General features: G+C 62.2%; 57 protein-coding genes (2 of these 57 running past the window's edge). 39 read left to right on the top strand and 18 right to left on the bottom strand.

What is annotated here, in order from left to right; translation table 11 throughout:
- The 9 genes in view from gspG to gspD are tightly spaced (each overlapping or abutting the next) and all read left to right on the top strand, a layout consistent with a single transcriptional unit that may run on beyond the window.
- On the top strand, nt 1-388 hold the 3' portion of the coding sequence (gspG, locus tag BLU46_RS04150; protein ID WP_003209911.1) for a type II secretion system major pseudopilin GspG. Its footprint begins 38 nt before the window's first position; the window shows 388 of its 426 coding nt (coding positions 39-426); its start codon lies beyond the left edge, outside the window; the stop codon is at nt 386-388.
- A complete protein-coding gene (locus tag BLU46_RS04145; RefSeq protein ID WP_063031542.1) occupies nt 388-819 on the top strand; it encodes a GspH/FimT family pseudopilin in 432 nt (143 codons plus the stop codon). The genes gspG and BLU46_RS04145 overlap by 1 nt, the downstream gene beginning before the upstream one ends.
- Complete coding sequence (locus tag BLU46_RS04140) at nt 816-1,184, top strand: prepilin-type N-terminal cleavage/methylation domain-containing protein (RefSeq protein ID WP_093198912.1); 369 nt, start codon at nt 816-818, stop codon at nt 1,182-1,184. The genes BLU46_RS04145 and BLU46_RS04140 overlap by 4 nt, the downstream gene beginning before the upstream one ends.
- Entirely contained in the window at nt 1,181-1,798 is a 618-nt protein-coding gene (locus tag BLU46_RS04135; protein WP_093198909.1) for a prepilin-type N-terminal cleavage/methylation domain-containing protein, read from the top strand. Before BLU46_RS04140 ends, BLU46_RS04135 begins: the two co-directional genes overlap by 4 nt.
- The gene (locus tag BLU46_RS04130; RefSeq protein ID WP_093198904.1) at nt 1,795-2,517 is read left to right on the top strand and encodes a general secretion pathway protein GspK; all 723 of its coding nucleotides are present in this window, start codon (nt 1,795-1,797) and stop codon (nt 2,515-2,517) included. The genes BLU46_RS04135 and BLU46_RS04130 overlap by 4 nt, the downstream gene beginning before the upstream one ends.
- Nucleotides 2,514-3,554, top strand: a complete 1,041-nt coding sequence (locus tag BLU46_RS04125; RefSeq protein ID WP_093198901.1) for a PilN domain-containing protein — start codon at nt 2,514-2,516, stop codon at nt 3,552-3,554. The genes BLU46_RS04130 and BLU46_RS04125 overlap by 4 nt, the downstream gene beginning before the upstream one ends.
- The gene (gene gspM, locus BLU46_RS04120; RefSeq protein WP_093198896.1) at nt 3,529-4,140 is read left to right on the top strand and encodes a type II secretion system protein GspM; all 612 of its coding nucleotides are present in this window, start codon (nt 3,529-3,531) and stop codon (nt 4,138-4,140) included. The genes BLU46_RS04125 and gspM overlap by 26 nt, the downstream gene beginning before the upstream one ends.
- Nucleotides 4,137-4,661: a general secretion pathway protein GspN gene (locus BLU46_RS04115; protein WP_063031535.1), complete on the top strand. Its 525-nt coding sequence runs from the start codon at nt 4,137-4,139 to the stop codon at nt 4,659-4,661. The genes gspM and BLU46_RS04115 overlap by 4 nt, the downstream gene beginning before the upstream one ends.
- Nucleotides 4,658-6,871 carry a type II secretion system secretin GspD gene (gene gspD / locus BLU46_RS04110; RefSeq protein ID WP_093198893.1) on the top strand — a complete coding sequence of 738 codons (2,214 nt, stop codon included), beginning with the start codon at nt 4,658-4,660 and terminating at the stop codon, nt 6,869-6,871. Before BLU46_RS04115 ends, gspD begins: the two co-directional genes overlap by 4 nt.
- Nucleotides 6,872-6,877: 6 nt before the next feature.
- Here gspD and BLU46_RS04105 read toward each other — a convergent pair whose 3' ends face one another.
- From BLU46_RS04105 to BLU46_RS04080, 6 genes are all read right to left on the bottom strand, one after another.
- Nucleotides 6,878-7,453 (bottom strand): HD domain-containing protein, encoded by a 576-nt coding sequence (locus tag BLU46_RS04105; RefSeq protein WP_093198888.1) that lies wholly within the window; start codon nt 7,451-7,453, stop codon nt 6,878-6,880.
- A gap of 87 nt (nt 7,454-7,540) precedes the next feature.
- Nucleotides 7,541-8,098 (bottom strand): helix-turn-helix domain-containing protein, encoded by a 558-nt coding sequence (locus tag BLU46_RS04100; RefSeq protein WP_093198885.1) that lies wholly within the window; start codon nt 8,096-8,098, stop codon nt 7,541-7,543.
- A gap of 95 nt (nt 8,099-8,193) precedes the next feature.
- Nucleotides 8,194-8,856 carry an RraA family protein gene (locus BLU46_RS04095; RefSeq protein WP_093198880.1) on the bottom strand — a complete coding sequence of 221 codons (663 nt, stop codon included), beginning with the start codon at nt 8,854-8,856 and terminating at the stop codon, nt 8,194-8,196.
- Nucleotides 8,857-8,881: 25 nt separating this feature from the next.
- Nucleotides 8,882-10,219, bottom strand: coding sequence for an MFS transporter (locus tag BLU46_RS04090; protein WP_231988867.1), 1,338 nt, complete (start codon nt 10,217-10,219; stop codon nt 8,882-8,884).
- Nucleotides 10,220-10,316: 97 nt separating this feature from the next.
- Nucleotides 10,317-11,546 carry a pyridoxal phosphate-dependent aminotransferase gene (locus BLU46_RS04085; RefSeq protein ID WP_093198875.1) on the bottom strand — a complete coding sequence of 410 codons (1,230 nt, stop codon included), beginning with the start codon at nt 11,544-11,546 and terminating at the stop codon, nt 10,317-10,319.
- Nucleotides 11,543-12,199 (bottom strand): RraA family protein, encoded by a 657-nt coding sequence (locus tag BLU46_RS04080; protein WP_063031521.1) that lies wholly within the window; start codon nt 12,197-12,199, stop codon nt 11,543-11,545. The genes BLU46_RS04085 and BLU46_RS04080 overlap by 4 nt, the downstream gene beginning before the upstream one ends.
- Before the next feature lie 104 nt (nt 12,200-12,303).
- On the opposite strand from BLU46_RS04080, the gene BLU46_RS04075 reads away from it, so the two are divergent.
- Entirely contained in the window at nt 12,304-13,188 is an 885-nt protein-coding gene (locus BLU46_RS04075; protein WP_093198871.1) for a LysR family transcriptional regulator, read from the top strand.
- Between the two features lie 950 nt (nt 13,189-14,138).
- On the opposite strand, the gene BLU46_RS04060 is transcribed toward BLU46_RS04075, so the two are convergent.
- On the bottom strand, nt 14,139-16,964 hold the full coding sequence (locus BLU46_RS04060) for an ATP-binding protein (protein WP_093198866.1): 2,826 nt from the start codon (nt 16,962-16,964) through the stop codon (nt 14,139-14,141).
- Nucleotides 16,965-17,540: 576 nt separating this feature from the next.
- Here BLU46_RS04060 and BLU46_RS04050 point away from each other — a divergent pair.
- The 16 genes from BLU46_RS04050 (at nt 17,541) to BLU46_RS03970 (ending at nt 33,026) form a co-directional block, all read left to right on the top strand.
- On the top strand, nt 17,541-17,813 hold the full coding sequence (locus BLU46_RS04050; protein WP_003211270.1) for a BufA1 family periplasmic bufferin-type metallophore: 273 nt from the start codon (nt 17,541-17,543) through the stop codon (nt 17,811-17,813).
- Nucleotides 17,810-18,238, top strand: coding sequence for a DoxX family protein (locus BLU46_RS04045; RefSeq protein ID WP_010175348.1), 429 nt, complete (start codon nt 17,810-17,812; stop codon nt 18,236-18,238). Before BLU46_RS04050 ends, BLU46_RS04045 begins: the two co-directional genes overlap by 4 nt.
- 45 nt (nt 18,239-18,283) lie before the next feature.
- On the top strand, nt 18,284-19,051 hold the full coding sequence (locus BLU46_RS04040) for an alpha/beta fold hydrolase (protein WP_063031515.1): 768 nt from the start codon (nt 18,284-18,286) through the stop codon (nt 19,049-19,051).
- A 24-nt stretch (nt 19,052-19,075) separates the two neighbouring features.
- On the top strand, nt 19,076-19,348 hold the full coding sequence (gene bufA2 / locus BLU46_RS04035; protein ID WP_003211275.1) for a BufA2 family periplasmic bufferin-type metallophore: 273 nt from the start codon (nt 19,076-19,078) through the stop codon (nt 19,346-19,348).
- A 109-nt stretch (nt 19,349-19,457) separates the two neighbouring features.
- On the top strand, nt 19,458-20,309 hold the full coding sequence (bufB, locus tag BLU46_RS04030) for an MNIO family bufferin maturase (protein WP_093198861.1): 852 nt from the start codon (nt 19,458-19,460) through the stop codon (nt 20,307-20,309).
- On the top strand, nt 20,306-21,082 hold the full coding sequence (locus BLU46_RS04025) for an HvfC/BufC N-terminal domain-containing protein (protein ID WP_093198858.1): 777 nt from the start codon (nt 20,306-20,308) through the stop codon (nt 21,080-21,082). Before bufB ends, BLU46_RS04025 begins: the two co-directional genes overlap by 4 nt.
- Nucleotides 21,083-21,085: 3 nt before the next feature.
- A complete protein-coding gene (locus tag BLU46_RS04020) occupies nt 21,086-21,622 on the top strand; it encodes an alpha/beta fold hydrolase (RefSeq protein ID WP_063031508.1) in 537 nt (178 codons plus the stop codon).
- Between the two features lie 92 nt (nt 21,623-21,714).
- Nucleotides 21,715-23,079: an MFS transporter gene (locus tag BLU46_RS04015; protein ID WP_093198854.1), complete on the top strand. Its 1,365-nt coding sequence runs from the start codon at nt 21,715-21,717 to the stop codon at nt 23,077-23,079.
- 75 nt (nt 23,080-23,154) lie between these two features.
- Nucleotides 23,155-24,285, top strand: a complete 1,131-nt coding sequence (locus BLU46_RS04010; protein WP_063031506.1) for an MFS transporter — start codon at nt 23,155-23,157, stop codon at nt 24,283-24,285.
- A 948-nt stretch (nt 24,286-25,233) separates the two neighbouring features.
- Complete coding sequence (gene fmdA / locus BLU46_RS04000; RefSeq protein ID WP_063031503.1) at nt 25,234-26,463, top strand: formamidase; 1,230 nt, start codon at nt 25,234-25,236, stop codon at nt 26,461-26,463.
- A gap of 2 nt (nt 26,464-26,465) precedes the next feature.
- Nucleotides 26,466-26,813, top strand: a complete 348-nt coding sequence (locus tag BLU46_RS03995; RefSeq protein ID WP_093198850.1) for an FmdB family zinc ribbon protein — start codon at nt 26,466-26,468, stop codon at nt 26,811-26,813.
- A gap of 15 nt (nt 26,814-26,828) precedes the next feature.
- Nucleotides 26,829-27,872, top strand: coding sequence for an aliphatic amidase (locus BLU46_RS03990; protein WP_093198844.1), 1,044 nt, complete (start codon nt 26,829-26,831; stop codon nt 27,870-27,872).
- Nucleotides 27,873-27,875: 3 nt separating this feature from the next.
- Nucleotides 27,876-28,832 (top strand): AAA family ATPase, encoded by a 957-nt coding sequence (locus BLU46_RS03985; RefSeq protein WP_093198839.1) that lies wholly within the window; start codon nt 27,876-27,878, stop codon nt 28,830-28,832.
- Nucleotides 28,833-28,882: 50 nt separating this feature from the next.
- Entirely contained in the window at nt 28,883-29,446 is a 564-nt protein-coding gene (locus tag BLU46_RS03980) for a DUF2239 family protein (protein ID WP_093198836.1), read from the top strand.
- Between the two features lie 22 nt (nt 29,447-29,468).
- Nucleotides 29,469-30,824 (top strand): MATE family efflux transporter, encoded by a 1,356-nt coding sequence (locus tag BLU46_RS03975; protein WP_063031493.1) that lies wholly within the window; start codon nt 29,469-29,471, stop codon nt 30,822-30,824.
- 894 nt (nt 30,825-31,718) lie between these two features.
- Nucleotides 31,719-33,026, top strand: a complete 1,308-nt coding sequence (locus BLU46_RS03970; protein WP_081253266.1) for an IS4 family transposase — start codon at nt 31,719-31,721, stop codon at nt 33,024-33,026.
- A gap of 77 nt (nt 33,027-33,103) precedes the next feature.
- On the opposite strand, the gene BLU46_RS03965 is transcribed toward BLU46_RS03970, so the two are convergent.
- Nucleotides 33,104-33,910 (bottom strand): AraC family transcriptional regulator, encoded by an 807-nt coding sequence (locus BLU46_RS03965; RefSeq protein ID WP_093198832.1) that lies wholly within the window; start codon nt 33,908-33,910, stop codon nt 33,104-33,106.
- 116 nt (nt 33,911-34,026) lie between these two features.
- Here BLU46_RS03965 and BLU46_RS03960 point away from each other — a divergent pair, with 116 nt between their 5' ends.
- Nucleotides 34,027-34,911: an EamA family transporter gene (locus tag BLU46_RS03960; protein ID WP_093198828.1), complete on the top strand. Its 885-nt coding sequence runs from the start codon at nt 34,027-34,029 to the stop codon at nt 34,909-34,911.
- Here BLU46_RS03960 and BLU46_RS03955 read toward each other — a convergent pair.
- Entirely contained in the window at nt 34,889-35,446 is a 558-nt protein-coding gene (locus BLU46_RS03955; RefSeq protein WP_081253180.1) for a GNAT family N-acetyltransferase, read from the bottom strand. The two genes, BLU46_RS03960 and BLU46_RS03955, sit on opposite strands and share 23 nt — an antisense overlap.
- 146 nt (nt 35,447-35,592) lie before the next feature.
- Between BLU46_RS03955 and BLU46_RS03950 the strand changes: the two genes are divergently transcribed.
- From BLU46_RS03950 to BLU46_RS03925, 7 genes are all read left to right on the top strand, one after another.
- The gene (locus BLU46_RS03950; RefSeq protein ID WP_063031487.1) at nt 35,593-36,093 is read left to right on the top strand and encodes a sigma-70 family RNA polymerase sigma factor; all 501 of its coding nucleotides are present in this window, start codon (nt 35,593-35,595) and stop codon (nt 36,091-36,093) included.
- Nucleotides 36,094-36,125: 32 nt separating this feature from the next.
- Nucleotides 36,126-37,100 carry a FecR family protein gene (locus BLU46_RS03945; protein WP_093210107.1) on the top strand — a complete coding sequence of 325 codons (975 nt, stop codon included), beginning with the start codon at nt 36,126-36,128 and terminating at the stop codon, nt 37,098-37,100.
- 96 nt (nt 37,101-37,196) lie between these two features.
- Nucleotides 37,197-39,602: a TonB-dependent siderophore receptor gene (locus tag BLU46_RS03940; protein WP_063031485.1), complete on the top strand. Its 2,406-nt coding sequence runs from the start codon at nt 37,197-37,199 to the stop codon at nt 39,600-39,602.
- 633 nt (nt 39,603-40,235) lie between these two features.
- A complete protein-coding gene (locus BLU46_RS03935) occupies nt 40,236-40,766 on the top strand; it encodes a hypothetical protein (protein ID WP_231988892.1) in 531 nt (176 codons plus the stop codon).
- A gap of 217 nt (nt 40,767-40,983) precedes the next feature.
- The gene (locus tag BLU46_RS03930; protein ID WP_063034008.1) at nt 40,984-41,190 is read left to right on the top strand and encodes a hypothetical protein; all 207 of its coding nucleotides are present in this window, start codon (nt 40,984-40,986) and stop codon (nt 41,188-41,190) included.
- Between the two features lie 160 nt (nt 41,191-41,350).
- Complete coding sequence (locus BLU46_RS32760; RefSeq protein ID WP_157721261.1) at nt 41,351-41,692, top strand: hypothetical protein; 342 nt, start codon at nt 41,351-41,353, stop codon at nt 41,690-41,692.
- Complete coding sequence (locus BLU46_RS03925) at nt 41,682-42,296, top strand: type III secretion effector protein (RefSeq protein ID WP_093198825.1); 615 nt, start codon at nt 41,682-41,684, stop codon at nt 42,294-42,296. The genes BLU46_RS32760 and BLU46_RS03925 overlap by 11 nt, the downstream gene beginning before the upstream one ends.
- Nucleotides 42,297-42,340: 44 nt before the next feature.
- Here the strand turns inward: BLU46_RS03925 and BLU46_RS03920 are convergent, their stop codons facing one another.
- Both BLU46_RS03920 and BLU46_RS03915 read right to left on the bottom strand, forming a co-directional pair.
- Entirely contained in the window at nt 42,341-43,492 is a 1,152-nt protein-coding gene (locus BLU46_RS03920; RefSeq protein WP_063031481.1) for an MFS transporter, read from the bottom strand.
- Nucleotides 43,493-43,769: 277 nt separating this feature from the next.
- The gene (locus tag BLU46_RS03915) at nt 43,770-44,015 is read right to left on the bottom strand and encodes a hypothetical protein (RefSeq protein ID WP_063031479.1); all 246 of its coding nucleotides are present in this window, start codon (nt 44,013-44,015) and stop codon (nt 43,770-43,772) included.
- A 92-nt stretch (nt 44,016-44,107) separates the two neighbouring features.
- Here BLU46_RS03915 and BLU46_RS03910 point away from each other — a divergent pair, with 92 nt between their 5' ends.
- Entirely contained in the window at nt 44,108-44,929 is an 822-nt protein-coding gene (locus BLU46_RS03910; RefSeq protein ID WP_093198823.1) for an AraC family transcriptional regulator, read from the top strand.
- Here the strand turns inward: BLU46_RS03910 and BLU46_RS03905 are convergent.
- Genes BLU46_RS03905 through BLU46_RS03875 form a run of 7 tightly spaced genes read right to left on the bottom strand, consistent with a single transcriptional unit; the run spans nt 44,871 to nt 51,068 of the window.
- Complete coding sequence (locus BLU46_RS03905) at nt 44,871-46,091, bottom strand: sugar MFS transporter (RefSeq protein ID WP_093198820.1); 1,221 nt, start codon at nt 46,089-46,091, stop codon at nt 44,871-44,873. The two genes, BLU46_RS03910 and BLU46_RS03905, sit on opposite strands and share 59 nt — an antisense overlap.
- 51 nt (nt 46,092-46,142) lie before the next feature.
- Nucleotides 46,143-46,490: an L-rhamnose mutarotase gene (locus BLU46_RS03900; RefSeq protein WP_063031473.1), complete on the bottom strand. Its 348-nt coding sequence runs from the start codon at nt 46,488-46,490 to the stop codon at nt 46,143-46,145.
- Nucleotides 46,487-47,260 (bottom strand): L-fucose dehydrogenase, encoded by a 774-nt coding sequence (locus BLU46_RS03895; protein ID WP_063031471.1) that lies wholly within the window; start codon nt 47,258-47,260, stop codon nt 46,487-46,489. Before BLU46_RS03895 ends, BLU46_RS03900 begins: the two co-directional genes overlap by 4 nt.
- Before the next feature lie 11 nt (nt 47,261-47,271).
- Nucleotides 47,272-48,117: an amidohydrolase family protein gene (locus tag BLU46_RS03890; RefSeq protein ID WP_093198816.1), complete on the bottom strand. Its 846-nt coding sequence runs from the start codon at nt 48,115-48,117 to the stop codon at nt 47,272-47,274.
- A 38-nt stretch (nt 48,118-48,155) separates the two neighbouring features.
- The gene (locus BLU46_RS03885; RefSeq protein ID WP_093198811.1) at nt 48,156-49,433 is read right to left on the bottom strand and encodes an L-fuconate dehydratase; all 1,278 of its coding nucleotides are present in this window, start codon (nt 49,431-49,433) and stop codon (nt 48,156-48,158) included.
- 20 nt (nt 49,434-49,453) lie between these two features.
- Nucleotides 49,454-50,299, bottom strand: coding sequence for an ureidoglycolate lyase (locus BLU46_RS03880; RefSeq protein WP_093198807.1), 846 nt, complete (start codon nt 50,297-50,299; stop codon nt 49,454-49,456).
- 28 nt (nt 50,300-50,327) lie between these two features.
- Entirely contained in the window at nt 50,328-51,068 is a 741-nt protein-coding gene (locus BLU46_RS03875; protein ID WP_093198796.1) for an SDR family oxidoreductase, read from the bottom strand.
- A gap of 234 nt (nt 51,069-51,302) precedes the next feature.
- Between BLU46_RS03875 and BLU46_RS03870 the strand changes: the two genes are divergently transcribed.
- The 4 genes from BLU46_RS03870 to BLU46_RS03855 all read left to right on the top strand — a co-directional run.
- On the top strand, nt 51,303-52,064 hold the full coding sequence (locus tag BLU46_RS03870; RefSeq protein ID WP_093198791.1) for a FadR/GntR family transcriptional regulator: 762 nt from the start codon (nt 51,303-51,305) through the stop codon (nt 52,062-52,064).
- A complete protein-coding gene (locus BLU46_RS03865) occupies nt 52,061-53,050 on the top strand; it encodes a diaminopimelate epimerase (RefSeq protein WP_093198785.1) in 990 nt (329 codons plus the stop codon). The genes BLU46_RS03870 and BLU46_RS03865 overlap by 4 nt, the downstream gene beginning before the upstream one ends.
- A gap of 311 nt (nt 53,051-53,361) precedes the next feature.
- Nucleotides 53,362-55,404, top strand: coding sequence for a type VI secretion system tip protein TssI/VgrG (tssI, locus tag BLU46_RS03860; protein ID WP_093198780.1), 2,043 nt, complete (start codon nt 53,362-53,364; stop codon nt 55,402-55,404).
- Nucleotides 55,404-55,832: the 5' portion of a DUF4123 domain-containing protein gene (locus tag BLU46_RS03855; RefSeq protein ID WP_093198777.1), read on the top strand. Its footprint extends 414 nt past the window's final position; only the first 429 of its 843 coding nucleotides appear in the window; it begins with the start codon at nt 55,404-55,406; its stop codon lies off the right edge, out of view. The genes tssI and BLU46_RS03855 overlap by 1 nt, the downstream gene beginning before the upstream one ends.

The following is a 55,832-nucleotide window of genomic DNA, read 5'->3' as shown; positions in this document are numbered from 1 at the left end:
CGGTTTCACCTTGCTGGAAATGCTCGCGGTGATCGTGTTGCTGGGCATCGTCGCCACCATCGTAGTGCGCCAGGTAGGTGGCAACGTCGACAAGGGCAAATACGGCGCAGGCAAGGCGCAACTGGCCAGCCTGAGCATGAAGATCGAGAGCTACGGCCTGGACGTCGGTTCGCCCCCCAAAACCCTCCAGCAATTGGTCGACAAGCCCGGCAACACTGCCGGCTGGGCCGGGCCGTACGCCAAGCCCTCAGACCTCAAGGACCCGTTCGGCCATGCCTTCGGCTATCGCTTCCCGGGTGAACATGGCGCCTTCGACCTGATCTTCTACGGTCAGGACGGCCAGCCCGGCGGCGAAGGCTACAGCGCCGACCTGGGCAACTGGGAATAATGCCGGCCCTCCAACGCGGCTTTACCCTGCTGGAGATGCTGGTGGTGATCGTGTTGATCAGCATCGCGGCCGGGTTGGTGGGATTTGGCCTGCAACAAGGCCTGCGGGTTGCCAAGGAGCGCCAGGTGGTCGGGCAGATGGTGGATGCCCTGCGCAGCACCCGGGCGCGGGCGATTGTCAGCGGCACGTCGGCGAAGACCGTTTTCGACTTGGACCGGCTGAGCTTTCAGGCACCGGGGCAACCCATCAAGCACTGGCCGGCCGACCTGCAAGTCACCCTGCACACCGCCGAACACGCCGGCGCTGCGGTGGAGTTTTACCCCGACGGCAGCTCCACCGGCGGCAACCTGTTGTTGGCCAATGGCACGCGGCGCTGGCGCATCGACGTCGGCTGGCTGACCGGCAGCGTGCAGTCCAAGGCATTGCCATGAAGCGTCAGTCGGGCTTCACCTTGCTGGAGATGCTCGCAGCGCTGACCCTTATGGCGATCTGCAGCACGGTGTTGCTGGTCGCGTTCGGCCAAAGCGCGCGCTCGTTGTTGCAGGTGGCCCACAGCGACCGCCTGACCCATACCGCCTTGAGCGTGATGGATCAGGAAGCGTCGGGGCTCCTGGCCAGTGGCGTGCGCCAGGGCGAGCTCGACGGCATTGCCTGGCAACTGCGCGTCGCCCAGCAGCCCACCCGCATCGGTCAGCCACATTTGTTTCGCCTCGATCTCAGCGTCAGCGAAGGCCCGCGCCACGCAAGTTTCAGTACCTTGAAACTGCGCGCCAGCCGCGACGGGAGCCTCCAGTGAAGCAGCAGCGGGGCTTCACGTTGCTCGAAATCATGATCGTGCTCAGCCTGCTGGGCGTGTTGTTGGCCCTGGTGGGCGGCGCGCTCCTGGGAGCCAATCGTGCAGTACTCAAAGCGCAGCGCTACACCGTCAGCCTGGATGAAAGTCGCGCCGCGCAACAGTTCCTGCGCACGTCCATCAGCGAGGCGCTGCCCCTGGACGTGACCGAGGACGACAGCCAGACCAACGGTTTTTTTGTCGGCGCTCCCCAGCGCCTGCAATTCGTCGCGACCTTGCCGGGCGTGCTCGGTGGCGGCATCCAGCGTTTCACCTTGCAGTTGAGCGAGGGCGAGTTGCAAGTGGCGTTCGCCCGGTTTGAGTCCGGCGCCCAAGCCAGCGTGCCGGCCACCCGCAGCGAGCCGCAGGTGTTGTTGAAGAACGTCGACGACCTGCAATTCAGCTATCGCGGCCTGTCGCCCAAGGGCCAGGCCACCGGCTGGATCAGTAACTGGCCGTGGACCAAACGCCTGCCTTATGCCGTACGCATTGCAGCACAGGTCAACGGACCGGTGCCGTGGGTCACCCAAGTGGTTGCCCTGCGGCTGAACCTCTCCGGCGGAGAGTCAGGCGAATGAGGCGTCAGCGCGGCGTTGCGCTGCTGCTGGTGCTGTGGGTGCTGGCGTTGCTCAGCCTGCTGCTGGGCGGCCTGGCCGGGTGGGTACAGCTGGAAAGTCGCCAGGCCCTGTGGCATCGCCAGCATACCCAGGCGTTGCTGGCGGCGGAGGCGGGTGTGGCGTTGGCCATGCAGGCCCTGGCCGACCCGCTGCAACGCAAGCAATGGATCGCCGACGGCCGCGAAATGCCGCTGGTATTTGATGACGCACAGCTCCACGTAAGCCTGCACAGCGAGCGCGGCAAACTGTATTTGAACAGCGCCGAGACGGCCGACTTTGCCCGCCTGGCCCTGGCCTGCGGCGCCACCCAGGCCCAGGCCAGCCGGCTCGCCAGGGACCTGGAAGTGCGGCGCAACGCAGGCCTGGCGCCGTTCCGCGTGGTGGAGGAAGTGCGGCAATTGCCCGGCATGACCCAGGCGCTGTACAGCCGGATGGCCCCGGAAATCAGTTTGTGGAGTGGCCTGGACCGGCCTGATCCCGCCTTCGCCAGCCCCTTGATGCGCCACGCTTTGAACCTGCCCCGGCAGAGCGCGGTAGGGGCCGACCCCGGTGACGTGCTGGTGATCGACAGCCGCGCACAACGCCCCGGCGGTTACCACGCCCGGTTACGAACCACGGTTTTATTGAGCCCATCGGAGGGAAGCGCACAACCTTATCGGGTGCTGCGTTGGCAAGAATGAATCCATACCTTTCGGCGTCAGTGGCGCGCCTTCAACAGCTGGCCGAACCGCTCACCCGGCGCTGGCGCGGCAGCCTGCTGCAAGTGGGCTGGCGCCTGTGGCTCAAGGAGCTGCGTGGCTGCCTGCCGGCGTGGCTGTCGGTCCGTGACATCCCCGAGCACCGCTACCACTGGCCGTTGACCGAGCCGGTGGCAAAACCTGCCGGCGAAGTGCGCCAGGTGCTGGTGCTCGCGCCCTCGGCGGTGCTGCTGCAAACCCTGCCACTGCCTTTGGCGGCCGCGCGCAACCTGTCGACGGTGGTGGGTTATGAACTGGACCGCTTTACCCCGTTCGAGGCTGAACAGTTGTACTTCGTGGCCCGTCAGGAGCGGCGCACCGCCACGCATGTGCAAGTGACCCTGGTGGCCATTCTGCGGGAGCGACTGGATCAAATCCTGGTGGACTGCGCTGCCCTCGGTTTGCAACCCCACGCGGTGGATGTAGATGGTCCTATGGGCATCGATTTGCTGCCGGCGCCGTTGCGTCCACGCCAACGCCCGGCGGGGAAGGGTTTGCAACGCAGCCTGCCCTGGCTGTGCGGTGCCTTGCTGATTGCCGCGATGCTGCTGTGGCTCAACGACCGCCAGCGGGTGCTCGACGTCATGCGTGAGCAGGTGCAGCAGCAAAAAGCCCAGGTTGCCGAGGTCCAGAGCCTGCGCCAGCAATTGCTCAATACCCGTGGCGCTGCGCAGTACCTGATTCGCCGCAAGTCGGCACAACCGCCGTTGGCGGCGCTGCTCAACGAACTGACCGCCTGCCTGCCCGCCGACACCTGGATCGACCAGTTGGAGGTCAACGACGGCGCCGACGTGTCCTTCTCCGGGCAGAGCGCCAAGGCGAGTGCCCTGATCACCCGGATCAAGGCCTGCCACAGCCTGGAAAACCCCCAGTTCGAAGGGGTGATCCAACCCGATGTGCAAACCGGCAAGGATCAGTTTTCCTTGCGCGCCCACTTGCACCAGGAGGCCGCCGATGCGCCGACCACTGACACCCCGTGAACGTCGCGGCGCCGCCTTGCTGGTCCTGGCGCTGGTGCTGGGCGGCGGTTACTGGCTGCTGATCGACAGCTGGTTCGCCGGGCCATTGCGCGCCATGAGCGAGCAGGCCGAACAGCTGCGCGAACAACAGCAACGCTATGCGGGCCTGCTGCACCAGGGCGCCGCTCTGCGTGAGCAACTGGAGCAAGCCCGCCAGGACCCGGCCAGCAGCACCAGCCTGTTGCCGGGAGATGACCCCAGCGCCGTGGCGGCGGACCTGATGCAGCGCATCGCCGACCTGATCAACAGCCGCGCCGGCCTCGGTGGCGGCTGCAGCCTGACCCAGCGCATGCCCATCACCCCGGAGCAGGACGACACCGAGCCCTATCGCCAGGTCAAAGTCAGCCTGACCCTCAACTGCGCCATCGAACCCCTGACTGCGATCCTGCATGAGCTGGAGTACCAGCGACCGTTCCTGTTCGTGGATGAAATGAGCGTCCGTCGCGGTCCGAATGCCCCCGCCAGCGGCGGTGCCGGAAAGCTGGTGGTGCACCTGTTGGTGCGCGGTTATCTGCAACCAGCAGCCGCCACGCAGGCCCGCCGATGATCAATTCATTGCGCCCCCTCGAGTGGGGATTGCTCGGTGTGGCCGGGCTGCTGGGCCTGCTGATGGTGGGCATCTTGAGCAGCATCGGCGATGCGCCGCAGTGGCTGGATGAGCCTGCCTCCGCCGCGCGCGCCAATGCTTCGGCCAAGGTTCACGTGGCGCCGAGTGCGACCCTGGAAAGCCTCGCCGGCACCTGGCAGGCGCCGCTGTTCAGCCCCGACCGCAGCCCCGATGCCGCCGTGGGTCAGGCCGAGATCTCCAGCCTGTCGAGCCTGAAGCTGACCGGCGTGCTGCTCGACGGCGACCTGCGCGTCGCGTTGCTCAAGCCCGCGGACGGTCCGCCGCTCAAGGTCCACCAGGGCCAGACCCTGCCCAACGGCTGGCGCCTGGAACACCTGACACCGCTGCACGCCCGTTTTGTACTGGAGGGCCGCACGCAAACCCTGAGCCTCAGCGTTCCGCGTTTGCCGCCGCCGTCCACCACACCCCCGATTTCCCTTCCTCACGAGCCCGCCCCTTGATCGATACTTCCCCTCGCGCCTTGCGCACCACCGTGTTTTGCCTGGCCACCGCCGTCGCCTTGGGCGGCTGTGGGTCATTCCCCGATCACCTCGACCCGGACGATGCCTTGCTTCACGAGGCGATGCAGGGCACCGGTTCGCAACGTCCGCCCGTGGACCCGGCCAGCGAGTCGTCTGCGGTCGACAGTCGCCAACCCCAGACGTCCACGCCGCCCCAGCGCCAGTTGATTCGCGGTAACCAGCAGTTCGTGCGCCAGCCCGCACCGGCGCCGGCGGTCAAGGATGAAGCCAGTGGCGACATCGTGTTCAACTTCGCCGACCAGCCGATTGAAGCGGTGATCAACAGCGTCATGGGCGACCTGTTGCACGAGAACTACAGCATCGCCCAGGGCGTGAAAGGCAACGTAAGCTTTTCCACCTCAAAGCCGGTGAACAAGAAACAGGCGCTGTCGATCCTCGAGACCCTGTTGTCCTGGACCGACAACGCGATGCTCCGCCAGGGCCAGCGCTACGTGATCCTGCCCGCCAACCAGGCGGTGGCGGGCAAGCTGGTGCCGGAAATGAGCGTGTCGCAACCCTCCAGCGGGCTCTCGGCGCGGCTGTTTCCGTTGCGCTACATCTCGGCCACGGAAATGCAGAAACTGCTCAAGCCGTTCGCCCGGGAAAATGCGTTCCTGCTGGTGGACCCGGCGCGTAACGTGCTGAGCCTGGCCGGTACGCCGGATGAGCTGGCCAACTATCAGGACACCATCGACACCTTTGATGTCGACTGGCTCAAGGGCATGTCGGTGGGCGTATTCGGTTTGCAACGGGCTTCTGTCGCGGAGTTGATGCCCGAGCTGCAAAAGATGTTCGGCCCCGACAGCGGCATGCCTTTGGCGGGCATGGTGCGCTTCCTGCCCATTGAGCGGACCAATTCGGTGGTGGCGATCTCGTCCCAGCCGCAGTACCTCAGCGAAGTCGGCGACTGGATTCACACCATCGACGAAGGTGGCGGCAACGAGCCGCAGATGTACGTCTACGACGTGCGCAACATGAAGGCCACGGACCTCGCCAAATACCTGCGGCAGATCTACGGCACCGGCGCGATCAAGGACGATACGCTGGCCAAGGTGGCGCCGGGTCTGCGCACGGCGACCTTGTCCTCACTCAACACCAGCGGCGGCACCTCGGGTGGCCTGAACAACAGCGGCAATAACCCGCCCGTCAGCGACGACGAAGACCAGGCCCCGGCCGCCAGCGAAGACAGTGAAAACACGGAGCAAGGCGTTGCCGAAGGCACGACCGGCAAAAGCCTCGACGCCGGCACCCGGATCACCGCGCAAAAAAGCAGTAACCAGTTGCTGGTACGCACCCGCCCGGTACAGTGGAAGGAGATCGAATCGGCGATCAAACGCCTCGACAACCCGCCGCTGCAGGTGCAGATCGAGACGCGCATTCTCGAAGTCAAACTCACCGGCGAACTGGACCTCGGGGTGCAATGGTACCTGGGCCGCCTGGCGGGCAATTCCACCAGCACCACGGTGGCCAATACCCCAGGCAGCCAGGGCGCCCTGGGTGGTGGCGGTGCGGGATTGGGCGCGGATTCGCTGTTCTATTCCTTCGTCAGCTCCAACCTGCAAGTGGCCTTGCACGCCCTGGAAACCAACGGCCGCACCCAGGTGCTGTCGGCGCCGTCGCTGGTGGTGATGAACAACCAGCCGGCGCAGATCCAGGTGGGTGACAACATCCCCATCAGTCAGACCACGGTCAACACCGGCAACGCCGACAGCACCTTGAGCAGCGTCGAATACGTGCAGACCGGGGTGATCCTCGACGTGGTGCCGCGCATCAACCCGGGCGGCCTGGTGTACATGGACATCCAGCAACAGGTCAGCGACGCCGAGAACCAAACCACCAACAGCAGTGACACGCCCAACAACCCGCGCATCTCCACACGTTCGGTGTCCACCCAGGTGGCGGTGCAAAGCGGCCAGACCGTGCTGCTCGGCGGGCTGATCAAGCAGGACAACGCCGAGAGCGTCAGTGCGGTGCCGTACCTGGGGAAAATCCCCGGGCTGCGCTGGTTGTTTGGCAACACCAGCAAGTCCAAGGATCGCACCGAACTGATCGTGCTGATCACCCCCCGGGTGATTACCAGCAGCGGCCAGGCGCGGCAGGTGACGGATGACTATCGCCAGCAGATGCAGCTGTTGCGCCCGGCGAACTAGTTCGCGCTACCGGTTGGGAGTCTGGATTTTTGCTTCTGTATCCTGGTCGATGATCTCGCGCAGTGTCTGGAAAATCGGCTCGGCGCTGGTGTGTTTCCTGCCATAGGCCAGATTGAAGGCGTAGTCGAAGTCGGGCGGGTTCAAGCCCTGGTTGTGTTGCAGCAGGGTCTCCAGCTTGTCCAGGGCTTTGACTGCCTTGGCCTCGGCGGACCGGGCGTTTTCGTAGTCGTCCCACAGGGCCAGAATCTCGGCCCGCAACGGCTCATCCAGTGCCCGGGTCAACAGCAACAGGTCGTCGTATTCTTGCTGGCTCTTGTTGGGGAACTGCGCTTGCTGGACCGCCGGGATGTCGCCGTGGAGGGCCTCTCCCAGGTCGTGGATTACGCACATCTTGAGGATTTTCAGCAGGTCGAGGCCGGCCAGTTCATCCCCGAAGGTAATTGCCATCAGGCACAGGCGCCAGCTGTGTTCCGCGGTGCTCTCGGTGCGACCGGAAGAGGTATGCGCGCTTCTGAGCACGTCCTTGAGTTTTTCCGCTTCGCGCAGGAAGTCGAGGCGGCCCTTGAGTTTTTCGATGTCCATGAATCTGCCCCGGCAGGGTCGCGGTTAAGGATTAAAGACTAGGCGCGGTGGTGCGAAGCGTCCACGCATAAAATATGCGCCGGGCGGTTAGAGGGTTTCGACCAGGCGCGCGGCGGTGCCATCGCTCAGCGGGATGCGGGTCCAGCGGCACAGGCTCTGGCGGATCGGTACAACCGTGGAATCGTTGGTGCCGGTGATGAACTCCAGGGCCGGCGGGGCGAGGCTGTCGCGCCAGCCCGAGTCATCCAGCGCGGATTCCATGCGCAGGATTTCCGGCGTCACGAAGCGCCACAGTGAATGCCCCAGCAGGTCGGTCAACGGGCTGCTGAACTCGGCAGCACGGGAGGCCGAGCAAGCCAACAAACGATGGGTCAGGTCACACACCAGGTGCATGGGCCGCGGGCTTTCCTTGACCAGTCGGGCGAGGACTTGATCGGCGGCGGCCTCCAGGCGTGCGGCCAGCAACTGTTCAAGGTGTTGGTGCGCTGCAGGCTCCATGGCCTGCACACCACTTTCCCAGCGGGAAATGGTCGACTGGGTGACGTGGAACAACTCGGCGGCGTGAGCCTGTTTGACGCGGTGCAGCAGACGCCATCGTCTCAGCGCAATGCCGGGCAGGGCAGGCTTGAGCAATAGGTCGGACATGGCGAATTCCGGGAAAGGCGGTGAGGGCGGGTAGTGTGAGGAATGCAGGGGCCGCTGCGCAAATCTGCTGGATCAGCGGAGCGGCCCGGTGCGTGTCAGCCCTTGCGTTGCAGGGTGTGATAACCCAGCACTGCCCGTGCTTCCCTCAATGATTTGCCTTCATCGAGCAATCCCCGGATACGTGCTTCCACCGCTTCAATCGAGCGCGCACACGCCGCCACTTCATGGGCCCGCTCACGCGGCACGATCACCACGCCATTGGCATCGGCGACCACGATGTCCCGGGCGCACACCCGGGCCTGGCCGATGGACACCGGCTGGTTTACTGCTTCCACTTCAACCCGGTCCTTGCCCGTGCGCATGAACCGGCCCTTGGTGAACAGCGGGTAGCCGTCGCCCAGGGCCTTGCTGACGTCGCGGCACACGCCATCAATCACCGTCGCGGCGATCCGCTGGCTGCCGGCGTACTGGGTCATGATGTCACCCCACACCGTGCAGTCGGTGCGTCCGTCATTGTCGATCACCACCACATCGCCTTCGGCCACGTCGTCGATAAAGTCGCCTACGGTGCCCGGCGGGGTGCTGGCGCTGACGTAGCGCACGGTGAAGGCCGGACCGACCACCACCTGGCGATAGTTGTCCAGGGGCATGATTCCCAGGCATTGGCCGGGCAGGCCGAGCTTGTCCAGGGCGTCGGACACGCCCGGGGTGTCCAGGCCTGCAAACAGGGCAACCAATTCTTGGTCTTGGGGCGACATGGGTAACTCCTCTTGGGGTGACAAATCAGGTCGGTTGGCTGGAGGCCGGGCGGGGCTCGGCAATGGTCAGCAAAATGATGAAGCTGATGAACGAGCCGATCGCCAGCCAGGCGAACACGTAGTTCCAGCCGTAGTTGTCCAGCAGCAGGCCGGTGATGAAGGGCGTGGCGGCGGCGCCCAACTGGCCGATCATGTTCACGATGGCGTTGGAGATCGGGAAGGTCTTCTTGGTGGTCAGGCCCATCGGGTAGACCATGTAGGACGAGAAGCCGAGGCTCAGCACCATGCCGGTCAACATCAGCAGCAAGCCGTAGGGCAGGGGCTCGGCCGGTGAATTGATCAGCAGGTACATCATCAATGAGGTGCCGACGGCCGACAGGAGCATGCCCGGCTTGCGCCGCCCGCCCATCAGGCGGTCCGAGCAGAAACCACCCAGCAGGTTGCCCAGCACCGCGCCCACCCAGGGCGCTGCCGAGACCAGGCCCATGTTCATGATAGAGAACTGCTTGACGGTCATCAGGTAGGTGGGAATCCACGCCAGCAGCACGCTGGAGACACCGAGCTGAAAGCAGTAGCTGGTGGCGCAACCCCAGATGTTCCAGGACTTGAACACCTGACGGTTGGTGTCCAGGGGTTTTTCATCGCGGGTGCGGATGACTCGGTCGAGCTTCTCAACCCAGGCCGGTGTCTTGTGCACGCGGGCGGTCCGGCTGATTGCCGTGTCCTCGACGATGTACTGAAGTTCGGCCGGGTTGACGAAGCGGCTGCGGGACGGATGGTCGGTGACCAGGAAGTACCAGACCACCGCCAGCACGATGCCCGGGATCGCAAAGAAGTAGAAAATCTCGCGCCAGCCCCACACCGAAATGATCACGGCACACAGCGGCGGCACGATCACCGGTCCGAACTTCACCGCTGAGAGGAAGATCCCCGACGCCGTGCCTTTTTCCCGTGCCGGAAACCAGTTGTTGATGGTGGTGGTCATGCTGATGGGCAGCGGGCCTTCAGCGATGCCCAGGCCCAGGCGATAGAGTTTCAGCGCCAGCAGTGAGCTGGCGGTGCCCACCAGCCCGGTCAACAGGGAGGTCAGCACCATGGCCCCCGGCAGGATCCGGCTGACGCCAAAGCGCCCGAAGGCAAAGCCCGACGGCAGTTGTGCCAGGGCGTAAGCCAGCAGGAACAGGCTGACCAGGCCGCCGGCCTGGGCATTGCTCATTTCAAATTCCTGGCGAATAAACGGCAGCGCCACACCGAGGTTGGCCCGGTCGGCGGCGGCCACGGTGTAGATCAGGAAAATCAGCGCCGCAACCACCCAGCGGTATTGGCTGCGCACAGTGGGTTTTATGACTTCAGGCATCGACATGAGGGCGGACCTTGTTGTTGTGAGTGTTGTCCTGTTCGGCCCCAATCTTAAGAAGGGCCGAACGCCACCATTAGCGATATTTATCTATGGGAACTCATCACTTTTTTTCTTCGGCCAGCAGGCGACTGCAGAAGCCGCGGATCGCCTCGCACGCTTGGCGCAACGAGGCATCATCCAGGGCATAGGCGATGCGAATGTACGGTCCCAGGCCAAAGGCGCTGCCGTGAACCACGGCCACATTGGCCTCATCCAGCAGCGCCAGGGCGACATCTTCATCGCTGTGCAGTACCCGGCCGCCCGCCGAGGTACGCCCGATCAGCGCCGCGCAGGAGGCGAACGCATAAAACGCACCGGCGGGGCTGATGCACGTCAGGCCTGGCGTGTCATTCAGCAACTTCACCATCAAGTCCCGGCGCGTCTGGAACACCACGTGACTGTTGCGGATAAAATCCTTGGGGCCTTCCAGCGCGGCAAGTGCCGCTTGTTGCGAGACCGAGCAGGCGCCGGAGGTTTGCTGGCCTTGCAGCTTTTCCATGGCCTCCAGCAACCAACGTGGGCCGGTGGCGAAACCGATGCGCCAGCCGGTCATGGCGTAGGCCTTGGACACGCCGTTCATGGTCAATGTGCGTGGTGCCAAACGCGGCTCAACCTGGGCCAGGGTATGGAACACCTGGCCGTCAAAGATCAGGTGCTCGTAGATGTCGTCGGCCAGGATCAGCACCTGCGGGTGGGCCAACAGCACTTCGGCCAGCGCCCGTAGCTCGCCCTCGCTGTACACCGCGCCAGTGGGATTGGACGGTGAATTGAGGATCAGCCAGCGGGTCTGCGGGGTGATTGCAGCGGCCAGGGCCTCGGGTGTCAGCTTGAACCCACTGTCGGCATCGCAAGTGACGATGCGCGCTTCGCCGCCGCACAGTTGCACCATCTCCGGGTAACTGACCCAGTACGGCGCGGGCACGATCACTTCGTCGCCTTCATTGAGGGTGGCCGCCAGGGCGTTGTAGATCACCTGCTTGCCGCCGTTGCACACAAGGGTGTCCTGCCAGGACACGTCCAGGCCGTTTTCGCGCCGGAACTTCGCCGCCACCGCCTCCCGCAGGGCCCGCGCACCGGCCACCTGGGTGTAGCGGGTATGCCCGGTTTCGATGGCCTGAATCGCAGCCTCGCGGATATGCACCGGGGTGTCGAAATCCGGCTCGCCGGCACACAGCGAAATAACCTGCGCGCCTTGTGCTCGGCGTTCGGCAACGCGGTCCATGATGCGATAGGTGGCGGACGGTTGTGCGCTGGCCAGGCGCGGGTTCAGCCGCTGGATATCGGCGCTCATCGGGTGATCGCCTCAAACTGTGCGTCGTGCATCACCTCGACCACCGAACGCCCGCTGCGCACCGCCTGCACCATGCCGTCCTGGCGGCGGGCGATGCGCTCGCCCAGGTCCAGGACCTTTTCGATCACCGCCTGGGGCACGAACACCGAGCCGCAGGTATCGGCGATCACGTAGTCGTCCTCGCTGACGCTCACGCCAGCGACGTTGAGCGTCACGCCGGCGTCGACCTGCACCACGCGGTTGCGCGCGCTGATCATGGTCACGCCGCGTCCGTACACCGGATAGCCGATGGCCTCGCTGCCGTCGATATCGCGGCTGAAACCATCAATCACCGTACCACGTATGTGTTTGCGCGACGCCGCGTTGGCGATGATGTCACCCCAGCAGGAAATGCCCTCGATACCGCCGGCAATCACCAGCACCCGGTCGTCTGTCGCGACCTGTTCGATCACCGGGGTGATCAAGTGCACGGTCGGAGCGATGTCGGACTTGGGGCCGAGCATTACGGTACTGGCGCGGCCAACGATCTTCGGGCAGTTCCACAGCGGGCGCAGGCCCACGGTGGCGCCGGGCAGGCCGAGGAAGTCGAGAGCGTCGGACACGGTGTTGGTGTCCAGCGCGGCCAGGCGGTCGAGCAAACGGTCAGGGGTCATGGGCAAGCCTCGGGTGCCGGAGGCGGCCAGTGTCAGTCAGTGGCTATGATAGGTATATTACGAACTACAGAAGCCTTGCATACGCTTAACCTATGGATAAAGCCATGATCAATTTTCGCCTGATTCGCCACCTCTGGTTGTTCCTTGCGGTGGCTGAGGAGCAGAACTTCGGCCGTGCGGCGAAGCGCCTTGGCATGTCCCAGCCACCGCTGAGCGAGCAGATCCAGGTGCTGGAGCAGGCGCTCAAGGTCAAGCTGTTCGACCGCTCCCGACGCGGCGCAAAACTTACCCCGGTGGGCGCGGCGATCCTGCCGGCGGTGCGCAAGTTCGCCGAGCAGTTGGAGCGCCTGGAACTCGCGGTGGAGGAAGCGGTGGCGGGGCAGTCGGGGATGTTGACCATTGGTGCGATCTCCACGGCGATGTTCGATGTGCTGCCGGGGTTGATCGAGCAACTGAAGCTTGATTATCCGCAGCTCACGGTGTCGGTGCGGGAAATCGACAGCGTCGAGGCGTTGCCGGCGCTGGAGGCTGGGGATATCGACCTGGCGTTTGCCCGGTTGGATGGTGACCTTGGGGCTTCGGTGCAGTCATTGCCATTGACGGAGGACCGGCTGGTGGTGGCGTTGCCGGCGGATCACCTGCTGGCGAGCCGCACGCGCATCAGTTTGTCGAGTCTGGCGAATGAGCCGTTGGTGATGTTTTCGCGCAACGTCAGTCCGGTGTATTTCGACAATCTGATCGCTACTTGCCGTGCCAGCGGGTTTTCTCCGCGGGTGCTGCATGAGGTGCGGTCGGTGGCTTCGCAGATCGCGTTTGTCAGTTATGGGCAGGGGATTGCGTTGGTGCCGGCTTCGCTGAAAAAACTGGCCCCGGCCAATGTGGTGTTTCGGGCGTTGAGTCAGAAACTCAATGTGGTGACTACGGCTGTCGCGTGGAATACCCAGCGGCCGAATCCGGTGGTGGAGGCAGTGATTGCGCGGTTTCGCTAGGGGGTTGAGTACATATCCGTTATTTAGGTAACGGCCACCTATGGTTCCGCTCTTACAGCGGCTCACTTTGGAAAAGCCCCAAAGTAAGCAAAGGGCTCTGCCCCGCCTGTCGGCACCTCGCCTAGGCTCGGTGTTCCCTCACTCCGGCATTGCTCCGCGGGCCGCCGCGACGGGCCATCCATGGCCCGGCGCGGCTAAACCGGCGTCCTGCCGGTTTACCCGCTCCGCACTGCCTGCGTTCGGCCTCGGGCTTATTGGGGCAGTCAGATCAAGATCAAAAGCAAAAGCAAAAGCAAAAGCAAAAGCAAAAGCAAAAGCACAGCGGCCTCCCGGCCGGCTTGAGTGTTAAAAGCAAAGGCAAGATCCAGAGCGAAAGCCAAATCTGAAGCTGATGCAGCTCTGCTTTTCTGTGGGAGCTGGCTTGCCTGCGATGCAGACACCTCGGTGTATCAGGCAGACCCAGGTGATGCCATCGCAGGCAAGCCAGCTCCCACATTTGACCGTGCCAGCTTTTGATTTGGCTTTTGCTTTTGCTCTTCAACACTCAAGCCGGCCGGTAGGCCGCTGTGCTCTTGCTTTTGATCTGCTTTTGATTTTGATCTTAGGCGCCCCGTTAAACCACGCTGGCCGAACGCAGGCTTTGGAGCGTGGGTAACCTGGCAGGACGCCAGGTTAGCCGTCCTGGGCCAGGGATGGCCCATGACGGCGGCCCACGGTCCAAAGCCGGAGTGAGGGCACACCGAGCCTAAGCGAGGTGCCGAGTGGTGGGGCAAGAGCGTTTTGCTTACTTTTGCGCTTTTCAAAAGTGAGCCGCTGTAAGAGCGGAACCAATAGCGGCCGTTACCGAAGAAACGGATATGTACCCGACCCGACCCGACCCGATCAGAAATCCTGCCCCATAACATTGCCCACACCCGAGAACACGCAAGTGCGTACCGAATAGCGATCACCTACCGATGCTGAAACCGGGGCAACGAAGCAATCCGCATCTTCGGCTCCTGCAACCTGGCCAGGTCACTGGCAATCTGCGCCCGCCAAAAGTGCGCCCCGGCCAATTGCGCATCCACCCACGCCTGGCGCAGCAACACCTTGGCCTTGTCCACCGACCCATACTGGGCCTGGCGCAAAATAAGCTGTGCCTTGATCCGCAACATCTGCGGCACGAACCAATGCTCATGCCGCCCCAGCGCCAATTGCAAGGTGTCTTCCAACACCTCCAGCGCCAGCTTCTCCAGCCCCAGTCGCGCCAGGCCCAAGGCGTATTCACAGCGCAGCAAGCTATACAGCTGGCTGTCTCCCTGCCCACTCAAGTGATGCAACGCCTCACCCAACAGCGGCACACCTTCCTCAGGCGAGCCCTGGCGAATCAGCAGGATGCTCTCGAAACACAGCCGAAACTGGCGCCAGATATGCAGGTCTTGTTGCGTGGTGCTGCCCTGCAGCAAGCCCAGGTAATAACGCACCTTGGGCAGGTTGGACGCCAACAGCGCCAGGGGAATCGCCCCCAGGCACAGGGTGTACCAGAGGGTCGCGGGGTGATCGAGGGTGATGGCTTCATCGACGCAACTGCCGATCAGGCGTAGCGCCGGGTCAACATCGCCTTCCAGCAATTGCACCTTCGCCTTGAGGCAGCGAGCGGCGATGCGCTGGTCGAAATGCACGTCGATAATGTGCGAACGCGGAGCCGACGGTGACCCCAGCGCCTCGTCGATATTCTGTCGGGCGCCGGCCAGGTCGCCCATGTGAAACAACGCCACCGCACGCATGCGTTTACCCAGCAGTTGCTGGTTGCCGCTGTGGCTCAGGCTGATGTAGCGCTCGGCCAGTTCCAGCGCTTCGGCGTACTGGTTGCAGCCGCAGCGGTCACTCCACAGGCCCCACAGCGCCCGCAGTTTGTGCTCGGCATCGCCCAGGTCGCGGGCGTCTTCACGCACCTGGCGCCAGGCTTCGCGCATCGGCCCGCCGGTGCCGTAGGTGAGCATCAGCACACTGGCCAGGGCGGTTTGCAACAGCATGCGCTGGCGCAGCGGCAGCGGGGTGGTGTCGGCGCTGGCCAGGCCTTTGTCGACCCAGGTACGGCACTCGCTGACCAGCGACAGGCGCAGCCACAACGGCACGCCGCCGAGGGTCAGTTCGATGCCGGTGGGCAGGTCGCCCGAGGCTGAAAAAGCCCACTCCAGTGCGGCGCGGATGGTGTTGATTTCCGGGCCGTAGAGGCCGACCCAAATCTCCGGGGAAAGACTGTCGAGGGTCTGCCCGGCTTCCTGCAAAACCTCGAGGGCATACCGTGCATGACGCTGGCGGGTAGCATCGGCTTCGCCGTGTTCGTTGAGTTTCTCCAGGGCGTAGGCGCGGGTGGTTTCCAGCAGGCGGTAGCGCTTGAGCAACTGGGATTCACCAGCGATCAGCAGCGACTTGTCCATCAGGCTTTCCAGCAGGGGCAGGGCGTTGCGGGCATCGAGGGCGCTGCTGGCGGTCATGGCTTTGACTGCATCCAGGGTGAACGAACCGGTGAACACTGCCAGTTGGCGCAACATGGCCTGTTCGTCGCCGGTGAGCATCGAGTAGGTCCAGTCCAGGGTCGCGCTCAGTGAACGATGGCGGGCGAGGGCGGTGCGCCGGCCAGTCATTTGCAGGCGGAAACTGCCGTCGAGCAAACCCACCAGGTCCTGGATGCCGAAGGTGCGCACCCGCGCCGCGGCAATTTCGATGGCCAGGGCATTGCTGTCGAGCTTGCGGCAGATGGCGCTGGCGGCGGCGACGTCAGTGTCCTTGAACACGAAGCCAGGATCGAGGGCCTTGACCCGTTCGATGAACAACGCGATGCCCGACCAGGCCATGGCTTGCTCGGCACTCAAGCTTAAGTCTTCGTCCGGCACCAGCAGCGGTGCCAGGTCGTGCACCCGTTCGCCTTCGGCCCGCAGCGGCTCGCGGCTGGTGGTCAGCACGCAACACTGGGGCGCGCAGCGCAGCAGCACTTCGACGGCGTCGGCGGTGGCTTGCAGCACGTGTTCGCAGTTGTCGAGCACCAGCAGCAGCGGGCTGTTGGCGAGCATCGAGGCCACGCTTTGCAAGGGGTCGTCACTCACGCTCTGGATGCCCAGGGCGTTGGCGAGCATGCCGGCCACCCATTGGCCGCTGGTGGCGGGGGCCAGGTCGACGAAGCACATGCCCTGGTGAAAGCGGCCCTGCAGCAGTTGCGCCACGGCCAGGGCGACCGTGGTCTTGCCGATGCCGCCGGGGCCGGTGATGGTCAGGAAGCGCTGGCTCAGGAGCTGGTCAGCGAGGCTCAGGATCAGCTGTTCACGGCCAATCACCGTGCCTGGCGGCGGTTGCAGGTTCGGTGCCTCCACGGTTGGGGCGGGCAGCAGGGCCTGGGTCATTGCGCCGTCACTCACCGCCTGCATTGTCACCGGCGCGACAAACCGGTAACCCCGGCCCGGCACGGTGACGATGTAGCTGAAGTTGCCGTCATCCCCCAACGCCCGGCGCAGGGCAACGATCTGAGCGCGCAGGTTGCATTCCTCCACCACCACCTTGGGCCAGGCGAAGGAGATCAGTTCGGACTTTTCCAGCAACTCGCCAGCCCGGCTGGCGAGGGCGATCAGCAAGTACAAGGCGCGGCTGCCGAGGGTCACCGGCTCGCCGTTGCGCAGCAATACATGCTGGCGCGCCAACAAGAGAAAGGGGCCAAAACCGATAGCATTCTCGGTGTGGTCCGGGGCCTGGGGGACAAGGTCCGTGAAGGACACTGCGGGGTATTTGCTCGAACTCATCAATTTGTCCTTTTTTGTAGTCGGGCTTGTTATTGGCGATCAGGCCATTCGCCCTTTTGGGTGCTTACGTGCGGCAGCAGGCTTGGAGAGTTGAAGTCGATCAAAAAGGTGAGAGTTGCCGCCCTCCTTTGGGGCATGGACGTTGTTATAAGGCGCGGGGCCGTTGGGGTTCAGGCGATGAGACTGTTTCAATTTAGAAACATTTTATTACTAGAAAACCTGATGTAGCAGAATGTATGCCAGTTGGCATGTAACAAAGATGACAACAACCGTATGAAATTTATGGTGATTTTTAAGGTCGTCGGAGGCGGTGAGAGGGGAGTGTTCGGAAAGGCGAATATTTCTAATTGTGTCGTTCGGGATGCCGAATAAAATGGCGGTGGTTTGGCGCGGTTTTTTTGGCTGTGTATCAGACTGTGTATCAGCACCCATCTGATACAGCGGCATGATTAGCAGGAGGAAACGCGACACAGACGGGATACACGCCTGGCTTTAAATCTGTCTACCAGATGGCGCAAGTGGTCACGCACCGCACAAGCGCCCTGGCCACATTCAGTCAAGCCAGGAGATTCAACCATGAAGCGCCACTACGCGGCCCTTGCCGCCACCCTCGCACTGTCCCTCGGTGCCTTCGCCGCCACCGCCCATGCCGAGGATGCCAAGCCTCAGGAAAAATGCTTCGGCGTGTCCCTCGCCGGTGCCAACGATTGCGCCGCCGGTGCCGGTACTTCCTGCGCCGGTACCGCCAAGGCGGATTACCAGGGCAACGCCTGGGTGCTGGTGGACAAAGGCACGTGCACCCAGATCAAAACCCCCAAAGGCTTCGGCAGCCTGACGGAACAACCATGATTGCCCTGGCCCCTGCGGTGCTCAAGCGCGTGCTGCCTGAGGCGCTGCTGTTGCTGGTGGCTCGTGTCGGTATCGCTTCGGTGTTTTTCCTCTCGGGCCGCACCAAGGTAACCGGTTTTCTGCAACTCAAGCCGTCGACCTACACCTTGTTTCGCTCGGAATACGCCTTGCCGTTGGTGCCGCCGGACTGGGCGGCACACCTGGCGACCTACGCCGAGCATCTGTTCCCGCTGTTGCTGGTGCTGGGCCTGCTGACCCGCCCGGCGGCCGCCGCGCTGTTGGGCATGACCCTGGTGATCGAGGTGTTCGTGTACCCCGATGCCTGGCCGACCCACCTGACCTGGGCCGGGCTGTTGCTGCCGCTGCTGGCGTATGGCGGCGGGGCCTGGTCACTGGACCGCGTGTTGTCCGGCCAACGCCGTTAACCCTTTCACAACAATGATCAGGCCCCAAGGCCTGTGGAGAGTCGCATGCGTATTCTTTCTTCCCTGGCGATCGCCATGGCACTCGCTGCACCGTTAGTGGCCTCGGCCGCCGATGCAGCCAAGCCCCAGCCGGGCACCGGTAAAAGCGTGGTGATCGTACCCGGTTCCTTTGTCGACGGCTCCGGCTGGCGAGTGGTGCACGACATCCTGATTCACAAGGGCTACAAGGTCACCGTGGTGCATCAGGGCCATGAAAGCCTCGCCGCCGACGTGGCCGAGGCCCGCGAAGTGCTGGAGCAGCAAGTCGGCCCGGTGGTGCTGGTGGGGCACAGCTCCGGCGGTGGGGTGATCTCGATTGCCGGTGACCGCGACAAGGTCAAGTCGATGGTCTATGTCTCGGCCCTGCAACCGGAAGTCGGCGAAAACATGAGCCAACTGCTGTCTTCGATGCCGGCGCCGAGCAATGACGTGATGCAGACCCGCGACGGGCATCTGTTCTTTGACCGCACCAAGTTCAACGCCGACTTTGCTGCCGACCTGACCACCAACCGCACCGACTTCATGGCCGCCTCCCAGGTGCCGGCCACCACCGCTTTGTTCGGTGGCACCGTGTGGGCCGCGGCCTGGCACAAGAAACCGACCTACGCCGTGGTGTCCACCGAAGACCGTGCCCTGAGCCCCGATCTGCAGCGCTGGATGTACAAGCGCGCCGGCTCAAAAGTCACTGAAATCAAGGCCAGCCACTCGGTGTACATCTCCCAGCCCGAGGCTGTGGCGAAGGTCATCGAAGACGCTGCATCCGTCATCAAATAAACCCCACCCCGAGGAGTAACACCCATGAGCACGTCCATTAAATCCCGCTTGAGCCTTGCTACTGCTGCCGCCCTGATCGCCATGGCGTCCGCCTCTTTCGCGGCTGCCGCCAGCGCCGCCGACCAGCCGGAACAGCCGGGTCGTTGCTACGGCGTGAACAACTGCAAGGGCGAAAGCCTGTGCGCTACGGCCAAGAACGATTGCAAGGGCCTCAACAGCTGCAAGGGCCAGGGCGTTGTCGTCAAGACTCCGTCCGAATGCTTGAAGCTGGGCGGCACCACGACTGAGCCGAAGTAAGACCGTTAACGATAGCGCGGGGTGCCTGGCACCTCGCGTTGTTCTCGCGTTGTTCTCGGGTTTTTCGCGAGCAAGCTCGCTCCTACAGTTTTTTAACGGAGACCATGTGATGCCGACACCCAATCCGCGTTTTCCGGGCTACGGCCTGGGGCTGCGCAAGGAGCACTACAGCGAGTTCCTGGAGACCCCGGTGGCGGTGGATTTCGTTGAAGTGATCTCCGAGAATTTCATGGTCGCGGGCGGCCAGCCCCGGCATATCCTGCGCCAGATTCGTGAGCGGTACCCGGTGGCGCTGCATGGGGTGTCGATGTCGATCGGCACCGCCGAGGGGCTGGATCTCGACTATCTGAAGCGCCTCAAGTCGCTGGTGGACGAGATCGAACCGCTGTTTGTGTCCGACCACCTGAGCTGGTCCCGCAGTGGAGGCTTCAACTCCCATGACTTGCTGCCAGTGCCTTATACCGATGAGGCACTGGACCGGGTCTGCGCCAATATTGACATGGCTCAGGACGTGCTGGGCCGCGCGATGCTGTTTGAAAATCCGTCCAGCTACCTGGCCTTTGATGGCGCATCCATGAGCGAGTGGGAATTCATCGCCGCCATGTCCCGGCGCACCGGCTGCGAGCTGTTACTGGACGTCAATAATGTGTTTGTCAGCGCCAGCAACCATGGCTTCGACGCCCTGGCGTTTTTCGACGGGATTCCGGCCGAGCGGGTGCGGCAGATTCACCTGGCCGGCCACAGCCAGGGCCGCGATTTGCTGATCGACAGCCATGACAGCCCGGTATGTGACGGTGTCTGGGATTTGTATGCCAAGGCCGTTGCGTTGCTCGGCCCGGTCGCCACGATGATCGAGCGCGATGACGAGATTCCGCCCTTGGCAGAGCTGCTGGAGGAACTGTCCATCGCCCGCATGCTGGGGGCTTCCGAGGCCTACAAGCGAGCGCAGGTGCGCTCATGAATCTCGCCCAATGGCAGCAGGCGTTTCACACCTGGCTGGTGAGTGCCTCGGACGAGTCGGCCCAGTTGTTGGGTAACAAGGCCGCAGGCCTGGCGGTTTACCAGAACAACTACCGCGCGCAGTTGGTGGGTTGCCTGGAGCAGGCGTTTCCCAACCTGCGGCGCTGGCTGGGGGATGAGGCGTTTCTGGCCGCGTGCGTCAGCCATATCGACCGGTATCCGCCCCATGCCTGGACCCTGGACATCTATCCCGAGGGCTTTCACCTGACCCTGGGTGAACTGTTCCCCAACAATCCCGACGTGCATGAACTGGCCTGGATCGAGTCGTCGCTCAACGAGGCATTTGTCGCCGCCGATGCCAGCCCGTTGCCCATGGACGCTCTCGCGGCGGTGGATTGGGACACCGCGAGCCTGCAACTCACGCCGTCGCTGCGTTGCCACGGGCTGACCACCAACGCCGAGGCGATCTGGTCGGCGTTGTGGCAGCAAACCCCGGCGCCCGAGGCGGTGATGCTGGCCGAGGCCGGTGGATTGCTGGTGTGGCGTCGGCAGTTCACCTCGCGCTTGCGGCAAGTCGAGGCTTTGGAGTTCCAGGCGTTGGTGCACCTGCAAGGCGACGGCAGTTTTGCCGGGCTGTGCGAGTTTCTGGTGGAGCGCCTGGGGGAAGAGGAGGGCGTGGCAAAAGCCGGTGAGTGGCTGGCCGGCTGGATCGGCAGCGAGTTGATTGTGGGGGTCGTTGACGACCTTCCAGTGTCAAATTTTTTGGAGCTATAACCCATGTCTTTTTTCAATCGCCGTCGCTTTCTGATTTCCAGCGCCATTGCTTCAGTCGCGCTGTCACTGCCGGTATGGGCGGCGCCTGCGCCCTGGACGATCCGCCAGGTCAGCACCGACCTGCTGGATATCGGCTACTACGAAGCCGGCCCGGAAGACGGCCGGCCGATCATTTTGCTGCATGGTGCTGACGGCGACCTTGAGCGTTTCGCCGAGGTTGCGCCGCATCTGGTGTCCCAGGGTTTTCGGGTAGTCATCCCGTACCTGCGAGGCCATGGCAGCACCACGCAACTGGACAAGGCTGCACCTGCCAGCACCCAGGAAGTGGTGCTCGGCCAGGATGTGCTGGACCTGATGAACGCCTTGCACATTCCCGAGGCTGTGCTGGGTGGGTTCGATCTCGGCGGTCGTGCCGTCACGGCAGCGGCCACCTTGCGGCCAAGCCGTTGCGTGGCGCTGGTCACCGTCAACAGCCCGCCGCAGCCCGCCCTCGCCGAGGTGCTGGTGCAGATGGCCCGGATGGGCAAATGGCGCACCTGAACATGAATATTTGGACAGCCGCGCATTTGCCCGCTGAAAAAAAAGGCCGCTGCCCGTAATCTAGAGGCCTTTGCCACGTGTGCGGATTGTCCATGTCTTCAGTAGCTGATGGGTTGCCCAGTGATAAACGTCTTGCGGCGGTTGTCGCCATTTCCCTGGGGATCGGCATGGCGACCCTCGACACGGCCATCGTCAACACCGCGTTGCCCACACTGGCCGAAGGCATTGGTACCGACTCCGCTTCGGTGATCTGGGTGGTCAACGCCTACCAACTGGCGACCATCGCCGCCGTGCTGCCCTTTGCTTCCCTGAGTGACGTGGTCGGCCACCGCCGGGTGTTCCTCGGTGGCTTGCTGGTGTTTGTAGTGGCGTCGCTGTTCTGCGGGCTGGCCTGGTCGCTGCCGACGCTGACCGCCGCCCGGGTGGTGCAGGGCCTGGGCGCGGCGGCGATCATGAGCGTGAACATTGCGCTGTTGCGGCATATCTACCCGGCAAAAATATTGGGCCGGGGGCTGGGGTATAACTCGCTGGTGGTGGGGCTGGCCTTTACCCTGGGGCCCACGGCGGCTTCGGCGATTCTGTCGGTGGCCACCTGGCACTGGTTGTACCTGATCAACCTGCCCCTGGGGGCATTGGCCTTGTGGCTCGGGGTGCGGGCGATTCCGGTGATCCCGATCACCGGGCATGCCTTCGACCGGCTCGCGGCGATTCTTTGTGCCGGGTTGTTCGCCCTGCTGGTGCTGGGGCTGGGCTCGGCGGTGCACGGTGCGCAAGCGGTGTTGACCCTGGGGCTGATCGCCGTGGCGCTGCTGTGCGGGCTGTTGCTGATCCGCCGTCAGGCCGGGCACCCGGCGCCGATGCTGGCGGTGGACCTGTTCAAGCGCCCGCTGTTCACCTTGTCGGCCCTCACCGCGATTTGCGCGTTCAGCGCCCAGGGCCTGGCGTTTGTGTCGCTGCCATTCCTGCTGCAAACAGTGCTGGGTCACAGCCAGGTGGCTACCGGTTTCCTGATGACCCCGTGGCCTGCGGTGGTGGCGGTGATGGCGCTGATTGCCGGGCGCCTGGCGGACCGTATCTCCCTGGCGTTGCTGTGTGGCATCGGCCTGGTGATGTTGAGTGCGGGCATGGCCTCGTTGGCAACCCTGGGCAACGACGCTTCGACCTTCGACATCGGCTGGCGCATGGCCCTGTGCGGCGCCGGGTTCGGTTTCTTCCAGTCCCCCAACCTCAAGGCGATCATGACCAGCGCGTCCATCGCCCGCAGTGGCGGTGCCAGCGGCATCGTCGCCACGTCGCGGCTGATGGGGCAGACACTCGGCGCTTCATTGGTGGCGTTGTGCTTCCACTTGTCCCTGAGCAGCGGCCCGCAGTACGCGTTGTGGCTGGGGTGCGGGTTTGCTTTGGTGGGCGCGGTGGCCAGCGGGTTGCGCCTGATGCAGGACGGCGCCAAGGTTTAATTATTTGGGCCTTGTAAAACATTGAGGGAGACGGCTACCGTGGCTGTCTAAATAATTCTGAATGTTTCAGCCTTTATGTCTGATCTGGCCCAACGCAGTGCTGATTCCCACTCCCGCCGTGCCGCGCTGACCCTTGGCCTGTGCCTGCCCAGTGACGTGTTGCTGTACCTGGTACTGCCGATGGAGTCCCAGGCGTTCGGAATCACCTTGGCCCAGGCCGGGGTGCTGCTGGCGGCCAACCGCCTGGTGCGGATCTTCGGCTACAAGCATGTACTGAATTTCTACGCCCGCAACGGTGATCGGCTGACGTGCTCCATCGCCGCCGGCGCGGCGGCGGTGTGTGCACTCGGCAACTCGATGTTGTCCGGGTTTGCTGCCTTGCTTGGCCTGCGGTTGATCTGGGGCCTGTGTTTTGCGGCGTTGAACCTTTCCACTCAGGTATTGGCCACTTCTGAACCGCTGGGTGCAGCGCGTCGGGCGGGGCGGTCACGGGCGTTGATTGCCCTGGGGCCGATGCTGGCCTTGCCGTTGGGTGGGTGGCTGACGTTACAGGTGGGGCCGCGGCCGATCTTCTGGATTCTGGCGGTGTGTTGCCTGGTGGGGTTGTGGATGGCGCGGGGGTTGCCGACTGCGGGTCACAATTTGCATGGCACGCCGGGGCGGCGGTTCAAGTTGCCTGACAGTGTGGCGACCTGGTCGTTTATCGAAGGGGTGGCGCTGGATGGGCTGTTTATCTTTGGTCTGTCGATTCAGGCGCAGAAGCTGTTGGGTGGGAATGCGGTATTGATTGCCGGTGGGTTGATGGCGCTGCGATATGTTTCGGAGTTGCTTCTGAGTCCGTTAGGGGGACGCGCGGCGCAGCAGTTTGGTGCTACTTCGATGTTGCTGCTGTTTTCGTTTCTCAGTGCGTTGGCGTTGGGGGCGTTTGGCAGTCACTGGGTGATTGTCGGTGCGGCGGCGGTGTTGGTGTTGCGGGCGTTGCAGTTGCCGCTGGTGACGACGTTGGTGGCGGAGCGTAATCCGGGGGCGATGCGGGTTTCGGCGTTGGCGTCGAATGCGGTGTGGCGGGATGTGGGCGCGGGGCTTGGGCCTTTGCTGGCGGGGTTGTTGTTGCCGGTGGCGTCGGCGCCTTGGGTGTTTGGTGTGGCGGGGGCGGCGATTGCGGTCAGTGCGGTGTTTTGCTGGCGGGCCAGGGTTTTAGCATGAGATGGGGGGAGCGGGAGCGGGGTACATATCCGTTATTTAGGTAACGGCGACTTATGGTTCCGCTCTTACAGCGGGTCACTTTTGGCAAACGCCCGGAATGCCGGCCCAGCCAAAAGTAACCAAAAGGTCTTTGCCCCACCACTCGGTGCCTCGCTTAGGCTCGGCATGCCCGCACTCCGGCCCGATTCCGCGGGTCGCCGCGACGGGCCATCCATGGCCCGGCGCGGCTAAATCGGCATCCTTGCCGATTTACCCGCTCCACCGTGCCTACTTGCGGCCATCGTGGTTAACGGGGCCCGCAGATCAAAATCAAAAGCAGATCAAAAGCAGAGCACAGCGGCCTCCCGGCCGGCTTGAGTGTTGAAGAGCAAAAGCAAAGACCAAAGCGAAAGCAGAGCTGCTTTTCTGTGGGAGCTGGCTTGCCTGCGATGCAGACACCTCGGTTCTTCAGATACACCGAGGTGATGCCATCGCAGGCAAGCCAGCTCCCACATTTGACCGTGCCCACTTTAGCTTTTGATTTGGCTTTTGCTTCATCACACTCAAGCCGGCCGGGAGGCCGCTGTGCTCTTGATCTGATTTTGATCTTAGGCGCCCCGTTAAACCACGCTGGCCGAACGCAGGCTTTGGAGCGTGGGTAACCCGGCAGGACGCCGGGTTAGCCGCGCTGGGCCAAGGATGGCCCATCGCGGCGGCCCACGGTCCAAAGCCGGAGTGAGGGCACACCGAGCCTAGGCGAGGTGCCGAGTGGTGGGGCAAGAGCGTTTTGCTTACTTTTGCGCTGTTCAAAAGTGAGCCGCTGTAAGAGCGGAACCATAGGCGGCCGTTACCTAAATAACGGATATGCCCCCCACCCCAAAGCCGCATACGTCATCCAACGTATTCCCCGCCCAACCCCATCCCCGTGAGACTGCCCCCGACAGCCAAGCCACCTCCGGGAGCACCTCGATGACCGACACCCTGATCAAAGTCGACCTCAACCAACCCGTCACCGAAAACGAGCAAATCCACAACCGTTGGCACCCGGACATCCCGATGGCCTGCTGGGTCAAACCCGGCGATGACTTCATCCTCGAGACCTACGACTGGACCGCCGGCGCTATCAAGAACAACGACGACGCCAGCGACGTGCGCGACGTCGACCTCTCCACCGTGCACTACCTCTCCGGCCCGGTGGGCGTACACGGCGCCGAACCCGGCGACTTGCTCGTGGTCGACCTGCTCGACATCGGCGCCAAAGCCGACTCCCAGTGGGGCTTCAACGGCTTCTTCTCGCGCCAGAACGGCGGCGGCTTCCTCACCGATCACTTCCCCAGCGCGCAAAAAGCCATCTGGGACTTCAAGGGCATGTTCACCAGCTCCCGGCACATCCCGGGCGTGAACTTCGCCGGCCTGATCCACCCGGGCCTGATCGGGTGCTTGCCCGACCCGGTGATGCTCGCCGACTGGAACCGCCGCGAACAGGAACTGATCGACACCAACCCAACCCGCGTCCCACCCCTGGCCAACGCCCCGCTGGCCGCCACCGCACACATGGGCAAACTCAAGGGCGCGGCCCGTGACGACGCCGCCGCCACCGGTGCCCGCACCGTGCCGCCCCGTGAGCATGGCGGCAACTGCGATATCAAGGATCTGTCCCGCGGCTCGAAGATCTATTTCCCGGTCTACGTCAACGGCGCCGGCCTGTCGGTGGGGGACTTGCACTTCAGCCAGGGCGACGGCGAAATCACTTTTTGCGGCGCCATCGAAATGGCCGGCTGGGTGCACATGAAGGTCGAGCTGATCAAGGGCGGCATGGCCAAGTACGGGATCAAGAACCCGGTGTTCAAGCCAAGCCCGATCACCCCGAACTACAAGAACTACCTGATCTTCGAAGGCATCTCCGTCGACGAACAGGGGCAGCAGCACTACCTGGACGTCAATGTCGCTTACCGCCAGGCCTGCCTGAATGCGATCAACTACCTGACCAAGTTCGGCTACTCGCCGGCCCAGGGTTATGCGTTGCTCGGCTCGGCGCCGGTGCAGGGGCATATCAGCGGCGTGGTGGACATCCCTAACGCCTGCGCGACGTTGTGGCTGCCGACTGAAATCTTCGAGTTCGACATCAACCCCAACGCCAACGGCCCGACCCAATTCCTCGACGGCAGCATCGACCTGCCCATCGCACCGGACCTGTAGCCATGCCGACCTATGAATATGCCTGTGAGTCCTGCGGCACCTTCACGATGCTGCGGCCCATGGCCCAGCGTCACGAACCCAGCCAGTGCCCATATTGCGACGGCCCGGGCGGGCAGTTGCTGCTGTCGGCACCGGTGCTGACCACGCTGTCGGCCAGCCAGCGCAAGGCGATTGCCGGTAACGAGCGCAGCGCCCATGCGCCGCAAACCGTCGGAGAGTATCAGGAGGCGCGTAAGCACCCGGCGGGCTGCAGTTGCTGTGGCACCCGCAAGCCGGTGGTGCCAAGTAAGGCCAACCCGCTGGGGCTCAAGACCAAGACCGGGCCACGGCCCTGGATGATCAGTCACTGACCGAGGAGATTTGCAATGCGCCATGGCGACATATCCAGCAGCCCGGACACGGTCGGCGTTGCTGTCGTGAACTACAAGATGCCGCGCCTGCACAGCAAGGCCGAGGTCATCGATAACGCGAAGAAGATTGCCGAAATCATTGTCGGCATGAAGCAGGGTTTGCCCGGCATGGACCTGGTGGTGTTCCCCGAATACAGCACCATGGGGATCATGTACGACCACGACGAGATGATGGCCACCGCCGCGAGTATTCCCGGCGAAGAGACGGCGATTTTCTCGGCGGCCTGTCGCCAGGCCAATACCTGGGGCGTGTTTTCCCTGACCGGTGAGCGCCATGAAGAACATCCCCACAAGGCGCCGTACAACACGCTGGTGCTGATCAATAACCTGGGGGAGATCGTCCAGCGTTACCGCAAGTGCATTCCGTGGTGCCCGATCGAGGGCTGGTATCCCGGCGACCGCACCTACGTGTGCGACGGGCCCAAGGGCATGAAGATCAGCCTGATCATCTGCGACGACGGCAATTATCCGGAAATCTGGCGCGACTGTGCGATGAAAGGCGCCGAGCTGATCGTGCGTTGCCAAGGCTATATGTACCCGGCCAAGGAGCAGCAGGTGCAGATGTCCAAGAGCATGGCCTGGGCCAATAACTGCTACGTGGCGGTGGCGAATGCGGCGGGGTTCGACGGGGTGTATTCGTACTTCGGGCACTCGGCGATCATTGGTTTCGATGGTCGTACCCTGGGGGAGTGCGGCGAGGAAGAAATGGGCATTCAGTACGCCCAGCTGTCGGTGTCGCAGATCCGCGATGCGCGGGCCAATGATCAGTCGCAGAACCATCTGTTCAAGCTGCTGCACCGTGGCTACACCGGCATGCATGCTTCGGGCGACGGGGACAAGGGCGTGGCAGATTGTCCGTTCGAGTTCTATCGCACCTGGGTGCTGGACGCGCAAAAAGCCCGGGAGAATGTCGAGGCATTTACCCGCAACACCGTCGGTGTCGCCGAGTGCCCGGTGGGGCAGTTGCCCCATGGCGGTAAAGAAAAAACGGCGGGTTGAGGCATGCGGTTTACCTTTGAACCGGCTCAGGTCATGGCCTTGCTGCGCAGCCGCATCGTTGGCCAGGACGCGGCCCTGGCCCAGGTGGAAGGCTTGCTCAAGGTGGTCAAGGCCGATATCGGCGAGCGCGAGCGGCCGTTGAGCGTCAACCTGTTCATGGGGCCGACCGGGGTCGGCAAGACAGAAATTGTCCGGCTGCTGGCCCTGGCCTTGCACGGGCGCACCGACGGGTTCTGCCGTATCGACATGCACACCCTGGCCCAGGAGCATTACGCCGCCGCCCTGACCGGTGCACCACCGGGTTACGTCGGCAGCAAGGAAGGCATCAGCCTGTTCAACAGCGAGCTGATCCAGGGCAGCTACAGTCGCCCCGGCATCGTGTTGTTCGACGAGTTGGAAAAGGCCAGCCAGGAAGTGGTGCGCAGCCTGCTGGGCATCCTTGAAAACGGCCAACTGACGTTGGCGGGTGGCGCTCGCACGCTGGACTTTCGCAATAGCCTGATCTTCATGACCAGCAATATCGGCGCGCAACAGGCGCGCCGCCATCGACAGCGTTTTGCTCCGTTGCGCTGGTTGGTGCGCGGGGAGGCGGCGGTGTTGGAGGACGCCTTGCACAGTCACTTTGAGCCGGAGTTTCTCAATCGTATCGACCGTGTCCTGGTGTTCGAGCCCATCGACCATCAGTGGCTTGAAGCGCTGCTTGAGGTGGAACTCGGCAAACTCAATCAACGCCTGGCGACGCAGCAGCGGTCACTGGTGCTGGATGAATCGGCACGGGCATGGCTGTGCCGCGACCATGACGTACGGTTTGGTGCCCGCGCCTTGGGCCGCCGGTTGCGGGTGGAACTTGAGCCGGCGATTGCCGAGTGCCTGTTGGGTGATCCGGGCGTGGGCGCCATGGACGCGACCGCCATCAGCAATCATTTGGTGGTTTCGCGACAAGCGACTTGCAACAAATAAATTTCAAGCTAATATGACCCGGGTAAAACAATATATTCCGGGTAAAAACCATGAGCGCATCACACTGCACCGCCTTCCTTGGCCACCAACGCGTGGCCGCCGGCTCTTATGCCGACGTCGCAAAAAACCTGAAAAGTCTCGACCTGTCGACCGGCAGCTTGCTGGTGTTCGATGACACCAGCGGCGTTCAAGTCGACTATCCCTGGCCCGCGGGTTATGCGCCCCAGCAACCGGCAGCCACGGTGACCGAAGCCGAAGTGCCTGCGTCACCTACCGTAGGCCGACCGAAGCTGGGCGTGGTCGCCCGTGAAGTGACCCTGCTGCCACGGCATTGGGAGTGGCTGGGGCAACAACGCGGTGGCGCCTCGGCGGCCTTGCGCCGGCTGGTGGATGAAGCACGCAACGCCCATGCCGAGCACGATGAGCGACGCCAGGCCAAGGAATCCAGCTATCGTTTCATGAGCGCACTCGGCGGCGACCTGCCGGGTTTCGAAGAAGCCTCGCGGGCGTTGTTTGCCCAGGACGGCGCCGACTTTTCCAACAAGATTGCGCACTGGCCAGTGGATGTGAAGTTGTACCTGGCCTGGTTATCACGCAACGCTTTCCCTGCCTAATTGCATTGAGATCCGAACCTTCATGGAAGTCACCCAGCAACGACCGTTGTGGCAGATCTACCTGATCTTTCTGGCACCCATGGTGCTGTCCAATTTCCTCCAGAGCTTTTCCGGCACGCTGAACGGTATCTACGTCGGGCAGATGCTCGGTACCCAGGCGTTGGCGGCGGTGTCGGGGATGTTCCCCATCGTGTTTTTCTTTATCGCCCTGGTGATCGGCCTGGGGGCGGGCGCTTCGGTGCTGATTGGCCAGGCGTGGGGCGCTCAGGAAACCTCGATGGTCAAGTCGATCACCGGCGCCACCCTGACCCTCGGCGCCCTGATCGGGGTGATCGCGGCGGTGCTGGGCAGCGTGTTTGCACGGCCGGCGATGCAGGCCCTGGGCACACCGGTGGATGTGCTGGATGACGCGGTGGGTTACGCGCAGATGATGATGCTGATCATGCCGCTGTTGCTGGTGTTCATCCTGTTCACCCAACTGCTGCGAGGCGTGAGTGACACGGTGTCGCCGTTGCTGGCGCTGATGGTCTCGACCGCCGTGGGCCTGGTGCTGACCCCGGCGCTGATCAAGGGCTGGCTGGGTTTGCCGCCGATGGGCATTCAGAGCGCGGTACTGGCAGGGCTGGTGGGTAACGCCCTGGCGATGACGTTTCTGGTGCTGCGCCTGCGCCATAAAAACCACGTGATGGCGCCGGATCGCGAGTTGATGGCGGCGTTGCGGCTGGACCGGGTGATTTTGGGCAAGGTGCTGCGTATTGGTCTGCCGACCGGGTTGCAGATGGTGGTGTTGTCGTTGTCGGAGCTGGTGATTCTGGCGCTGGTCAACAGCCATGGTTCCCAGGCGACGGCGGCGTATGGGGCGGTAACGCAGATCGTCAACTATGTGCAGTTTCCGGCGTTGTCGATTGCCATCACCGCGTCGATTCTGGGGGCGCAGGCGATCGGGGCAGGGCGGCTGGAGCGGATTGGGCCGATCCTGCGTACGGGAATTTTGATCAACCTGTGCCTGACGGGTGGGTTGATTGTGTTGGGGTATGGGTTGTCGCACTGGTTGTTGGGGTTGTTCATTACCGACGTGGATGCGCGGGTCAAGGCTGAGCACCTGCTGCATATCATGCTCTGGAGCATTTTGGTGTTTGGCTTCCAGGCGGTGGTGGGCGGGATCATGCGGGCCAGCGGCGTGGTGCTGGTGCCAGTGGGGATTTCGATCGTTTGCGTGTTGGGGGTGGAGTTGCCGGTGGCTTATCTGCTGAATGCGCGGTTTGGGTTGGAAGGGGTGTGGATGGCGTTTCCGGTGACGTATCTGGCGATGCTGGGGTTGCAGACGGCGTATTACCGGTTGGTTTGGCGGCATAAGCAGATTAAGCGGCTGGTGTGAGGTTTTTTTGGGGAGGGAGTACATATCCGCTTCTTCGGTCACGGCTACTTATGGTTCCGCTCTTACAGCGGCTCACTTTTGGAAAAGCCGGAATGCCGGCCCAGCCCAAAGTAAGCAAAGGGCTCTGCCCGCCTGTCGGCACCTCGCTTAGGCTCGGTGTTCCCTCACTCCGGCACTGCTCCGCGGGCCGCCGCGACGGGCCATCCATGGCCCGGCGCGGGTAAACCGGCGTCCTGCCGGTTTACCCGCTCCGCAATACCTGCGTTCGGCCTTGGGCTTATCGGGGCAGTCAGATCAAGATCAAAAGCAACAGCACAGCGGCCTACCGGCCGGCTTGAGTGTGGTGAAGCAAAAGCCAAATCAAAAGTGGGCACGGTCAAATGTGGGAGCTGGCTTGCCTGCGATGGCATCGCCTCGGTGTATCTGAAAAACCGAGGTGTCTGCATCGCAGGCAAGCCAGCTCCCACAGAAAAGCAGCTCTGCTTTCGCTGTAGCTTTTGATCTGGCTTTTAACACTCAAGCCGGCCGGTAGGCCGCTGTGCTCTTGATCTGCTTTTGATCTTAGGCGCCCCGTTAAACCACGCTGGCCGAACGCAGGCTTTGGAGCGTGGGTAGCCTGGCAGGACGCCAGGTTAGCCGTCCTGGGCCAAGGATGGCCCATGACGGCGGCCCACGGTCCAAAGCCGGAGTGAGGGCACACCGAGCCTAGGCGAGGTGCCGAGTGGTGGGGCAAGAGCGTTTTGCTTACTTTTGCGCTGTTCAAAAGTGAGCCGCTGTAAGAGCCATCCCTTTCAAGGTCTTGGTTTAAAATCCCCTAACCAATCCAGTCAGGACGACGAAACTATGTGGGAAAAGGTTTTAGAACGGTTTGAAAAACAGGCTCCGGCCAGCGTCATGACCAAGTTGATATTAGAGCAGGCAGTAGATGCCGCTTGGGTTGACAAGGTGTTCGATGATCACCGCCAACGGCAGTACTCACGTGAGCTTTTGTTTTCAACCGTTGTTGAGCTGATGTCCCTTGTTTCATTGGGCTTGAGGCCGTCGTTGCACGCGGCGGCGCGCAAGATGGAGGGCCTTTCGGTCAGTGTTTCGGCACTCTATGACAAGATCAAGCGAACCGAACCCGAGCTGCTTCGCGCCCTCATTTCGGGCAGTGCCGAGCGTTTGATACCAACCGTCGAAACGCTCGGCCATTCATCGATCCTGCCCGGCTGGCAGTTGCGTATTGTGGATGGCAACCACTTGCCGGCCACTGAAAAACGTCTAGGCGCTCTGCGCAATGAGCGCGGCGCAGCGCGCCCAGGATTTTCAGTAGTTGCCTACGATCCGGATCTGGATTTAGTCGTTGATCTTCAGCCGTGGGAAGATGCCTACGCCAGTGAGCGAGTCAGTGTTTTACCGCTGCTGGCCCGCGCATGCGCGGGCCAGTTGTGGATGGCTGACCGGCTCTATTGCACGCTGCCCATCCTGCAAGCCTGCGAGGACACGGGGGCTTCGTTCATCGTTCGCCAACCCAGTAAGCATCCACGCCTGGTCCAGGAAAGTGAGTGGCAAGACTCAGGGACGGTCGATAGCGGAACCGTTCGCGAACAAATCATCGAAGTGAAGGGTGGCCGCCGCTGGCGACGTGTTGAGTTGAGCCTGCAAACGGCGAATGACTCAGGTGATTTGGTGATGTGGTTCTGGAGCAATTTGCCCGACACCATCGGTGCCCGGCAGATAGCCGATTTATACCGTCATCGCTGGAGTATCGAGGGAATGTTTCAGCGCCTTGAGTCGGTACTGGACAGTGAAATTACAGGCCTTGGCAGCCCGAAAGCCGCGCTATTGGGCTTTGCCTCGGCGGTCCTGGCTTACAACGTTTTATCGGTTCTCAAGCGTAGCGTTGAGCAGGCGCACCGCGAAACGCAGCCAGAGGGTTGGCAGGTTTCGATTTTCCATTTGGCGGTGCATGTTCGCAGTGATTATCAAGGCTTGCAGATCGCATTGCCTGCGGAAAATTTCCCTCTTGAAAAGACTCCGCAAGGGCTGGCAGAGCGATTGCTGGCCCTGGCAAGGATGATCAAACCTAAGTCCGTAGCAAAAAGCCCTCGTGGCCCCAAAGTAGCCAAGCCCAAGGAGTGGCTGGAAGGTAAGGCAGCACGGGCGCATGTCTCAACAGCTAGGGTGCTTAAGGCGGCCAAGTCGGATAAACGTACTTAAACATGGCCTTAAACGGACTTTTAAACGCAGACCTTGAAAGGGATGGCTGTAAGAGCGGAACCATAAGCGGCCGTTACCTAAACAACGGATATGTACCCCGACCCACCCCCCCGCAACTCCCTGGTGAAATACCGACTCGGCACCTCACCCAATACACGCTTGAACACCGTCGCAAACGCACTCGGGCTGCTATACCCCAAATCCAGCGCCACCCTGGTCACCGGTTCCCCATTGCCCAGCCGCACAATCCCCGCCAGCAGGCAGGCTTGCTGGCGCCACTGCAGATAACTGATACCCGTGGCCTGACGAAACTGCCGGGTAAACGTCCGGCGGCTCATCCCCGCGCCGAGCGCCATGGCATCAATGCTGACCTCCAACGAAGGCCCAGCCAGAAACTCTTCGCAAGCCTTCGCCAAGCGCGGCTCGACAGGCAACGGTGCACTGAGCGGCAGCACCGGCATCTGGGCGATCTCGTGCAGCAGCAAGCCCATCAAATAGCTATCGCGGCCACCCATCGCGTAACGCGCAGGCACCTCCACGGCCTTCTCCAGTAACTGCCCGAGCAGCGGCGAGACGTCCAACACCTGGCACGCTTGCGGCAACTCCAGCCGCCGCGCCGCCTGCGGGCGGATGTAGGTGTTGAGCATCGTCACCGGCCCGCGCATCAGCATGGCGTGGGACACATGCGGCGGCACCCAGATCGCGCGGCGGGGCGGCACGACCCAGTTACCGGTAGCGGTGTAGACCGTGATGACACCCCGGCTGGCATACGCAAACTGGCCGCGCGGGTGCGCGTGGTCAGGGAACAGCTGGCCGTCGGCATAGTCGATAGCGGTCACGACCACGTCGCGAGGGGTGTTTTCGTAGGGATGAATATCGGGCATGGCCTGATTCTAGCCTTTGTTGACCCACAATCGCAGGCGGGCCATCACGATTTGCGAAAAAATCTGCCGGATGCACGGCCTCTTATCGTGCCAACCAGCAAATGGACCCCGTCACCATGAAGCACAAACACCTGTTATTGGCCGTCCTGGTGACGGCCATGTGGGGATTCAACTTCCCCATCACCAAGCTGGGCCTGGCCGAGATCAACCCATTGTTGCTGACGGCCCTGCGTTTCACCCTGGCGGCATTGCCCTGGGTGTTTCTGGTAAAACGCCCCCAGGTGGCGGTGAAGTGGCTGGCGGCCTACGGCTTGATCTTCGGGGTGGCGATGTGGACCTTGATCAACCTCGGGATCGCCATGGGCGTACCCCCCGGCAGCGCGTCGCTATTGATCCAGTTCAGCGCATTTTTCACCCTGGGCTGGGGCGTGCTGCTGTTTCGTGAAAGCCTGTCCCTGCCGCAATTGATCAGCGTGGCGCTGGCGGCCATGGGCTTGGTGGGCATGCTGTTGGGTGTGCAGGGGACGGCGACGATGCTGGGGTTTGCCCTGGTGCTGTTCAGCGCGTTGGCCTGGAGCATCGGCAATATCATCATCAAGGTTTCCGGGGTGCGGGAGATCTTTGCCTTCGTGGTCTGGGCCAGCCTGTTTGCACCGTTGCCGCTGGTGCTGTTGACGTGGCTGCTGGACGGCCCGCAAGCCTTTATCGCGTTGCCGGGGCAGTTGAACGGCGTGGCGTTGTTCTCGCTGGCGTTTCAGGTATATGGCGCGACGCACTTCTGCTATTGGGGCTGGAACCTGCTGTTGCGCGAGTACCCGGTTTCCCGGGTGGCACCCCTGTCACTGCTGATCCCGGTGTTTGGGATCGTCAGCTCGATGCTGATTCTGGGGGAGCGCCCCGGGGTTTCGCAGTGGCAGGCCATGGGCTTGATTCTGTTGGCCTTGATCGTGGGAATGAAGAAGGGACGCCCGTTGTGGGTCAGGCAGGGCGGTCACGCTTGAGCAGGCCATACAGCGCGCTGTCCGAGATCTCATCGCCGACCACCCAGCGCTCGCGCAACAGGCCTTCGCGCACAAAACCCAGGCGCTCGAGCAATCTTGCGGAGCCCAGGTTGCGTGGGTCGATATCGGCTTCAAGGCGGCGCAGCCCGACGGTGTTGAAGCCGTGGTCGATCACGGCGCGGGCCGCCTCGCTCATGTAGCCCTTGCCCCAATGCTGGCGGTTCAGGGTAAAGCCGATTTCGGCACGACCGCATTGCTCATCCACATTGAACAGGTCGCAACTGCCGATCACCTCGCCGGTGGCCAGCAACTCCACCATGCACACCAGGTCTTCACCGGCAATCGAGGCTTCCATCAGTTGGCCGAAGCGTTCAACGGCCTGCTCGGCGCGGGTCATGGTGGGAAAGGAAAAGTAGCGCATGGCCTCGGGATCGGACCAGATGGCAAACAGCGCGCGCCAATCATCCTGATGGGGAGGACGCAGGCCCAGGCGTTCAGTGGTGAGGAGAAAGGGGGCGAAAAAGGGCAGGGTCATAAGGTGCTCGTCCGTGAAAGTCACGGGCGAATGCTGCCGGGATTGGGCGGGTTGCACAAGGGTCAAGGAAAGAGGACGACGGGAAGCAATTGCTCCACTTAATAGGAAGCATTACTATTCACGCCCCGCCTCCCCAGTGCACCCAGATGACTCCTCAGCCGCCCCGCAGAACAGGCTTTTTCGAGCACTATGAAGAGTTGATCGGGACCTGGACGCGCCGCCTGAGAAACCGTCAGCAGGCCGAAGACCTGGCCCACGACACTTTTGTGCGGGTGCTTGAGTCAAAATCCAGCGCAGTTGAGCAACCTCGTGCCTATCTGCATCAAACGGCGCGCAATATCGCAGTTGACGCCTATCGTCGCGAAGACCGTCGGGAGGCGATGACGCTGGAGGCCTTTGATCAGCGTTCTCCCCACAGTGGCGACCCGGAGCATTTCATGCACGCGATCCAGCTGGCGGATTCCATCGAGCGAGCCTTGGCCGAGTTGCCGCTTAATTGCCGCAAGATTTTCATCTGGCAAAAGATCGAAGGCCTGACCCAGCAGGAAATCGCCGAGCGCCTGGGCCTGTCTAAAAACATGGTGGAAAAGTATATGATCCGCACCCTGCGGCATCTACGTGACCGCCTGGACGCTATGGCCCCATGACCAATGCCCGCTTTGAAACAGGATCTTCCATGATGGATACCCGTGAGTGTGCCTGCGGCAGTGCGACGGCCCGCGATGAGGCAGCGCAGTGGTTTGTGCGTGTGCAGGACAGCCCGTTGAGCGTCGAAGAACGCGAGCGTTTTGATGCCTGGCGTGCGGAGCATGCCGAGCACCAGTACGAATTTGATGTGCTGCAGGGTTTGTGGAGCGCCACTGACCTGGTGCCAAAGGCACGCTTGCAGGCGTTGTGCGATGCCCCAGAACCGCGTGCGAAGCGCCGGCCAGTGCTGCGCTATGGGGTGGCGGCGAGTGTGCTGGCGGTGGCCCTGGGCCTTGGGTTGTTCAGTGGCCTGGATCATCCGGCGACGTACAACGCCGAATTCAGCACCGCGCTGGGGGAGCGCCGGCAGGTGGCGCTGCCCGACGGTTCGCTGATGGATTTGAACAGCCGCAGCGTGGTGGCGGTGCATTACGTAAAAGGTCAGCGCGGCATCGAACTCAAGCAGGGCGAGGCGATGTTCAGTGTCGAACACGACACCAGCCGGCCCTTTGTGGTGTCGGCGGGGGCAGGGCAGGTGACGGTCACCGGTACACGTTTCGACGTGCGTCGCGATGACGACCAGACCCGCGTGGTGGTCGAGGCCGGTACGGTCAAGGTACAAGGACGCACATCCGATGCCGTCGTGATGCTCACGGCCGGCCGGGGCACCCATGTGGACGACCGGGGCCAGGTGGCGGCTGCCTACGCCGTCAACCCAGAAGAACTGACGGCCTGGCGCACCGGCAAGCTGGTGTTCAACAACGCTACCCTCGGCGAAGTCGCCCGGGAAGTCTCGCGTTACCGCGAGCAACCGTTGCGGGTCAGTACGCCTGCGGTGAGCAACCTGCGCTTGACCAGTGTGTTCAAATCCACCGACACCGACGCCTTGCTCAAGGCCTTGCCGCACATTCTTCCGGTGGCCTTGCGCACCTTGCCGGACGGTAGCCAGGAAATAATTTCACGATAGATTCAGGTTTTTTCCGAGTTCTTCGTCTTCTTGTGCAACTGCAACTGGTTTGCATTAACAGCCGCACTCTCTTGCGATCACAGGACTCCGTTCGACGTGAAAAAACTCGCCGTGAAAAACAATAAATCATCCCGTTGGGCACCCCTCGCCCTGGCACTGGCCGTCAGCGCCGCACTGCCGGCGGCCTATGCTGACGACGCGATTCATATTCAGGCCCAGTCCCTGGGATCGGCCTTGAGCCAGTTGGGCCAGCAGACGTCGCTGCAAGTGTTCTTCAGCCCCGACATGGTGGCCGGCAAACAAGCCCCGGCCGTCGACGGCAAGCTGTCGCCAGAACAAGCCCTACGCCAATTGTTGCAAGGCAGCGGCCTGGATTATCAAATCGACGCCGGCTCCGTGACCCTGCGCCCGCTGGGCAAAGGCACCGGCGAAGCCGGTTCGCCGCTGGAGCTGGGTGCCACCGACATCAAGGTCGTCGGCGACTGGCTGGGTGATGCGAATGCCGAAGTGGTGCAGAACCACCCCGGCGCGCGCACCGTGGTCCGTCGTGAGGCCATGGTGGAGCAGGGCGCGATGAGCGTCGGCGACGTGCTGCGCCGCATTCCCGGGGTGCAGGTGCAGGAGGCCAACGGTACCGGCGGCAGTGATATTTCCCTCAACGTCGGCGTGCGCGGCCTGACCTCGCGTCTGTCGCCACGCTCCACGGTATTGATCGACGGCGTACCGGCGGCATTTGCCCCTTACGGTCAACCGCAGTTGTCGATGGCGCCGATTTCCTCGGGCAACCTCGACAGCATCGACGTGGTGCGCGGCGCGGGCTCCGTGCGTTATGGGCCACAGAACGTCGGTGGCGTGATCAACTTCGTGACCCGCGCCATTCCGGAAAAATTCTCCGGTGAAGTCGGCACCACCCTGGAAACGGCAGCCCACGGCGGCTGGAAGCATATTGAAAACGCTTTCATCGGCGGCACCGCCGACAACGGTATCGGCGCTGCGTTGTTGTATTCCGGGACCAAGGGCGATGGTTACCGCGACCGCAACAACTCCAACGACATCGACGACGTGATCTTCAAGACCCATTGGGCGCCGACTGATCAAGACGATTTCTCGCTGAATTTCCACTACTACGACGCCAGCGCCGACATGCCCGGCGGCCTGACCCAGAAGCAGTACGATGCCAACCCGTATCAATCGGTGCGTGACTGGGACAACTTCAATGGCCGGCGCAAGGATATGTCCTTCAAGTACATCCGGCAGATCGACGACCGCACCCAGGCTGAAGTGCTGACGTACTACTCCGACAGTTTCCGCGGCAGCAACATCGCCAACCGCGACCTGAAAACCCTGGGTTCCTACCCGCGCACCTACTACACCTTCGGCATCGAGCCGCGGGTGTCCCACGTGTTTGACCTGGGACCGAGTACCCAGGAAGTCAGCGTCGGCTATCGCTACCTCAAGGAGGGCATGCACGAGCAGGCCACCAGCCTGGCGCTGGTCAACAACGTGCCGACGCCGGTAGGCCAGAATGACGGCCACGTGTACCAGGACCGGACCGGCGGCACCGAGGCCAACTCGTTCTACATCGATAACAAGATTGATATCGGCAAGTGGACCGTTACCCCGGGCGTTCGCTTTGAGCAGATTCGCACCGAATGGCACGACCGTCCGGTAGTCGCCCTGAATGGCACCACGGTCCAGGAGAAACGTCGCGAGATCCACAACAACGAACCGCTGCCGGCCCTGAGCGTGATGTACCACGTCTCCGATGCCTGGAAGCTGTTCGCCAACTACGAAACGTCCTTCGGCAGCCTGCAGTACTTTCAGCTGGGCCAGGGCGGTAACGGTGATCAGACCGCGAACGGCCTGAACCCGGAAAAAGCCAAGACTTACGAAATCGGTACCCGTTACAACGACAACGTCTGGGGCGGTGAAGTGACGTTGTTCTACATCGACTTCTCGGACGAGTTGCAATACGTCAGCAACGATGTGGGCTGGACCAACCTCGGCGCCACCAAGCACGAAGGCATCGAAGCGTCGGCCCATTACGACTTGTCGAACCTGGACCCGCGGCTGGACGGCCTGACCGCCAACGCCGGCTTCACTTACACCAAGGCCACCTCTGAAGGCGACGTTGCCTTCAAGGGGCGCGACTTGCCGCTGTACTCCCGTGAAGTGGCCACCCTGGGGCTGCGTTACGACATCAACCACTGGACCCACAACCTGGACGTCTACGCGCAGTCCGGCCAGCGTGCGCCGGGTACCGGCACGACTTACATCACTCAGCCGACCGCCGATGGCCAGTACGGGGACATTCCCGGCTATGTCTCGGTGAACGTGCGCAGCGGTTATGACTTCGGCGCGCAGCTGTCGAACCTGAAGCTGGGCGTCGGGGTTAAAAACGTCTTCAACCAGGAGCACTACACCCGCTCCAGCGACAACAACTCCGGGATCTACCTGGGCCAGCCGCGCACGTTCTTTGTGCAGGCCAGCGTCGGGTTTTGACCCGCAGTTGATTCAGAGGTCGCAGCCTGTGCCGGCATTGTCGGCACGGGCTGCGACCTTTCCTCGCTTTCACCGGAACTGAATCCGACCGTTCGGCCACACAGGTTTGCCCGCTTTTCATACAGTGCCTGGACGATCACTTCGTCGTGGTGCTCTGGAGGAGGAGGCGCTCCCTGAAAACCCGCCGAACAGGAGATGCCTATGTCGGTATCCGCGTCCAATCAGACCACTGCCTCAATTCACAACCACACTGCGCCCCCGTGCCGCCCCTGTATCGTCAAACCGCCAAAGCCGAACCCAGGCGCTTGCCGGCCAGGTATCGGCAAGCCACCGACGCCGGACCCGGAGCCGTGCCGCCCAGGTATCGTTAAACCGCCAAAGCCGAACCCAGGAGCCTGCCGGCCAGGTATCGGCAAGCCACCGATGCCGGACCCGGAGCCGTGCCGCCCCGGTATCGGCAAACCGCTAAAGCCGGACCCAGGGGCATGCCGGCCAGGCATCGGCAAACCACCGATGCCGGATCCAGAGCCGTGCCGGCCATGTATCGGCAAGCCGCCGAAGCCGAATCCAGGGTATTGCGGTCCGGTTTCCGGCAGGCCGGATCCACTGTATTCAGGTAAGACTAACGAAGCGTTGGCCAAGCATCTGCTGGATAATTTCGATAGTTTTGGCGGACGGGGGGCGCAATACGTCACGCCGGAAAACCTGGCAAGCATGGCGAGCAGACCGTTGACCGGTCACGCCGCCACCGACCATGACATCCGCGCGGCCAGGGAAATCCTGAAACGGCCGGGACTGGTAGAAGCCCTTGACCGTCACAGTTCCACGGGGCACTTGGATGGGTTGATCGACAGGTTGAAAATTACCATGATCATCAACTCGACAAACCCTTTCAAATATCACGACGACAAGGAACTTGCCCAAGCCATGCTTGAACGGTTTGGCGATTTGAAAAGTGGCTTTTGGAACCCCGCGATAGAAATCAAAGAGCTGCGCCAACTTGCTGCGAAGCCTCTGACCGGTCGCCCGCGGACGGATGCACTCATTCAACTGGCGAAGGAAGTCACTCAGCGTTCCCATTTGCTCCAACAAATGGAAAACACTGGCAGTCGTCCCCACGACGGCAAGATCCACAAGGACGCGTTGCGCTGGTTGTCGCGCTAAACCCCGTCACGGCCTTGATCGCGCTGCGTATGCTTCGTGGCGTGATGACCTGTTCTGATCAATCCGCTGCTTTTACTTTCCCAGCGAGGGCTTAGACATGACGTTAACGTCGTTTGGGTCACGCCATCCCGGGCCCCCGCCAGCCTCCAACCCGCCGGCGGGTCATGATGTTTTGCAGCAGGGTATAAATCGCGAGCAGGGTGCAGAGGCCCTGCGAGTGAAGAACTTCACCGGGCAACACAAGTTTCAGGCTCCGGCTGCCGACGACTTCATCAAGGGCATGCTGCCCAATGGGCAGTTGCCTGCCGCTGAAGCTTCTGTGTTACGCCAGTTTTGCGCAGCGATGGGATCGATGGTCGGCGCGATCAAAGGCGTTTGGCAGGAGACGAAACCGGCTTCGCCGAGCGAACCAAAAGACCACTGATTTTTCGCTTTTTACATGTTGTCATTGGAACGCTTCGCTACGGCGGAACCATTGCCTGCAGGGCACCACACACCTTTGGCTTGTTAATCGCGCGAGCGATACGGCCGTTACCGGGGTGATGTCCAGGCAAGCGTGGATCTAAAATTGGTGGAGATGAATCATGAGAATTGATCGCGGATCAGGCTACCTGCAGCCCGGTGGTACAGGCCCATTTGATGTGACGGCGGGTGAGGGAGGGCGTACCGCTCAGGTGGCTTCAATTGAGCCTGGTGATGCTGGCCGACAAGCCCATCCTGGCGCTACGGCTGTTCGGTCTTCCGGTTACAGGCCACCTTTGCGCTCGGCCAGGCCCTATGAGGTGGTGCCGCATCATCGTACGCTTCAAAACGATGTTGCCCCTCGCGCCGGGTCACCGAATCCCAACCTCCAGTTGCCAGACAGCGAGTTGGTGAAAGCGCTGAAAGTCAGTTTTCCCACGCTGAAAGAACTCCATGAAAAGTGACGGACTGACACTGTCTTCGCTGCAACGAATCGCCGGCAAAAAAATCGGCGATAACCAGAAATTCGACAGTGCGATTTTGCTGGCCAAGGCACTGGTCCAGCGCCCGCGCCTGATCGATGCGATTACCGATCAGGACGGCTACATCACCCGGGAAAGCCTTTCAAAGGCTGAAAGTGTGGTGTTCGGCAACAGCGATCCCAGTGCCTTCAGCCCAGACCCTTTCCACGCCAAGAGCAACGCTGAGCTTGTCGAGGTATTCAAGGCGATGTTTACCGAGTTGCGTGACAGGTCCCGGGACCGTAAGGGCTTCTTTGAATGCATCGGCTACGTCAACATCGAGTTGCTGGTTGCCATGAGCAAGGACCCGGACGAACTCGACAGCCAGGGTGAACCCGTCCTGGACCCCATCACGGGGCTGGCGCGAAAAAAATACGATGAACAGCAGGTGTATATGGCGAAGAATATTGTGGATCGCCCCGGGCTATTGCAGTCCCTGGAAAACGCCCACGGCACGGGTCGGCGTATTTTTGGCAGCCATCACCAAGAGGGTTGGCTCAGTAACAAAACCCTTGATCGTTGGCTCGAGCACAATAAAACCCGATAAGCCCGGGTAACGCCTCAACGAATGAGGCGTTATGGGGTTACCCGTCAAACCCGCAATATTTTCCCACTGATCGCCACACCGATCAGCAGCACGGCAATCAGCACAAAGGCCGTGCTCAGGCTGCTGCCATGGGCGATAAAGCCAATCACCGCAGGGCCGGCGAGAATGCCGGTGTAACCCAGGGTGGTGATGGCGGGCACGGCAATGTGTTCCGGCATGACGGTCTGCTTGCCGACGGCGGTGTACAGCACCGGTACGATGTTCGAACACCCGGCACCTACCAGGGCATACCCCAGCAAGGCGGTTTCCCACGCAGGAAACAGCGTCGCCAGCAACATACCGGCCGCAGCAAGAGCACCACCGAACACGATCACCCGGGTTGCCCCCAGGCGGCGAACAATCCTGTCACCGGTAAGGCGCCCGACGGTCATCGTCAAGGCAAAAGCTGCGTAGCCAAGGCCTGCATAGGCTTCGTCAAGGCCGCGCTCGGCGCTCAAGAATACTGCGCTCCAGTCCAGCACGGCGCCTTCGGCGAGAAACACGATGCAGCACAGGCAGCCGATAAACAGCACCACCCCGTGGGGAACGGCAAAGGCGGGCCCGGAGCTTTCGCTGCCATAGGGCAGCAAGTGTGGCCCGGCCTTGAGCAAGGCCACCGCGATGACAACGATCACGGCGAGGGTGGCCTGCAACGGCGATAACCCCAAACCCAGCAACCCGCTGACCCCCGCCGCACCGACAATTCCGCCCAGGCTGAACAGCCCGTGAAAGCCCGACATCATGGTCTTGCCGCTGGCCCGTTCGACCATCACCGCTTGCAGGTTGACCGTGGAGTCCACCGTGCCGAGGCCGGCGCCGAATACAAACAGCGCAGCCATCAGCAGCGGAACCGAGGTGACGGTGGCGAGCATCGGCAGGCCAAGGCAGATCAGGATGGTCCCGCCGGTGGCCACTCGCCGGATGCCAAAGCGAGAGGCCAGGGCCCCTGCGACCGGCATTGCGATCATCGACCCTACGCCGAGGCACAGCAGCAACAGGCCGAGGGTGCCCTCATTGAGTTGGGCGCGGGCCTTGGCATAAGGCACCAGCGGTGCCCAGGCGGCGATGCCGAAACCGGCGATAAAAAACGCGATGCGGGTGGACATTTGTTCCAGCCGCCCGGGTACCACGGGCGCTGGGGTGCTGATGGCGGTCATGACAAATCCTTGGTTTTGCGTTCAACGAACGATGTGCAGCGCAACATCCTTGCACATCAGGCCGTATCGAGCGAGCCGGGTTCCTTTGACATGCCTGAACACAGCGCTAACAATTTTTCCAGGAGCATGGAACGCGATTGGCTTTTCCAACCACTATCAGCGTGTAGGACGAGTGATCGTCTGCTGTGCGAGGTGGTCTGGAAGGTGCGTAATCCCCGCGAGAACTGGCGAACCCCGGGATTCTTGCGGTGGATTACCACCTTCCAGGCCGATCCTCTCACTTCAGCAGCCGGGCCAACTCGGCATCCCGCACCTGCAACACCTCAAACAAACCCAGGGCTTGCAATGCGGGGAGGGCTTCCAGCATGTCCTGTTCGGCCAGCAGTCGCTGTTCGCCCGGGGTGGCTGGGTTGCACCAGGTTCTGGCGTTGGCGAGGAACGCCCCCACCGTGCCTTTGCGCACGGTCACGCCATTGAATTGGCCTTGGTCGATATGATCGGGAAGCAAGTCTTCTGCACGCATGACAGTGTCCTCAATGAATGAATACACAGTCTAGGCGCGTACATGTGGCTACACTGCCTTATTCGGGTCATTCAATACAGTAAAGCTGCCATATGTCGCCCACCCTCGTTTCACCTCAACTTGCCAATGCAATCGGCGGTCCCTTGCTGGTGGCAACGTTGCGTAGCAGCCCCGTCGAGCGCGCCACCGCTCCCCATCAGCATGCCCGGGGCCAACTGCTAGGGGCCCAGCGCGGTTTGCTCTCGGTACAGGCGGCGCATCAGCACTGGGTGGTGCCGGCCACTCACGCGGTGTGGATCGTGCCTGATTGCTCCCACTCCCTGCGTTCCCACGGGCCGTTTGATGGATGGAGTGTGTATGTCGACCCTCAGGCGTGTGCCGGTCTGCCGCAACAGACGTGTGTTATCGCCACGTCGGCCTTGTTACTGGAGGCTGTCAGGCGCGCGGCAACCTGGGCCGAGCCGCAGCTGGAGCCGCCACAGGCGCGAATTGCCCAGGTGATCCTTGATGAAATCGCCGGCTTGCCCCAGGAACCATTTGGCTTGCCGCTGCCCCAGGACCCGCGGCTGTTGCGCATCGCCCAGGCGCTGGCTGACGACCCGAGCGACAACCGCCTGCTGGAGCAATGGGCACAGTGGGCCAGCGTATCCCCGCGTACACTGGCCCGGCGGTTTGTCGCCGAGACCGGGTTCACCTTCAGCCAATGGCGTCAGCGTGCGCGGTTGTTGCGCGCCTTGGAGTTACTGGCGGCGCACGTACCGGTCACCCGGGTTGCGCTGGACTTGGGTTATGAAAACGTCAGTGCCTTTATTGCCATGTTCCGGCGCACGTTTGGGACGACGCCGGGGCGATACTTCATGGATGGCGCAACCGACTACGGGCATACACCGCCACAACCACGAAACAGCCCATAGGCAACAAATAAGCCAGCGCCACCGTGCTGTTATCCGCCACCTTGCCCATCAAGTACGGCATCAACGCGCCGCCGACAATCGCCATGATCATGAACGAACTGCCGCGCTTGGTGTGCGGCCCGAGGTTTTTCACGCCCATGGCAAACAGCGTCGGGAACATGATCGACATGAAGAAGAACACTGCAATCAACGCGATCACCGAGATGCCTTCCAGGCCAATCACCACCAGCGCACACAACGCGATATTGATCAGCGCATAGATCAGCAGCAGCTTTTGCGCGCTGACCCGTCCCATCAACCAGGTGCTGAAAAAGCGCCCGAACATGAAAGCCAGCATCGCGATCGATAGCAGGTAGGCTGCGTGCTGGCTGCCCATCTGTGCCCAATGCTCGGTGACGTAGTTGATGAAAAATGCGCCGACTCCGACCTGGGCCGCCACGTAGAAAAACTGCGTGATCACCCCACCAACGAACTCCGGATACTGCCACAGCCCCTTGCCGGCCACCGGTTGCAGTGCTTGCTCCTGGGCGCGCAGATCCGGCAGCGGTGTGCGGGCGATCAACAGCGCCACCAGCAACACCAGAACCGCGATCACCACATAGGTGGTTTGCAGCGAACTCATGTCCGAGACCGGCGTACTGCCGGTGCTGAAGAACATCGCGCCGCCAATCAGCGGGCCGAAGAACTGGCCAAGGCCGTTGAAGGATTGCGCCAGGTTCAACCGCCGCTCGGCGCCCTGGGGTTCGCCCAGCACCGTGGCATAAGGGTTGGCGGCAGTCTCCAGGCAGCCCAGGCCGCAGGCAATGACGAACAGCGCGAACAGGAAAAACGGAAAACTTGCTGCAGCCGCCGCCGGCATGAACAGCAAGGCGCCTGCTGCATACAGGCACAAGCCCAACAGGATCCCGGCTTTGTAGCCGTGACGGTCCATCAGCAGCCCCGCCGGCAGGGCGATCAAGAAGTACGCGCCGAAATATGCACCTTGCAACAGCCCGGACTGGGCCTTGCTGACGTGCAGGACTTCCTGGAAATGCTTGTTCAGGACGTCCAGCAAACCGTAGGACAAGCCCCAGAGGAAGAACAGACTGGTCACCAGCATCAGCGCCCAGCGATAGGTCGGCACGGCGCGGGTACCTGCCAGGTGTGTGTCTTTGCTTAACATGACGCTTCTCCTGTTGTTTTTATGGGATCAAGGCGTGCGATGCAGCGGGTACTACGGTTGATTGGTGAGGCTGAAAATCTGCGTCAGCGACTGCCATTTGCCGCCAGGGTCAGTCCACGGCGTGGGCACCTGGAAACGCCACATCAGGGTTTCCCAGGCTTGCACTTCAGGGTTGGCGCGTGCGGCGTGGTCCAACCCGTCGAAGCTGAACCCGGCCGCAGTGTCCATGACCATGAACAGCCGTGTGCCCAGGCGCCAGATCTGCATCTCCACGATGTGCTGGCTGCGCAGATGTTCGGCCACGGCGGGCCAGATGCGTTGATGCAACTGCTGGTACTCGACGATCAATGCCTCGTCGTCGACCAGGTCCAGCGCCAGGCAGTAACGTTGGCCGCTCATGTCAGCGCCCGGTCCAAATGGGTGTAGCCACCGTCCACCACCAGCCATTGCCCAGTGGTGTGAGACGCGCGAGGTGAGAGCAGGAACAACACGCTGTCGGCAATTTCCTCGGGGGTGGTCATCCGTTTGCCCAAGGGGATTTTTTCGACGATGGCGGCGAGCTTGGCTTCGGGGTTGTCGAAGCCATCGATCCAGCGTTGGTACAACGGTGTCAGCACCTCGGCAGGCACCACCGCATTGACCCGGATGCCGAACTCCAGCAAGGACGCCGCCCATTCCCGGGTCAGCGACAGCTGCGCACCTTTGGCGGCGGTATAACCGCTGGTGCCACCCTGGCCGGTGAGGGCCGTCTTGGAGCTGATATTCACGATCGCCCCGCGACTGGCCTTGAGGGCGTCGAGGCACAGGTGGGTCATGAGGTAGTAGTGAATCAGGTTCTTTTCCAGGGACTCGACGAAGGCGGCACGCCCGGCGTCCAGCCCCACACCGTCGTTGACCCCGGCATTGTTCACCAGGCCGTCGATGCGCCCGAAGCGTTGCAACACTTCGTTGACGGCCGCGCGGCAGGCGTCTTCATCACGCAACTCGACGCGGATGAAGTGGCTTTGGCCTTGCTGTTCCAGCTCGGCCGCGAAGGCTGGCGACAACGGTTGATGACCGAAAATCACCGGGATCGCGCCTTCGGCAATCAGTCCCAGGGAGATGGCGGCGCCGATCCCCGAGCCACCGCCGGTGACGATGATCACGCGGTCCTGCAAATGCAGATTCATGGGCAGTTTCCTTAAAGGTGATAGACCCGCTGAGCGGTGCCGCCCCAGATGGCCTGCTGTTCATTGGGCGACAGCTGGCCGAGGGTCTGTTGCAGCAATTGGCAGGTGCTCTGGTATTCTCCAGCCAGCAGGCACACCGGCCAGTCCGAGCCGAACATCAAGCGCTCGGCGCCGAACAGTTCCAGTGCCAGTTCGATGTAAGGGCGCAAGGCACGAGCGTTGCGCTGGTCGGGCCCGGCTTCGGTGAGCAGGCCCGACAACTTGCAACTGACGTGGGGCAGGGCGGCGAGCGGCGCCAGGTGTTCTGCCCAACCGGCCGGGCCGTTGGCGATGTCGGGCTTGCCCAGGTGATCCAGCACCAGATGATACTGGTCGTGGCGTTGGCACAGGGCGGTGGCGGCGTCGAGGTCGGCGCAGCGGATCAACACCTCATAGACGTAGCCTTGTTGCTGCAGGTGGTGCAGGCCACGGGAGAATCCCGGGTCAGCCATGAAACTGGCAGGCGTGGGTTCGTCCTGAATCTGATGCCGAAAGCCCTTGAGTCTCGGAGCGTCGCGCCACTGTTCCAGGTGATATTCCAGGGCTGGGTCGCACAGGTCGACCCAGCCGACGACGCCGAGTATCCACGGGTGCTGGCGCGCCATTTCCAGCAACGCGTCGGTTTCCTGCTCACCCGCGCGGGCCTGCACGGCAATGCAGCCATCCAGGCCGGCAGCGTCGAGCAGCGGCCGCAAATCCTGTGGGAGAAAGTCCCGCCGCAGGTCAGCCTCAGACGCACCGATCCACGGATAATCAGCGGCCCGGTAGCGCCAGAAATGCTGGTGCGCATCGAGCCTCAGAGGTGATGGGGACGACATTATTATTGTGCTCCGTCCAATCGAAGGTGTGCTTCAGGTCACGGCCGGTGGCGATATTGCTCCCGGGACGCGGCTTTCATCTGGATCGAGAACCCTGGCGCCTTGGGCGGCATATAGGCCGCGCCGCGCACCACGCAAGGCTCCTCGAAATGCTCATGCAAGTGGTCGACATACTCGATCACCCGGCCGTCGTGGGTGCCGGCGATGCACAGGTAATCGATCATCGACAAATGCTGCACGTACTCGCAAAGCCCAACGCCGCCAGCGTGCGGGCAAACCGGCAGGCCATATTTGGCCGCCATCAGCATCACTGCCAGCACCTCGTTCACCCCGCCCAGGCGGCAGGCGTCAATCTGCACCACATCGATGGCTTCGCGCATGATCAACTGTTTGAACATGATCCGGTTCTGGCACATCTCACCGGTGGCGACCTTGACCGGCGCCACACCCAGGCGAATCTTGCGATGGCCTTCGATATCGTCGGGGCTGGTGGGCTCCTCGATAAACCACGGCTTGGCAAACGCCAATTCGCGCACCCAATCAATGGCGGTGTCGACTTCCCACACCTGGTTGGCGTCGATCATCAGTTGGCGGTCCGGCCCCAGCACTTCGCGGGCGATGCGCACGCGGCGCAGGTCGTCCTGCAAGTCATGGCCGACCTTGAGCTTGACGTGGTTGAACCCGGCATCCACCGCTTCCTGGCACAGCCTGCGCAGCTTTTCGTCGCCATAACCGAGCCAGCCGGCGGAGGTGGTGTAGCAGGGGTAGCCATTGGCTTGCAGGTCGGCCATGCGTTCAGCCTTGCCTTCGGCGCGTTGGCGCAGCAAGGCCAGGGCTTCGCTGGAGGTGATGCAGTCGGTGATGTAGCGGAAGTCGATGCACCGCACCAACTGTTCCGGGCTCATGTCGGCCACCAGGCGCCATAGGGGTTTTCCTTCGGCCTTGGCCCACAAATCCCACGCGGCGTTGACGATCGCGCCGGTGGCCAGGTGGATGGCGCCCTTGTCCGGGCCGATCCAGCGCAACTGGCTGTCGCTGGTGACATGCCGCCAGAAACGGCCCATGTCTTCGGCGATCCATTGCAGGGTCAAGCCTATCAACAGCGGCTGCATGGCCTGGATCGCCGCGCAGCAAATCTCGTTGCCACGGCCGATGGTGAAGGTCAGGCCATGGCCTTCAAGGGCCGGGTTGTCGGTCTGCAAAATCACATAGGCGGCCGAGTAGTCCGGGTCCGGGTTCATGGCGTCGGAACCGTCCAGGGACTGGGACGTAGGAAAGCGGATATCTTCGACGCGAATCGCGGTAATGGTGGTCATGAACGGCTCCTTGGTTCTTGTCAGGCGTCGACCGTGGTCTGGTTCTGTTCGCCAAGGCCTTCGATGCCCAGGCGAATCTTTTGCCCTGGCTTGAGGTAGACCGGCGTGGGCTTGATCCCCAGGCCGACACCGGGCGGGGTGCCGGTGGAAATCACATCCCCCGGTTGCAGGCTCATGAACTGGCTGAGGTAGCTGATCAGTTTGGGGATCTGGAAAATCATCGTGCGGGTGTTGCCGTTCTGGTAGCGATGGCCGTCGACTTCCAGCCAGATCGACAGTTGGTGCGGGTCGGCGATTTCATCGCGGCTGACCAGCCACGGGCCCAGCGGGCCGAAGGTGTCGCAGCCTTTGCCCTTGTCCCAGGTGCCGCCGCGTTCCAGCTGGAATTCGCGTTCGGAGACGTCGTTGATCACGCAGTAGCCGGCCACGTGCTGCATGGCCTGGCTTTCGTCGATGTAACGACCGCCCTGGCCGATCACCACCCCCAACTCGACTTCCCAGTCGGTCTTGGTGGAGTGGCGGGGGATTTCGACGTTGTCGTTGGGGCCGACGATGGCGCTGGTCCATTTGTTGAAGATGATCGGTTCGTCAGGGATGGGGGCGCCGGTTTCAGCGGCGTGGTCGGCGTAGTTCAGGCCGATGCAGATGAATTTTCCTACCTGGCCGACACAGGCGCCCAAACGCGGATTGCCCGGCACCAGAGGCAGGCTCGCGGGGTCGAGTTCTTGCAGGCGAGCGAGGTTTTGCGGGAGCAGGGCGTCACCGGCGACATCGCTGATGTGAGCGGACAAATCACGCAGACGTCCATCAGCGTCCAGCAAGGCCGGACGTTCCTGACCTTTTTCACCATAGCGCAGCAATTTCATGAGCAATCCTCTTATTGGAGTTGGGCGGTCAGTTGCTCCAGCCGCCGTCAATGATCTGGGTGGTGCCGGTGGTAAAGGCGCTGGCATCGGAGCCAAGGTACAGCGCCAACTGGGCGATTTCCTGGGGCGTGCCCAAGCGGCCCATCGGCTGGCGGGCGGTGAAGGCGGCGTACACCTCATCCTGCTGGCGACCTTCATGGCGGGCTTGTTCGATGATGCGTTGCTGCAGCGAAGGCGACTCTACGGTGCCGGGGCAAATGGCGTTGCAGCGGATGCGTTGGGTGACGAAATCGGCCGCGACGGATTTGGTCAGGCCGATGACGGCGGCCTTGCTGGCGCAGTAGGCAAAGCGGTTGGGCACGCCCTTGAGGCTGGAGGCCACCGAAGACATATTGATGATCGAACCGCCGCCCGCCGCCAGCATCCCCGGCAGAAATGCACGGATCATGCGATACATGGCGGTGACGTTCAGGTCCAGGGCAAACGTCCAGTCGCTTTCCGGGCATTCGAGGATATTGCCGGCGTGCACCACGCCTGCGCAGTTGAACAGCACGTCGAGCGGGCCGATTTCGTCTGCAAGGCGTTGGATGGCGCTGGCGTCGGTGACGTCCAGCAAGACCGTTTGCGCACCCGACAAGTCAACGAGCGCCTGTTGATTGATGTCGGCTGCAATCACCTCGGCGCCGGCCGCCAGATAGGCTTCGACACTGGCGCGGCCAATGCCCTGGGCGGCGGCGGTGATCAGCACGCGTTTACCGGTGAGGTCCATGACAGACTCCCTTGATTGTTATTATTGGCTCAATGGTCAGGCCATTGAGGGCGTGAAACGCCTGCATCTGCGGCATAGCGAACTGTGGTGGGTTTGCTATGATCAGCACACTGGAAACGATCCAATGGTCAGGCCATTGATCCAATTTTTAGCATGGGTCTTCCCGGTCAACAAGCGGCTTTTTCGCGGGTTGATCACCGGGACCGTGCCGTGCATGAATCGAGCTGAGCCTAGATGCCATTTCAAGTGATTGATAACCAACGTCTTTATCGACAGATTGCCGACCAGTTGCGGGCGTTGATCGACAGCGGAGAATTTCCGCCGGGCAGCCGTCTGCCGGCTGAACGCGAGCTGGCCAAACTGCTGGGCGTGAGTCGCGCCTCCGTTCGCGAAGCGATGATTGCCCTGGAGGTGATCGGGCTGGTGGACGTGCGAGTGGGTAACGGCGTGCTGGTGTGTGAACCGGTGCTACCGAAAGTCAGCCAGGAACCGGTAATGGCCCAGGCTACCCGGGATCAATGGAAAGAGTTCGATCCGGAACTCAACCTGCACGTCGATTTCAACGCTGAGATTCCGCCGTTTTCCCTGCTCCAGGCCCGGCGCCTGATTGAGCCGGAGGCCGCCGCCCTGGCAGCCAAACACGCCACTGACGAGGAACTCGCGGGTATCCGCGAGGCGTTCGAGCGTAACGTGCAGGACAACCGCGAAGGCTCCCATACCCACCCGGGCGATCGCCTGTTTCACATCCGCATCGCCCAGGCCTCGGGCAATCCGGCCTATGCGCTGATGATTGCGCACCTGCTCGGGCATCGGTACGGCAGCATGTTCCAGCGGTTACAGGCGCATTACACCTCGGACGACATGCCCCATCGCTCGGAAGACGAGCACCGCAAGATCCTTGATGCACTGGAACAACGAGATGCGGAAGGTGCACGACAGGCCATGCGCAAGCACCTGGAAGAGGTGGTACGGATCTTTATGCGGACTGCGCAATGACCGTGTTCTACGAAGCCCGCGGAAATATCTACGGGGTGGTAAGCCCGGCGCAGTTACGCAGCAAGGGTATCGAAGTGCCGGACCGTGCCGACTTGGCCGCTGGCACCCGGGGTGCCTGGGCATTGGCGGCCATTGCTGCGGAGTGCGGTTGGGGTGAGTTGCCGCGCCCGGCAGAGGCCAAGGCGCATCGTTGTGACGGTTTGTTGGTGGGGCCGTTTCAGGCAGCGCCGCCCTTTGACCTGTTGATCGTCAACACGGATGGCTCCCTGGCGGAACGCAGTGGCAATGGCCTGACGATTTTTGCGCAGTCGTTGACCGATCAGGGATTGATGGCGCAGGGCTGTGACCTGCGGGTGCATCACGACAAGACGGATGCACTGTCTCCAGTGGTTACGCGGGTTGAGCCTGCGGAGTATGAACAGGTGCAGGGCTTCTGGCTGGCGCTGGGGCGTCCCGAATTCGGGCCTTTGGCGGTTGCGGCGGTTGGTGTGGCAGTCGTCTCGCTTGAGGGAACCGAGGTGAGCCAGGTTTTGCCACTGGCTGCGCTCAACCCTGAGTGGAATCACAGCCAGTTTGTGCGTGTGGGCAATCCTCACTGTGTGACGCTGGTACAGGACGCGTCAGTGTTGCCGGACAACGCGCAGATGCATCGACCAGTGTTGTTCGATCCGCTGAGGGCCATTGCTTTTGCACCACCTGCCGGGGCGGGCCAGCCTTGTATTTCCGGGGTCAATCTGCAATGGGTCGCCCGGGATTCAGGCAACCGCGTGATCGCACGGGTGTTTGAGCGTGGTGAGGGACCGACGCCGTCCTCCGGGACCAGCGCCAGTGCCGTGGCATGCGCCGCGTGGTCTGTAGGATGGGTGACGGCGGGCGAGGTGGCAGTGGTGATGCCGGGCGGTACGGCGCCCGTGCGGTTGCAAGCAGGGGCGGGTGAGTTGCTGAGCGTTAGCCTGTTCGGGACTGCGCGGCTGCAGGAAGTTTGAAAAAGGATGTGGCTGGCTTAATTATCTTTGTCAGCCGCTTCTCTATAAATAAGCGGTCTTGGTGAATGGCGGCGTAAGAGTATTCCTGTTAGTGAGTACTGGCTGTTTAACTGCATTTCTGTAATTGATAAAAGACCCTTCCAATATCGATGTACGAATCTTCTTTTTTATTTTGAAGCGGCCGAATTTCGCCTGAAATCGCTAGTATTCATGGGGTTCAGGCACTTTTTATCGGCTTCGAACTGAGTGGCTTTTTCTGCGTTTTGTGAAGGGGCCATTTCAGCTCGACAATGAATGGCGGGTAACAACGGATGTTCAACACGCTTGTTTCGTCACGCTTCAAACTGATCGTCGCAGGAATAAAACAGGAACTTCAGGTACTGGCGTTTAAAGGCAGCGAAAGTATCGATCAGCCTTTTTTCATTGAAGTGCAGTGGGTCAGTGAAAACCCCGGCCTTGATCTGGAGAAGCTGCTTCATCAACCGGCCTATCTGGATTTTGGTGAACCGGGTGAAGGCCTTCACGGGCAGATCTATGCCATTGGCCGGGAAGACCCGGGCCGGCGGCTGACCCGCTACCACCTGACCCTTGCTCCGCGTCTGGCCTATCTGGCCCATCGTTGCGACCAGCGGATTTTCCAGCAGCGCAGCGTGCCGCAGATCATCGCGGCGGTGCTTGAGCAGCACGGTATTTTCGCCGATGCCTATACCTTTGAATTGGGGCCGGTGGTGTACCTGCCACATACGTTCTGTGTGCAATACGCGGAAACCGATCTGCATTTTATCCAGCGGCTGTGCGAGGAAGAGGGCATCCACTACCACTTTCGCCACAGTCTGGACGGCCATGTACTGGTGTTTGGTGATGATCAGACGGTGTTCCGTCGTTTGCCGGTGCAGCACTATTGTGCGGCCGGCGGCCCAGCTGCCGAAGTATTGGTGATCCAGCGTTTTGATGTGCACCTGGCCACGCGCAGCACTCAGGTTGTCCGGCGTGACTATGACTTTGAACATCCGTCATTGCGTCTGCAGGAGCAAGCCGGATCTTCCCCTGCACTTGAGGACTATCAATATCCAGCGGGGTTTACGGGCCACCTGCGAGGTTCGCAGGTGGCCCGACGGAGCCTGGAACGTCATCAGCGGGACCGTCATCGGGCGTTGGGTCGCAGTGATCAGCCAGCTTTGCGCAGTGGGCATTTCCTGGAGCTGCGCGACCACCCGGACCTCTCCTGCAATGACTTGTGGTTGATCACCAGCGTGCGCCACGAAGGCTATCAACCGCAGGTGCTGGAGGAGGGGGTGGTGGATGTCGAGGCATTCCAAGGCTATCGCAATCGATTTACCGCCACGCCTTGGCGCGCCGCTTACCGCCCACCGATCACGCACCCCAAACCGCGTATCAGCGGCTGTCAGACCGCAACGGTCACCGGCCCCGTGGGTGAGGACGTGCATTGCGACGCACACGGGCGGGTAAAAATTCGCTTTCACTGGGACCGCCTGGACAAGAACGACGACAAGAGCAGCTGTTGGGTGCGGGTGGCAACCGGTTGGGCGGGCGACAGCTTTGGCGCGGTGATGATCCCGCGCGTGGGCATGGAGGTCTTGGTGACGTTCCTGGAGGGCGACCCGGACCGGCCAGTGATCAATGGTTGCCTGCCTAACACGTTGCAACCGGTTGCGTATCCATTGCCGCAACACAAGACCCGTAGCGTTCTGCGCAGCCGCAGTTCGCCGGGCGGGGCGGGGGCCAACGAGCTGCACCTCGAGGACCGTAGCGGCCAGGAGCTCATCTACCTGCGCGCCCAACGCGACCTGGAGCAGCAGGTCGGCCGCGACAGTCGGCTGGAAGTCGTGGGCGAACGTCGGGAAACCATCCACGGCTTGAGTACGACCACCTTGGGAGACGAGGAGCATCGCAGCATCGCCGGCGACCGCAAGGTTCGGCTTGGGGCTGATGATCACTTGCACGTGCAGGGCAACAGCCAGACCCATGTCGGCCAGACCTTGGTGATCGAAGCGGGGCAACAGGTCCATCTGAAGGCCGGTGCCAACCTGGTTATCGATGCCGGTGCGCAGTTGAGCTTCAAGGCCGGTGGTGAGCATTTGCTGATTCAGGCCGGAGGGATTTTCAGCAGTCGGCCGATCACGTTGGGCGGTGTGCCTGCCGGGACTCGAACTGCCAGCCCAGTTGGACCGGGTGACGTGGCTGCTTCGTCCGCATTTGCAGCGGATGGGCCGAAGGTTTCGGTTATCCAAGGCGCAGTCATGGAGCTGGCCGGAAGACTGGATGCGGACTTCTGTCCAGTGTGCGAGCGCTGCCGTGAAGGCCTGTGCGAATCCACCGGGAGGGCGGCTTGATGGAGAACGCGCCTGGCCAGTGGATGGCTGAACAGCAGCAGGCAGGGCGCCGGCTGTGCCTGGTTCTACAGGGTGAAAGCGATGCGCGTGGGGTACTGCTGGCGACACGCACGGTCCCTGAGTATCGCAGCCTCTATGGTGAAACCGTCGCATCGGAAATGGCGGCGGATGGACCGATGCTCCTTTTGCTCGACCATGTCAACGAACCCGGATTGGTGGGTTTGTTGCAAAACCCTCAGCGTAACTGGGGATGGTTGGGCAGCCTGCCTGGTGATGATTTATCGGGTGTTACCAGGCACTGGCGCGACAGGTTGGTGGTGGGGTCGGCGGGCAGTCAGGCGCTGTACCGCTTCCACGATAACCGCACCTTGGCGCGGGCCTTGGTTCACCTGCCTGCTCGGGACTGGCCTGTTTTTCTCGGGCCGCTG

This window comes from Pseudomonas yamanorum, assembly GCF_900105735.1.
Classification (GTDB): Bacteria; Pseudomonadota; Gammaproteobacteria; order Pseudomonadales; family Pseudomonadaceae; genus Aquipseudomonas; species Aquipseudomonas yamanorum.
This window is presented reverse-complemented; position numbering and strand designations above follow the sequence as displayed.

Bases quoted from the DNA above. Each gene is read 5' to 3' on its own strand.
- BLU46_RS04125 (WP_093198901.1), top strand. From the start codon at position 2,514: ATGAATCCATACCTTTCGGCGTCAGTGGCGCGCCTTCAACAGCTGGCC.
- BLU46_RS03945 (WP_093210107.1), top strand. From the start codon at position 36,126: ATGGATACCCGTGAGTGTGCCTGCGGCAGTGCGACGGCCCGCGATGAG.
- BLU46_RS04080 (WP_063031521.1), bottom strand. From the start codon at position 12,199: ATGACCCCTGACCGTTTGCTCGACCGCCTGGCCGCGCTGGACACCAAC.
- BLU46_RS03885 (WP_093198811.1), bottom strand. From the start codon at position 49,433: ATGACCACCATTACCGCGATTCGCGTCGAAGATATCCGCTTTCCTACG.
- BLU46_RS03975 (WP_063031493.1), top strand. From the start codon at position 29,469: ATGGAAGTCACCCAGCAACGACCGTTGTGGCAGATCTACCTGATCTTT.
- BLU46_RS04060 (WP_093198866.1), bottom strand. From the start codon at position 16,964: ATGAGTTCGAGCAAATACCCCGCAGTGTCCTTCACGGACCTTGTCCCC.
- BLU46_RS03865 (WP_093198785.1), top strand. From the start codon at position 52,061: ATGACCGTGTTCTACGAAGCCCGCGGAAATATCTACGGGGTGGTAAGC.
- BLU46_RS03970 (WP_081253266.1), top strand. From the start codon at position 31,719: ATGACCAAGTTGATATTAGAGCAGGCAGTAGATGCCGCTTGGGTTGAC.
- bufA2 (WP_003211275.1), top strand. From the start codon at position 19,076: ATGAGCACGTCCATTAAATCCCGCTTGAGCCTTGCTACTGCTGCCGCC.
- BLU46_RS03920 (WP_063031481.1), bottom strand. From the start codon at position 43,492: ATGACCGCCATCAGCACCCCAGCGCCCGTGGTACCCGGGCGGCTGGAA.
- BLU46_RS04145 (WP_063031542.1), top strand. From the start codon at position 388: ATGCCGGCCCTCCAACGCGGCTTTACCCTGCTGGAGATGCTGGTGGTG.
- BLU46_RS03895 (WP_063031471.1), bottom strand. From the start codon at position 47,260: ATGAATCTGCATTTGCAGGACCGCGTGATCATCGTCACCGGCGGTGGC.
- tssI (WP_093198780.1), top strand. From the start codon at position 53,362: ATGTTCAACACGCTTGTTTCGTCACGCTTCAAACTGATCGTCGCAGGA.
- BLU46_RS03985 (WP_093198839.1), top strand. From the start codon at position 27,876: ATGCGGTTTACCTTTGAACCGGCTCAGGTCATGGCCTTGCTGCGCAGC.
- BLU46_RS03900 (WP_063031473.1), bottom strand. From the start codon at position 46,490: ATGAGCGGCCAACGTTACTGCCTGGCGCTGGACCTGGTCGACGACGAG.
- BLU46_RS03980 (WP_093198836.1), top strand. From the start codon at position 28,883: ATGAGCGCATCACACTGCACCGCCTTCCTTGGCCACCAACGCGTGGCC.
- BLU46_RS04010 (WP_063031506.1), top strand. From the start codon at position 23,155: ATGTCTGATCTGGCCCAACGCAGTGCTGATTCCCACTCCCGCCGTGCC.
- BLU46_RS03960 (WP_093198828.1), top strand. From the start codon at position 34,027: ATGAAGCACAAACACCTGTTATTGGCCGTCCTGGTGACGGCCATGTGG.
- BLU46_RS32760 (WP_157721261.1), top strand. From the start codon at position 41,351: ATGAGAATTGATCGCGGATCAGGCTACCTGCAGCCCGGTGGTACAGGC.
- BLU46_RS03890 (WP_093198816.1), bottom strand. From the start codon at position 48,117: ATGTCGTCCCCATCACCTCTGAGGCTCGATGCGCACCAGCATTTCTGG.
- BLU46_RS04015 (WP_093198854.1), top strand. From the start codon at position 21,715: ATGTCTTCAGTAGCTGATGGGTTGCCCAGTGATAAACGTCTTGCGGCG.
- BLU46_RS04020 (WP_063031508.1), top strand. From the start codon at position 21,086: ATGTCTTTTTTCAATCGCCGTCGCTTTCTGATTTCCAGCGCCATTGCT.
- BLU46_RS04090 (WP_231988867.1), bottom strand. From the start codon at position 10,219: ATGTCGATGCCTGAAGTCATAAAACCCACTGTGCGCAGCCAATACCGC.
- BLU46_RS04095 (WP_093198880.1), bottom strand. From the start codon at position 8,856: ATGTCGCCCCAAGACCAAGAATTGGTTGCCCTGTTTGCAGGCCTGGAC.
- BLU46_RS04085 (WP_093198875.1), bottom strand. From the start codon at position 11,546: ATGAGCGCCGATATCCAGCGGCTGAACCCGCGCCTGGCCAGCGCACAA.
- BLU46_RS03925 (WP_093198825.1), top strand. From the start codon at position 41,682: ATGAAAAGTGACGGACTGACACTGTCTTCGCTGCAACGAATCGCCGGC.
- bufB (WP_093198861.1), top strand. From the start codon at position 19,458: ATGCCGACACCCAATCCGCGTTTTCCGGGCTACGGCCTGGGGCTGCGC.
- BLU46_RS03870 (WP_093198791.1), top strand. From the start codon at position 51,303: ATGCCATTTCAAGTGATTGATAACCAACGTCTTTATCGACAGATTGCC.
- BLU46_RS03915 (WP_063031479.1), bottom strand. From the start codon at position 44,015: ATGCGTGCAGAAGACTTGCTTCCCGATCATATCGACCAAGGCCAATTC.
- BLU46_RS04100 (WP_093198885.1), bottom strand. From the start codon at position 8,098: ATGTCCGACCTATTGCTCAAGCCTGCCCTGCCCGGCATTGCGCTGAGA.
- BLU46_RS03995 (WP_093198850.1), top strand. From the start codon at position 26,466: ATGCCGACCTATGAATATGCCTGTGAGTCCTGCGGCACCTTCACGATG.
- BLU46_RS04115 (WP_063031535.1), top strand. From the start codon at position 4,137: ATGATCAATTCATTGCGCCCCCTCGAGTGGGGATTGCTCGGTGTGGCC.
- BLU46_RS03990 (WP_093198844.1), top strand. From the start codon at position 26,829: ATGCGCCATGGCGACATATCCAGCAGCCCGGACACGGTCGGCGTTGCT.
- BLU46_RS04045 (WP_010175348.1), top strand. From the start codon at position 17,810: ATGATTGCCCTGGCCCCTGCGGTGCTCAAGCGCGTGCTGCCTGAGGCG.
- BLU46_RS03955 (WP_081253180.1), bottom strand. From the start codon at position 35,446: ATGACCCTGCCCTTTTTCGCCCCCTTTCTCCTCACCACTGAACGCCTG.
- BLU46_RS03905 (WP_093198820.1), bottom strand. From the start codon at position 46,091: ATGTTAAGCAAAGACACACACCTGGCAGGTACCCGCGCCGTGCCGACC.
- BLU46_RS03965 (WP_093198832.1), bottom strand. From the start codon at position 33,910: ATGCCCGATATTCATCCCTACGAAAACACCCCTCGCGACGTGGTCGTG.
- BLU46_RS03880 (WP_093198807.1), bottom strand. From the start codon at position 50,299: ATGAAATTGCTGCGCTATGGTGAAAAAGGTCAGGAACGTCCGGCCTTG.
- BLU46_RS04050 (WP_003211270.1), top strand. From the start codon at position 17,541: ATGAAGCGCCACTACGCGGCCCTTGCCGCCACCCTCGCACTGTCCCTC.
- BLU46_RS03910 (WP_093198823.1), top strand. From the start codon at position 44,108: ATGTCGCCCACCCTCGTTTCACCTCAACTTGCCAATGCAATCGGCGGT.
- BLU46_RS04025 (WP_093198858.1), top strand. From the start codon at position 20,306: ATGAATCTCGCCCAATGGCAGCAGGCGTTTCACACCTGGCTGGTGAGT.
- gspM (WP_093198896.1), top strand. From the start codon at position 3,529: ATGCGCCGACCACTGACACCCCGTGAACGTCGCGGCGCCGCCTTGCTG.
- BLU46_RS03875 (WP_093198796.1), bottom strand. From the start codon at position 51,068: ATGGACCTCACCGGTAAACGCGTGCTGATCACCGCCGCCGCCCAGGGC.
- BLU46_RS04075 (WP_093198871.1), top strand. From the start codon at position 12,304: ATGATCAATTTTCGCCTGATTCGCCACCTCTGGTTGTTCCTTGCGGTG.
- BLU46_RS04105 (WP_093198888.1), bottom strand. From the start codon at position 7,453: ATGGACATCGAAAAACTCAAGGGCCGCCTCGACTTCCTGCGCGAAGCG.
- BLU46_RS04040 (WP_063031515.1), top strand. From the start codon at position 18,284: ATGCGTATTCTTTCTTCCCTGGCGATCGCCATGGCACTCGCTGCACCG.
- BLU46_RS03950 (WP_063031487.1), top strand. From the start codon at position 35,593: ATGACTCCTCAGCCGCCCCGCAGAACAGGCTTTTTCGAGCACTATGAA.
- BLU46_RS04140 (WP_093198912.1), top strand. From the start codon at position 816: ATGAAGCGTCAGTCGGGCTTCACCTTGCTGGAGATGCTCGCAGCGCTG.
- fmdA (WP_063031503.1), top strand. From the start codon at position 25,234: ATGACCGACACCCTGATCAAAGTCGACCTCAACCAACCCGTCACCGAA.
- BLU46_RS04130 (WP_093198904.1), top strand. From the start codon at position 1,795: ATGAGGCGTCAGCGCGGCGTTGCGCTGCTGCTGGTGCTGTGGGTGCTG.